Source organism: Neisseria sp. P0009.S010 (genome assembly GCF_051958545.1).
GTDB classification, from domain to species: Bacteria; Pseudomonadota; Gammaproteobacteria; order Burkholderiales; family Neisseriaceae; genus Neisseria; species Neisseria subflava_A.
The window spans coordinates 173,015-230,685 of record NZ_JBQCVH010000002.1; the positions used below are offsets into that span (position 1 = coordinate 173,015).

General features: G+C 49.7%; 54 protein-coding genes and 4 tRNA genes (1 of these 58 cut by a window edge). 36 read left to right on the top strand and 22 right to left on the bottom strand.

The window, feature by feature from the left end; translation table 11 throughout:
- The 5 genes from argJ to ACTHSN_RS02580 form a co-directional block, all read right to left on the bottom strand.
- Positions 1 to 440: the beginning of a bifunctional glutamate N-acetyltransferase/amino-acid acetyltransferase ArgJ gene (gene argJ / locus ACTHSN_RS02560; RefSeq protein ID WP_070460366.1), read on the bottom strand. It extends 781 nt beyond the left edge of the window; 440 of the gene's 1,221 nt are visible here — the first part of the coding sequence; its start codon is at positions 438 to 440; its stop codon lies off the left edge, out of view.
- 42 nt (positions 441 to 482) lie between these two features.
- Positions 483 to 1,181 carry an LrgB family protein gene (locus tag ACTHSN_RS02565; protein WP_070460368.1) on the bottom strand — a complete coding sequence of 233 codons (699 nt, stop codon included), beginning with the start codon at positions 1,179 to 1,181 and terminating at the stop codon, positions 483 to 485.
- Positions 1,181 to 1,525 (bottom strand): CidA/LrgA family protein, encoded by a 345-nt coding sequence (locus ACTHSN_RS02570; RefSeq protein ID WP_049343552.1) that lies wholly within the window; start codon positions 1,523 to 1,525, stop codon positions 1,181 to 1,183. The genes ACTHSN_RS02565 and ACTHSN_RS02570 overlap by 1 nt, the downstream gene beginning before the upstream one ends.
- A gap of 183 nt (positions 1,526 to 1,708) precedes the next feature.
- Positions 1,709 to 2,455 (bottom strand): HesA/MoeB/ThiF family protein, encoded by a 747-nt coding sequence (locus tag ACTHSN_RS02575; RefSeq protein WP_199901833.1) that lies wholly within the window; start codon positions 2,453 to 2,455, stop codon positions 1,709 to 1,711.
- Positions 2,456 to 2,504: 49 nt separating this feature from the next.
- Positions 2,505 to 2,969: a cyclic pyranopterin monophosphate synthase MoaC gene (locus ACTHSN_RS02580; RefSeq protein WP_004519536.1), complete on the bottom strand. Its 465-nt coding sequence runs from the start codon at positions 2,967 to 2,969 to the stop codon at positions 2,505 to 2,507.
- A gap of 188 nt (positions 2,970 to 3,157) precedes the next feature.
- Between ACTHSN_RS02580 and ppc the strand changes: the two genes are divergently transcribed.
- The 4 genes from ppc (at position 3,158) to tyrS (ending at position 11,534) form a co-directional block, all read left to right on the top strand.
- Positions 3,158 to 5,860, top strand: coding sequence for a phosphoenolpyruvate carboxylase (gene ppc, locus ACTHSN_RS02585; RefSeq protein WP_107810933.1), 2,703 nt, complete (start codon positions 3,158 to 3,160; stop codon positions 5,858 to 5,860).
- An 867-nt stretch (positions 5,861 to 6,727) separates the two neighbouring features.
- Positions 6,728 to 7,819, top strand: coding sequence for a redox-regulated ATPase YchF (gene ychF / locus ACTHSN_RS02590; protein ID WP_063068446.1), 1,092 nt, complete (start codon positions 6,728 to 6,730; stop codon positions 7,817 to 7,819).
- A 484-nt stretch (positions 7,820 to 8,303) separates the two neighbouring features.
- Positions 8,304 to 10,163, top strand: coding sequence for an acyltransferase family protein (locus ACTHSN_RS02595; RefSeq protein ID WP_107810932.1), 1,860 nt, complete (start codon positions 8,304 to 8,306; stop codon positions 10,161 to 10,163).
- 75 nt (positions 10,164 to 10,238) lie between these two features.
- A complete protein-coding gene (gene tyrS / locus ACTHSN_RS02600; RefSeq protein ID WP_107810443.1) occupies positions 10,239 to 11,534 on the top strand; it encodes a tyrosine--tRNA ligase in 1,296 nt (431 codons plus the stop codon).
- Between the two features lie 170 nt (positions 11,535 to 11,704).
- Here the strand turns inward: tyrS and hslO are convergent, their stop codons facing one another.
- Positions 11,705 to 12,601, bottom strand: coding sequence for an Hsp33 family molecular chaperone HslO (hslO, locus tag ACTHSN_RS02605; RefSeq protein ID WP_101755818.1), 897 nt, complete (start codon positions 12,599 to 12,601; stop codon positions 11,705 to 11,707).
- Positions 12,602 to 12,861: 260 nt separating this feature from the next.
- Here hslO and ACTHSN_RS02610 point away from each other — a divergent pair, with 260 nt between their 5' ends.
- Complete coding sequence (locus ACTHSN_RS02610) at positions 12,862 to 13,491, top strand: C40 family peptidase (protein WP_107792200.1); 630 nt, start codon at positions 12,862 to 12,864, stop codon at positions 13,489 to 13,491.
- An 8-nt stretch (positions 13,492 to 13,499) separates the two neighbouring features.
- Positions 13,500 to 13,721: a hypothetical protein gene (locus ACTHSN_RS02615; protein WP_070713582.1), complete on the top strand. Its 222-nt coding sequence runs from the start codon at positions 13,500 to 13,502 to the stop codon at positions 13,719 to 13,721.
- An 80-nt stretch (positions 13,722 to 13,801) separates the two neighbouring features.
- On the opposite strand, the gene ACTHSN_RS02620 is transcribed toward ACTHSN_RS02615, so the two are convergent.
- From ACTHSN_RS02620 to dxs, 3 genes are read right to left on the bottom strand one after another with little or no spacing between them, the layout of a single operon-like run.
- On the bottom strand, positions 13,802 to 15,202 hold the full coding sequence (locus tag ACTHSN_RS02620; protein ID WP_440365055.1) for an L-serine ammonia-lyase: 1,401 nt from the start codon (positions 15,200 to 15,202) through the stop codon (positions 13,802 to 13,804).
- Between the two features lie 35 nt (positions 15,203 to 15,237).
- On the bottom strand, positions 15,238 to 16,248 hold the full coding sequence (locus ACTHSN_RS02625; RefSeq protein ID WP_440365056.1) for a glycosyltransferase family 2 protein: 1,011 nt from the start codon (positions 16,246 to 16,248) through the stop codon (positions 15,238 to 15,240).
- Positions 16,249 to 16,284: 36 nt separating this feature from the next.
- Positions 16,285 to 18,174 carry a 1-deoxy-D-xylulose-5-phosphate synthase gene (gene dxs / locus ACTHSN_RS02630; protein WP_440365057.1) on the bottom strand — a complete coding sequence of 630 codons (1,890 nt, stop codon included), beginning with the start codon at positions 18,172 to 18,174 and terminating at the stop codon, positions 16,285 to 16,287.
- 133 nt (positions 18,175 to 18,307) lie between these two features.
- Between dxs and orn the strand changes: the two genes are divergently transcribed.
- The 6 genes from orn (at position 18,308) to ACTHSN_RS02660 (ending at position 23,115) form a co-directional block, all read left to right on the top strand.
- Positions 18,308 to 18,865: an oligoribonuclease gene (orn, locus tag ACTHSN_RS02635; protein WP_107792204.1), complete on the top strand. Its 558-nt coding sequence runs from the start codon at positions 18,308 to 18,310 to the stop codon at positions 18,863 to 18,865.
- A 63-nt stretch (positions 18,866 to 18,928) separates the two neighbouring features.
- Complete coding sequence (queD, locus tag ACTHSN_RS02640; RefSeq protein ID WP_107792205.1) at positions 18,929 to 19,351, top strand: 6-carboxytetrahydropterin synthase QueD; 423 nt, start codon at positions 18,929 to 18,931, stop codon at positions 19,349 to 19,351.
- A 73-nt stretch (positions 19,352 to 19,424) separates the two neighbouring features.
- Positions 19,425 to 19,796: a DUF1304 domain-containing protein gene (locus ACTHSN_RS02645; RefSeq protein WP_107792206.1), complete on the top strand. Its 372-nt coding sequence runs from the start codon at positions 19,425 to 19,427 to the stop codon at positions 19,794 to 19,796.
- A gap of 105 nt (positions 19,797 to 19,901) precedes the next feature.
- Entirely contained in the window at positions 19,902 to 20,537 is a 636-nt protein-coding gene (locus tag ACTHSN_RS02650) for a 7-carboxy-7-deazaguanine synthase QueE (RefSeq protein ID WP_107792258.1), read from the top strand.
- Positions 20,538 to 20,868: 331 nt separating this feature from the next.
- Positions 20,869 to 22,455, top strand: coding sequence for an L-lactate permease (locus ACTHSN_RS02655; RefSeq protein WP_070460394.1), 1,587 nt, complete (start codon positions 20,869 to 20,871; stop codon positions 22,453 to 22,455).
- A gap of 297 nt (positions 22,456 to 22,752) precedes the next feature.
- Entirely contained in the window at positions 22,753 to 23,115 is a 363-nt protein-coding gene (locus tag ACTHSN_RS02660; RefSeq protein WP_070460395.1) for an ACP-like domain-containing protein, read from the top strand.
- A 137-nt stretch (positions 23,116 to 23,252) separates the two neighbouring features.
- Here the strand turns inward: ACTHSN_RS02660 and dnaN are convergent, their stop codons facing one another.
- Positions 23,253 to 24,356 (bottom strand): DNA polymerase III subunit beta, encoded by a 1,104-nt coding sequence (gene dnaN / locus ACTHSN_RS02665; RefSeq protein WP_004520410.1) that lies wholly within the window; start codon positions 24,354 to 24,356, stop codon positions 23,253 to 23,255.
- 105 nt (positions 24,357 to 24,461) lie between these two features.
- Positions 24,462 to 26,030 (bottom strand): chromosomal replication initiator protein DnaA, encoded by a 1,569-nt coding sequence (gene dnaA / locus ACTHSN_RS02670; RefSeq protein WP_070460398.1) that lies wholly within the window; start codon positions 26,028 to 26,030, stop codon positions 24,462 to 24,464.
- A gap of 319 nt (positions 26,031 to 26,349) precedes the next feature.
- On the opposite strand from dnaA, the gene rpmH reads away from it, so the two are divergent.
- The 4 genes from rpmH (at position 26,350) to yidC (ending at position 28,811) form a co-directional block, all read left to right on the top strand.
- Entirely contained in the window at positions 26,350 to 26,484 is a 135-nt protein-coding gene (gene rpmH / locus ACTHSN_RS02675; protein ID WP_002214728.1) for a 50S ribosomal protein L34, read from the top strand.
- Between the two features lie 2 nt (positions 26,485 to 26,486).
- Positions 26,487 to 26,828 carry a ribonuclease P protein component gene (rnpA, locus tag ACTHSN_RS02680; protein ID WP_070460400.1) on the top strand — a complete coding sequence of 114 codons (342 nt, stop codon included), beginning with the start codon at positions 26,487 to 26,489 and terminating at the stop codon, positions 26,826 to 26,828.
- Positions 26,825 to 27,046, top strand: a complete 222-nt coding sequence (gene yidD / locus ACTHSN_RS02685; protein ID WP_003682178.1) for a membrane protein insertion efficiency factor YidD — start codon at positions 26,825 to 26,827, stop codon at positions 27,044 to 27,046. The genes rnpA and yidD overlap by 4 nt, the downstream gene beginning before the upstream one ends.
- 118 nt (positions 27,047 to 27,164) lie before the next feature.
- Complete coding sequence (gene yidC, locus ACTHSN_RS02690) at positions 27,165 to 28,811, top strand: membrane protein insertase YidC (protein WP_070460406.1); 1,647 nt, start codon at positions 27,165 to 27,167, stop codon at positions 28,809 to 28,811.
- A 95-nt stretch (positions 28,812 to 28,906) separates the two neighbouring features.
- On the opposite strand, the gene ACTHSN_RS02695 is transcribed toward yidC, so the two are convergent.
- Together ACTHSN_RS02695 and ACTHSN_RS02700 are read right to left on the bottom strand one after the other, a co-directional pair.
- Positions 28,907 to 29,617 (bottom strand): SAM-dependent methyltransferase, encoded by a 711-nt coding sequence (locus ACTHSN_RS02695; protein ID WP_107769139.1) that lies wholly within the window; start codon positions 29,615 to 29,617, stop codon positions 28,907 to 28,909.
- 54 nt (positions 29,618 to 29,671) lie between these two features.
- Complete coding sequence (locus ACTHSN_RS02700) at positions 29,672 to 30,262, bottom strand: Maf family protein (protein ID WP_070460632.1); 591 nt, start codon at positions 30,260 to 30,262, stop codon at positions 29,672 to 29,674.
- A gap of 55 nt (positions 30,263 to 30,317) precedes the next feature.
- On the opposite strand from ACTHSN_RS02700, the gene ACTHSN_RS02705 reads away from it, so the two are divergent.
- From ACTHSN_RS02705 to ACTHSN_RS02780, 16 genes are all read left to right on the top strand, one after another.
- A complete protein-coding gene (locus tag ACTHSN_RS02705; protein WP_070460410.1) occupies positions 30,318 to 30,821 on the top strand; it encodes a YceD family protein in 504 nt (167 codons plus the stop codon).
- A 33-nt stretch (positions 30,822 to 30,854) separates the two neighbouring features.
- Entirely contained in the window at positions 30,855 to 31,034 is a 180-nt protein-coding gene (rpmF, locus tag ACTHSN_RS02710) for a 50S ribosomal protein L32 (protein WP_002240035.1), read from the top strand.
- A gap of 92 nt (positions 31,035 to 31,126) precedes the next feature.
- Complete coding sequence (locus tag ACTHSN_RS02715; protein WP_070460412.1) at positions 31,127 to 31,651, top strand: phosphoribosyltransferase; 525 nt, start codon at positions 31,127 to 31,129, stop codon at positions 31,649 to 31,651.
- Between the two features lie 122 nt (positions 31,652 to 31,773).
- Positions 31,774 to 32,844 (top strand): phosphate acyltransferase PlsX, encoded by a 1,071-nt coding sequence (gene plsX, locus ACTHSN_RS02720; RefSeq protein ID WP_070460414.1) that lies wholly within the window; start codon positions 31,774 to 31,776, stop codon positions 32,842 to 32,844.
- 152 nt (positions 32,845 to 32,996) lie between these two features.
- Positions 32,997 to 33,959, top strand: coding sequence for a beta-ketoacyl-ACP synthase III (locus ACTHSN_RS02725; protein ID WP_070460415.1), 963 nt, complete (start codon positions 32,997 to 32,999; stop codon positions 33,957 to 33,959).
- A 51-nt stretch (positions 33,960 to 34,010) separates the two neighbouring features.
- Positions 34,011 to 34,358, top strand: a complete 348-nt coding sequence (locus ACTHSN_RS02730) for a DUF1294 domain-containing protein (RefSeq protein ID WP_070460417.1) — start codon at positions 34,011 to 34,013, stop codon at positions 34,356 to 34,358.
- 9 nt (positions 34,359 to 34,367) lie between these two features.
- A complete protein-coding gene (gene fabD / locus ACTHSN_RS02735) occupies positions 34,368 to 35,294 on the top strand; it encodes an ACP S-malonyltransferase (RefSeq protein ID WP_070460419.1) in 927 nt (308 codons plus the stop codon).
- Positions 35,295 to 35,368: 74 nt separating this feature from the next.
- Positions 35,369 to 36,370 (top strand): hypothetical protein, encoded by a 1,002-nt coding sequence (locus tag ACTHSN_RS02740; RefSeq protein WP_070460421.1) that lies wholly within the window; start codon positions 35,369 to 35,371, stop codon positions 36,368 to 36,370.
- A 55-nt stretch (positions 36,371 to 36,425) separates the two neighbouring features.
- Entirely contained in the window at positions 36,426 to 37,496 is a 1,071-nt protein-coding gene (locus ACTHSN_RS02745; RefSeq protein WP_070460634.1) for a hypothetical protein, read from the top strand.
- A complete protein-coding gene (locus tag ACTHSN_RS02750; RefSeq protein ID WP_070460423.1) occupies positions 37,489 to 38,526 on the top strand; it encodes a glycosyltransferase family 8 protein in 1,038 nt (345 codons plus the stop codon). Before ACTHSN_RS02745 ends, ACTHSN_RS02750 begins: the two co-directional genes overlap by 8 nt.
- 44 nt (positions 38,527 to 38,570) lie before the next feature.
- Positions 38,571 to 39,317, top strand: a complete 747-nt coding sequence (fabG, locus tag ACTHSN_RS02755) for a 3-oxoacyl-ACP reductase FabG (RefSeq protein WP_070460425.1) — start codon at positions 38,571 to 38,573, stop codon at positions 39,315 to 39,317.
- Between the two features lie 264 nt (positions 39,318 to 39,581).
- On the top strand, positions 39,582 to 41,564 hold the full coding sequence (locus ACTHSN_RS02760; RefSeq protein ID WP_107792208.1) for a monovalent cation:proton antiporter family protein: 1,983 nt from the start codon (positions 39,582 to 39,584) through the stop codon (positions 41,562 to 41,564).
- A gap of 69 nt (positions 41,565 to 41,633) precedes the next feature.
- Positions 41,634 to 41,709, top strand: a tRNA-Val gene (locus ACTHSN_RS02765).
- Positions 41,710 to 41,741: 32 nt separating this feature from the next.
- Positions 41,742 to 41,818 (top strand) — tRNA-Asp (locus ACTHSN_RS02770).
- A gap of 39 nt (positions 41,819 to 41,857) precedes the next feature.
- Positions 41,858 to 41,933, top strand: a tRNA-Val gene (locus ACTHSN_RS02775).
- Between the two features lie 32 nt (positions 41,934 to 41,965).
- Positions 41,966 to 42,042, top strand: a tRNA-Asp gene (locus ACTHSN_RS02780).
- Positions 42,043 to 42,331: 289 nt separating this feature from the next.
- Here ACTHSN_RS02780 and dacB read toward each other — a convergent pair.
- Positions 42,332 to 43,744 carry a D-alanyl-D-alanine carboxypeptidase/D-alanyl-D-alanine endopeptidase gene (gene dacB / locus ACTHSN_RS02785; RefSeq protein ID WP_070460429.1) on the bottom strand — a complete coding sequence of 471 codons (1,413 nt, stop codon included), beginning with the start codon at positions 43,742 to 43,744 and terminating at the stop codon, positions 42,332 to 42,334.
- A gap of 70 nt (positions 43,745 to 43,814) precedes the next feature.
- Positions 43,815 to 45,251, bottom strand: coding sequence for an MFS transporter (locus ACTHSN_RS02790; protein ID WP_070460431.1), 1,437 nt, complete (start codon positions 45,249 to 45,251; stop codon positions 43,815 to 43,817).
- Positions 45,252 to 45,387: 136 nt separating this feature from the next.
- Here ACTHSN_RS02790 and ACTHSN_RS02795 point away from each other — a divergent pair, with 136 nt between their 5' ends.
- The 3 genes from ACTHSN_RS02795 (at position 45,388) to ACTHSN_RS02805 (ending at position 48,120) form a co-directional block, all read left to right on the top strand.
- Entirely contained in the window at positions 45,388 to 45,954 is a 567-nt protein-coding gene (locus tag ACTHSN_RS02795) for an NADPH-dependent FMN reductase (protein WP_039864340.1), read from the top strand.
- A gap of 145 nt (positions 45,955 to 46,099) precedes the next feature.
- Positions 46,100 to 46,777 carry a response regulator gene (locus ACTHSN_RS02800; RefSeq protein WP_070460434.1) on the top strand — a complete coding sequence of 226 codons (678 nt, stop codon included), beginning with the start codon at positions 46,100 to 46,102 and terminating at the stop codon, positions 46,775 to 46,777.
- A gap of 29 nt (positions 46,778 to 46,806) precedes the next feature.
- Entirely contained in the window at positions 46,807 to 48,120 is a 1,314-nt protein-coding gene (locus ACTHSN_RS02805; RefSeq protein WP_070460436.1) for a sensor histidine kinase, read from the top strand.
- A gap of 128 nt (positions 48,121 to 48,248) precedes the next feature.
- Here the strand turns inward: ACTHSN_RS02805 and aroB are convergent, their stop codons facing one another.
- From aroB to pilM, 7 genes are all read right to left on the bottom strand, one after another.
- A complete protein-coding gene (gene aroB, locus ACTHSN_RS02810; RefSeq protein WP_070460438.1) occupies positions 48,249 to 49,328 on the bottom strand; it encodes a 3-dehydroquinate synthase in 1,080 nt (359 codons plus the stop codon).
- Between the two features lie 22 nt (positions 49,329 to 49,350).
- Positions 49,351 to 49,863, bottom strand: a complete 513-nt coding sequence (locus tag ACTHSN_RS02815; protein ID WP_049333679.1) for a shikimate kinase — start codon at positions 49,861 to 49,863, stop codon at positions 49,351 to 49,353.
- A 132-nt stretch (positions 49,864 to 49,995) separates the two neighbouring features.
- A complete protein-coding gene (pilQ, locus tag ACTHSN_RS02820; RefSeq protein ID WP_070460440.1) occupies positions 49,996 to 52,128 on the bottom strand; it encodes a type IV pilus secretin PilQ in 2,133 nt (710 codons plus the stop codon).
- A gap of 20 nt (positions 52,129 to 52,148) precedes the next feature.
- Positions 52,149 to 52,691 carry a pilus assembly protein PilP gene (locus tag ACTHSN_RS02825; RefSeq protein ID WP_070460442.1) on the bottom strand — a complete coding sequence of 181 codons (543 nt, stop codon included), beginning with the start codon at positions 52,689 to 52,691 and terminating at the stop codon, positions 52,149 to 52,151.
- 15 nt (positions 52,692 to 52,706) lie between these two features.
- A complete protein-coding gene (locus ACTHSN_RS02830; protein ID WP_070460443.1) occupies positions 52,707 to 53,378 on the bottom strand; it encodes a type 4a pilus biogenesis protein PilO in 672 nt (223 codons plus the stop codon).
- Positions 53,378 to 54,001, bottom strand: coding sequence for a PilN domain-containing protein (locus tag ACTHSN_RS02835; RefSeq protein WP_070460446.1), 624 nt, complete (start codon positions 53,999 to 54,001; stop codon positions 53,378 to 53,380). The genes ACTHSN_RS02830 and ACTHSN_RS02835 overlap by 1 nt, the downstream gene beginning before the upstream one ends.
- Positions 54,002 to 54,005: 4 nt before the next feature.
- Positions 54,006 to 55,097 (bottom strand): type IV pilus assembly protein PilM, encoded by a 1,092-nt coding sequence (gene pilM / locus ACTHSN_RS02840; protein WP_039862505.1) that lies wholly within the window; start codon positions 55,095 to 55,097, stop codon positions 54,006 to 54,008.
- A 153-nt stretch (positions 55,098 to 55,250) separates the two neighbouring features.
- On the opposite strand from pilM, the gene ACTHSN_RS02845 reads away from it, so the two are divergent.
- Complete coding sequence (locus tag ACTHSN_RS02845; protein WP_070460449.1) at positions 55,251 to 57,638, top strand: penicillin-binding protein 1A; 2,388 nt, start codon at positions 55,251 to 55,253, stop codon at positions 57,636 to 57,638.
- Positions 57,639 to 57,671: the final 33 nt, after the last annotated feature.

Here is a 57,671-nt window from a genome sequence, read left to right on the forward strand (position 1 = left end):
GCCGCATCCGACCAGAATGCAGGGCGCACTTGCGGCAAAGCGGCCACAATTTTATCCACAGGCAGCGGCTCCAAAATCACGCCGGTCGAAAACGGCATGATTTGATTGGATTGGCAGCCGACCTGTTCCGCCGCCGCCGCGCACACTTTAATCGCGTCCAGACGGCCTTGTGCGCCGGTACCCGCATTGGCATTGCCCGTATTGATAACTAAGGCACACACGCCGTCTTGGTCAAACAAATGCGACTTGGCGATATGCACCGGCGCGGCGCAGAAACGGTTTTGCGTAAACACCGCGCCCACCGTATGTCCGCCGCCCAACACCATCAGCGTCAAATCGTCGCGGTCTTGTTGCTTGATGCCGGCACGACCTGTAAACAGACGGATGCCGTCGATTTCCAACAATTCGTCTGCACGTTTTTCAGTCAAATTTACAGCCATATCATTTTCTCCTGTTTACACTATTTTCAGACGGCCTAAACGCTATACGCCCAATAAGGGAATCAAGATAGGCACCAATACCGCCGTCAATACGCCGTTGAGCGTCAAGCCCAAGCCGGCATATGCGGCCATACGGCGGCCGTATTCCAAAGACGCCGCAATACCCATCGCATGTGAGGCCGTACCCAAAGACATTCCCACTGAAGAAGGCATATACAACGTCCCTTTCAACACTTTATATCCGGCCATCTGTCCAAAAAGTCCGGCAATAATCACCGTTGCCGCCGTAATCGCCGGAATACCGCCGATAGACGCCGTGATTTCGATCGCAATCGGGTTGGTCACCGATTTGGAAGCCAGCGACAGAATCACTTCGCGCGAAGCGCCCAGCCATTTGGCAAAATACACGCCTGTAACAATGCCTGTCACGCTGCCCGCCAACTGTGACAACACCACCGGCAACCACTGGCTGCGGATACGATCCCAATTTCGATAAAGCGGCACGGCCAACAACACGACTGCCGGTTTCAACCAAAAATCAATAAAGTGCGAGGCAGAATGGTACAGCTCGTAATCGATGGCAAATACCTTCAAATAACCCATCAACACCAGCGTACTGATCAATACCGGATTACACAGCACATTCCCCGTGCGCGCCCGAATCTGCACCGCCAAAGCATACACGGCCAAAGTCAGGAACAACATGACCGAGGGCATACGCAACAGCCCGTCTATGTTCATCACATCCACCTCCTGACCCACTCATGCACTTTGCCGGTCACCAACAATACGCAGATCGTACTGCCGATTGTGGCCGTCAAAATCGAAAACCAGTCGTTTGCAATCACATCCAAATAGCTGATGACGGCCACGCAAGGCGGCACCAAAAACAAAGTCAGGTTTGCCATCAAAATGTCTGCCAGCTCTCCCACCCAAGACAATTTGACCCAGCCTGCCTGAAGCGCGGCAAACAGCAAAGCCATGCCGACAATACTGCCCGGCAGCTTCAACCCCAAAATCCAAACGGTTGCCTCGCCCAAAGCCAGGCAACCCAATACCACCAATAAGGCACGAATAATATTCATTAAGCCGGTTTCTCCCTATCTTTTTCAGACGGCCTCAAAAAATTTATTAATCATTGAATCATATCGTGCCACAGGCCGTCTGAAAAGGGAAGAAACGCCTTCTTTCAAGTTTAATGAAAGATAAGCATGATTGCTCCGGCGGATTGGCTTCGGAGCATTGAAACCCTTGCCCTGCTTTGGTCTTTAACGGCCGCCGCAAACCGGGCATTCGGGATTGCGCCTCACCCCGTATTGCCGCCATTGCCCGCTCAATGCGTTGTAGGTGGAAAGTTTGCCGTGCGACGGCGTACCGATACCGATCAGCACTTTAAGCGCTTCGGCGGCTTGGGTCGTTCCGATAACGCCGACCAATGGCGAAAAAACGCCGAACAATGCACAAGCGCCGTCGTCGGCTTGTTCGCTGTCAAACAGGCAGGCATAACAAGGCGTATCGGGAAGGTCGGGGCGGTACACGGCGATTTGTCCGTCGAAGCGGACGGCCGCTGCGGAAACCAAAGGCGTGCGCGTGGCAACGGCGGTGCGGTTGACCGCCTGGCGCGTGGGATAATTGTCGGAACAATCAAGAATGATGTCGGCTGCGTTTGCCAATTCGACAAGCCTGGCTTCATCGAGAAATTCGGCAATGGCTGTAATGTGTGTTTGGCTGTTGATCTGTTTCAGACGGCCTTGCATGACCAAAGCCTTGTTTTTACCGATGTCGGCTTCGGTAAACGTGATTTGGCGTTGAAGGTTGGTCTCGTCGATGGTATCGGCATCGGCAATCGTCAGGCGGCCGATACCGGCGGCGGCAAGATACGGCAAGGCTGCCGCACCCAGCCCGCCGCAACCGACAACAAGCACATGGGAGGCCAAGAGTTTTTCTTGGCCTTCGATACCGATTTCATCAAGCAGGATATGGCGGCTGAACCGCAAGAGTTGTTGATCGTTCATCATAATAATAAGGCCGTCTGAAACCCAATGTTCAGACGGCCTGAGTGGTTTAGAAATTAATATTTTCGTATGCGTTGTCAAACAGGAAAGGACGGCCTTCGCTGCTGGTTTCGGATTCGAGGCGAATGCCGCTGAGCATCATATTGCGGTCAACGTCTTTCATCATGTCGTAAACGCTCAAAAGCGCCAAATTGAGGCCAGTCAGGGCTTCGGTGGCAATGCTGCCGTTGCTGTTCGCTTGGACGGTCAGCGTGGCCTTCAGGCAGGCCAGCTCAACGTTAATATCGAAATCAACCTGCACGCCGATGATGCGTCCGGGCAGGTGCAGCGGAATCAGGTTGGCGGTCTGTTTGATGCTCTGAATGGCGGCAACGCGGGCGATGGTCAGGATACTTGCCTTTTCGGTAGCATTCTCTATCAACACCCGTATCGCCTGCTGGCTCATGTTGACGGTGCCGACGGCGACGGCGGTGTGTTGTTCAGGAAAATCGGGCTGGTTGGGAAATTCAATCATGGGTTTCTCGCCATCTGTTTTGATGGGCAATATTTTACGGCATTTTACAGACAGCGACCACGCAGCGGATACGGACGGCTGTTTTCCGGTTTGAAATGTATCGGACGGCAGCATTGGCAGTTTACAAAAATTTGCTATACAATGGATTCACGATACACCCAAATTAACATTTAAATAAGAGAAAAATCATGCAACTGCATATCTTAAATAATCCAAAAGATGCCGCTCTGGCGGCGGATGCGGAATTTTTAAAACAGTCTCTTTTCAATCTGCTGCATGAGGAAGCGTCGCCTTTGGTGGTCGAAACCGTTAAGTTATTATCGACTTCAGACGACAGCGCCGCCTTGATTGAAAAGGTGTTGCCGCAATTGGACGAACAACAAACCCACGATTTAACCCTGGCCTGCGGCCTGTTCGCGCAGATTTTGAACATCGCCGAAGACGTGCACCACGAACGCCGCCGCCAAATCCACGAAGAGGCCGGACACAACAGTGCCGAAGGCAGCCTGACGGAAACCGTGCGCAAACTCAAAGCCGGCAAAGTCAACGGAAAAGCGGTGCAACAACAACTGGACAACACGGTCGTTACCGCCGTTTTGACCGCGCACCCGACCGAAGTACAACGCCAAACCGTCTTAAGCTTCAACCGCCGCATCCGCGCGCTGCTGCCGCAACGCGAACGCTGCACTAATCCTGATGCGCTGGCTCAGTTGCGCCGCGAAATCGACACCGTGCTTTTGGGCTTGTGGCAGACCAGCGAAACGCGCCGCCACAAACTTAGCGTCAACGACGAAATCAACAACGGTGTATCCATCTTCCCAATGAGCTTCTTTGAAGCCCTGCCCAAACTCTACCGCACAATGGAACGTGATTTTCAGACGGCCTATCCCGGCGTCCGCGTTCCGAATATCCTTAAAATCGGCGGCTGGATCGGTGGCGACCGCGATGGTAACCCATTCGTTTCTGCCGAAACCTTGCGTTTTGCGTTCAGACGGCATGCCGACGCAGTGTTCCGTTTCTATCGCGGCGAACTCGACAAACTTTACCGCGAATTGCCACTCTCCATCCGCCGCGTCAAAGTCAACGACGACGTGATGGCACTGGCCGCCCTCTCGCCTGACGAAGAAATCGCCCGCACCGAAGAACCCTACCGCCGCGCCATCGCCTACATCATGGCACGTGCCATGGGCAAAGCACGCTCACTCGGTTTGGGCATGGGCTGCAAATTCGGCTTCCTCGAGCCTTATGCCACGGTTGAAGAGTTCCTCAACGACCTGAAAAAACTGCAACGCTCACTCCACGAAAACGGCAGCCAACTGCTGGCAGAAGGCCGTCTGTCCGACATTACCCGCAGCGTGTCCGTGTTCGGCTTCCACATGATGCCGCTCGACCTGCGCCAACACGCAGGCAAACACGCCGATGTGGTTGCCGAGCTTTTCCAACACGCAGGCTTGGAAGACTACAACAGCCTGAACGAAGAGCAAAAACAAGCCGCCCTGTTGCGCGAATTGAGCCATCAACGTCCGCTGTACAGCCCGTTCATCACATACAGCGACCATACTCGTCACGAACTGGCAATTTTCAACGAAGCGCGCATAATCAAAGACGAATTCGGCGAAGATGCCGTCACACAAAGCATTATTTCCAACTGCGAACAACCCAGCGACCTGCTCGCCTTGGCATTGCTGCTGAAAGAAAGCGGCCTGTTGGTGGTGGAAAACGGCAAACCGCACAGCCGCATCAATATCGTGCCTCTGTTTGAAACCATCGAAGCGCTCGAAAACGCCTGTCCGGTCATGGAAACCATGTTCCGCCTCGACTGGTATGACACCCTGCTCGAAAGCCGCGGCAATATCCAAGAAATCATGCTGGGCTACTCCGACTCCAACAAAGACGGCGGCTACGTTACCAGCTCATGGTGTCTGTATCAGGCCGAATTGGGCTTGGTCGAACTCTTCAAAAAATACGATGTCCGCATGCGCCTGTTCCACGGCCGTGGCGGCAGCGTAGGTCGCGGCGGCGGCCCTTCTTACCAAGCCATCTTGGCGCAACCTGCGGGCAGTGTTGCCGGACAAATCCGCATTACCGAGCAAGGCGAAGTCATTACCGCCAAATACGCCGACCCGGGCAATGCCCAACGCAACTTGGAAACCTTGGTTGCTGCGACGTTGGAAGCCAGCATCCTGCCGGACAAAAAAGACCCTGATGACAAACTGATGCAGGACTTGTCGGACGTATCGTTCAAATACTACCGCGAACTGATTACCCACCCCGACTTCATCGACTACTTCCTGCAAACCAGCCCGATTCAGGAAATCGCCACCCTCAACCTCGGCAGCCGTCCCGCCAGCCGCAAAACCTTGGCGCGGATTCAGGACTTGCGTGCAATTCCGTGGGTATTCTCATGGATGCAAAACCGCCTCATGCTGCCGGCTTGGTACGGTTTCGGCAGCGCAGTGGAAACCTTGTGCGAAGGTAATCCCGACACACTGGCCGCCCTGCGCGAACATGCCCAAAGCAATCCGTTCTTCCAAGCCATGCTCTCCAATATGGAGCAAGTAATGGCAAAAACCGACATCACCTTGGCGGAAAACTATGCCGGCTTGAGCGAATCGCCCGATAAAGCAAAAGTCATCTTCGGCATGATTAAGGAAGAATACCAACGCAGCCGTAAAGCACTGCTTGACTTGCTGCAAACCGAAGAGCTCCTGCGCGACAACCGCAGCCTCGCCCGTTCGCTTGCCTTGAGGATTCCATACCTGAATGCCCTCAACGGCCTGCAAGTCGCCATGCTCAAACGCCTGCGTAAAGAGCCCGACAATCCGCACGCGCTGCTGATGGTTCACTTGACCATCAACGGCGTGGCGCAAGGTTTGCGTAATACCGGTTAAGGCAGCATGGAAAAAAGGCCGTCTGAAACAATTTTCAGACGGCCTTTAAACTAACTGCGAACCGCAGAAAAGGTTTTACCCACAAGCCTCATACTGTTTCTCAACCTGCTTGCCACTCTGACCCTATTCATTTAACTTACCCTGTATTTCAGACTATTTGGAGAAATAGCAGATAACCCTCTGCCAAATCAATATGTTCACTGAAGCATAACAACCGCTTCAGCATGGTGGATGGTTGACCTACTGACATACCTTACCGCGGCACTGCCCCATATCGCCGCACAATAAGCTTTCAGACAACCCTGAGGCCGTCTGAAAAACAAAAACATCTCACACCAAGGCAACTATCAATATGTTTGACATTGTATTTATATTGTTATTTGGCAGGCTTCAGCCCCACAAAACACCCGACTCATCCGACACGCCCGTCCCTTTTGGGAGTTCGGCTGCAGGCTCAGCTTTAATTTATTTATGCATACGCATAGGGACAATCATCCTTTATGGTTCGATTTCCAAAGCCATTGACAGCCTCCCCCTCATTCTGTTTCAAACAATCTGCATGTTCGGCTGTTTGGTTTTGTATTTCAAAATGTTACGTACCGCATCCAACCCGAAACACCGTCAGATGATTTATTGGGTACTGGGCATTCTTTTGGGTTTGATCTTAAGCCTCCTATCCGAAAAATTGTTTTATTTAATGGCTTTATTCATTTACTCATTCTTCAGAAGCACAATAAGCTGAATGCCTGCTCCCTCTTTTTTCAGACGGCCTTTTATTATAAGAACACACCAGCATTGCGGCTGTTTTGAGTACCTCCACAATATGCTATAATCCGCCGTTAAACTTTTATCTTTTCAGGAAAAACCATGAGCTTGAAATGCGGCATCGTCGGTTTGCCCAACGTCGGCAAATCCACCCTCTTTAACGCGCTGACCCAATCGGGTATCGAAGCGGCAAACTATCCTTTCTGTACCATCGAACCCAACGTCGGCATCGTTGAAGTCCCCGATCCGCGTATGGCCGAATTGGCAAAAATCGTCAATCCGCAAAAAATGCAGCCTGCCATCGTCGAATTTGTCGATATCGCCGGTTTGGTTGCAGGTGCGAGCAAAGGCGAAGGCCTGGGCAACCAGTTCCTTGCCAACATCCGCGAGACTGACGCGATTGTTAACGTCGTACGTTGCTTTGACGACGACAACATCGTTCACGTTGCAGGCAAAGTCGATCCGATCGCCGACATCGAAACCATCGGCACCGAGTTGGCACTGGCTGACTTAGCCAGCGTCGAAAAAGCCATCGTCCGCGAAGAAAAACGTGCACGCTCAGGCGACAAAGACGCGCAAAAACTGGTAGATCTGTGTAAAAAACTGCTGCCGCATTTGGACGAAGGCAAGCCTGTACGCTCCTTCGGTTTGGACGCAGAAGAACTTGCCATGCTCAAACCACTGTTCTTGCTGACTGCCAAACCTGCCATGTATGTCGGCAACGTTTCCGAAGACGGTTTTGAAAACAACCCGCACCTCGACCGCCTGAAAGAATTGGCTGCAAAAGAAAACGCGCCGGTTGTGGCCGTCTGCGCCGCGATGGAAAGCGAAATCGCCGAACTGGAAGACGACGAGAAAGCCGAATTCCTCGCCGAAATGGGCTTGGAAGAACCGGGCCTGAACCGCCTGATTCGTGCCGGCTACGACCTCTTGGGCCTGCAAACCTACTTCACCGCCGGTGTCAAAGAAGTCCGCGCTTGGACCATCCACAAAGGCGACACAGCCCCACAAGCCGCCGGCGTAATTCACACCGACTTTGAACGCGGCTTTATCCGCGCCCAAGTTATCGCCTACGAAGATTTCATCGCTTTAGGCGGCGAAGCAAAAGCCAAAGAAGCCGGCAAAATGCGTGTGGAAGGCAAAGAATACGTTGTACAAGACGGCGATGTGATGCACTTCCTCTTTAACGTATAAACCCAGCGTAACGCTTTTTTCAGACGGCCTTTTCTAAGATTAAGGCCGTCTGAATTTATTTTCAGACGGCCTCATGTCTTGAAATATCAACAAAACAAAACATCATCTCCATAATAAATGCGGGCATAGCCCGTAATTTTTCTTTCTTAAAATCTCTCATTTCTTGTCGACGCCTTACCTAAAAATAGCGCAAGATTACATCATCAATAACAATACCACTGATATGACAATAAATAATTAAACAATACCACATCGTATTGATTCATTATAAAAACAACATATTAAACATTATGTTGAAACTATTAACCGTATTCCTACTCTAATCTATTACTATTCAAACGCATATCATCAGCAATCATTCTAAGAAGGCAAACAAACTGCCCAGTACTGACAAACGATGGCCGACCTCCGAAATGCCCCACTCTCGGCAGGAATCACTTTTCAGACGACGCCATTAAAATAAACTAATTAAAATCAAAATATTATGAGCAAAGTTTTATCTTACCGCCCAGATATTGATACATTGCGTGCCGTTGCTGTTCTATCCGTTGTCGTTTTCCATATTGAAAAAAACTGGCTGCCTGGCGGCTTTCTTGGTGTTGATATCTTTTTTGTCATTTCCGGCTTTCTGATCACGATGATTATTCATCGTGAAATGAGCAGCGGGATTTTCTCGTTCAAAAAATTTTACATCCGCCGTATCAAGCGGATACTGCCCGCATTTTTTACCGTCTTGACGGTAACGATGATATGCGGCTTTCTTTTATTCACCAAAGATGATTTCTTCCTTTTATGGAGGACAGCTCTGTCCACCTTGGGGTTCATCTCCAATATCTTTTTTGCCAAGGGTCAGGGCTATTTCGATCCCATACAAGAAGAAAAACCTTTGCTTCACATTTGGTCTTTATCGGTCGAAGAACAATATTATTTCGTCTTCCCGATATTGCTGTTACTGGTTGTCCGCAAAAGCTGGCGCACTCAGTTTGCCTTCCTCATCACGCTATGCGTATTCAGTATTTTGGCTTCTTTTATGCCAACTGCACTGGATAAATATTACCTGCCCCATCTGCGCGCCTGCGAAATGCTGATCGGCTCATTAACAGCCGTGTGGATGCAATATCGGCAACAACAAGGGCTGGATACCGGCAAACCATATGCGGCGGCAGGCGCATTACTTTCCATCTGCGTACTGTTTGCCTGCCTGTTTGCCTATACAGAAAAAACCGCCTATTTTCCAGGGCCTGCCGCCATCATTCCTTGTTTGGCCGCCGCCGCATTCATTTATTTCAATCAATTTGAACACCGGCTGAAAAAATTTTTCCAATGGAAGATTACCGTCGGCATAGGCTTAATTTCCTATTCGCTGTATCTGTGGCATTGGCCTGTATTGGCTTTTATGAGATACATCGGTCCAAACAATCTGCCTTCGTATTCGACTGCGGCCGCGATTATCTTAATGTTTGCACTCTCCCTGCTTTCTTATTATTTTGTCGAGAAGCCGTTTAAAAAGTGGAAAGGCTCTTTTGCCCAGTCTGTGACATGGATTTATGCCGTCCCCATGCTTGTTTTGGCTATTACGCCTTTTCTTGCCATGAAGCTCCCGTTTATGGAGCAATACGACCGCATGGGATTGGCACGTTCCTACACTTCTTGTCACAACAACACCGACAAACAGTGTATTTGGGGCGATACCGACAAACAGCCGGAATTACTGATTCTAGGCGATTCGCATGCCGATCAATATAAAACGTTTTTTGATACCGTCGGCAAAAAAGAAAAATGGTCGGCAACGATGGTTTCTGCGGACAGTTGTGCCTATGTAGAAGATTATGCTGCACCCGTATTCAAGAAAAACGCCTCCTGCCGTGCCGTTTATCAGTATGCCAAAGAGCATCTGCCCCAATACTCAAAAGTGCTTTTGGCCATGCGCTGGGGCAGCCAAATGCCTGAAAACAGCAACTCCCTTGCTTACGATCCCGATTTTTTCAAAAAATTCAACCTCATGTTGCAAAAACTTTCTTCGGAAAAACAAGCGGTTTACCTGATGATAGACAACCCTAATTTGTCATACAACGGCTTGCGCGCCCATATTCTGTCTTACCGCATACCGGGATTTAGTCAGAATCTTGCCATTGATGAAACAGTCACTTCAAAAGGAAATGAACGCATCAAAGAATTGGCAGAAAAATATGCCAATGTGCACATTATCGATGCCACTGCCTATATTCCGGAAAATTTCAAAATAAACGGATTGCCGGTTTATTCCGATAGAGACCACATCAACCCTTACGGCGGCAGAGAACTGGCCAAGCGTTTTTCTGAAAAACACACGCTTCTTCAGTAAGCCATAGCCATTCATCCGATGAAATTTGTTACAATTAGCAGTTTGTAAAACTGCTAATTTTTTTGGAAGATAACAATGAGCGTCATCAAAGACCTACAATCGCGTGGCTTAATCGCGCAAACTACCGACATCGAAGCCTTAGACGCTTTGCTAAACGAACAAAAAATTTCCCTCTATTGCGGTTTTGACCCGACAGCAGACAGCCTGCACATCGGCCACTTGCTGCCTGTATTGGCATTGCGCCGTTTCCAACAAGCCGGCCATACGCCGATTGCTTTGGTGGGCGGTGCGACCGGCATGATCGGCGACCCAAGCTTTAAAGCCGCTGAACGCAGCTTGAATTCTGCCGAAACTGTTGCCGGCTGGGTAGAAAGCATCCGCAACCAACTGACCCCTTTCTTAAGCTTTGACGGCGATAACTCCGCCATTATGGCGAACAACGCCGACTGGTTCGGCAGCATGAACTGCCTCGACTTCCTGCGCGACATCGGCAAGCATTTCTCTGTCAACGCCATGCTGAACAAGGAATCCGTCAAACAGCGTATCGAGCGCGACGATGTGGGGATTTCCTTTACCGAGTTCGCCTACTCCCTGCTGCAAGGCTACGACTTTGCCGAACTGAACAAACGCCATGGCGCGGTTTTGGAAATCGGCGGTTCCGACCAATGGGGCAACATCACTGCCGGTATCGACTTGACCCGCCGTCTGCACCAAAAACAAGTATTCGGCCTGACCCTGCCTTTGGTAACCAAATCCGACGGCACCAAATTCGGCAAAACCGAAGGCGGCGCAGTATGGTTGAACGCGAAGAAAACTTCTCCGTATCAGTTCTACCAATTCTGGCTGAAAGTCACCGATGCCGATGTGTACAAATTCCTGAAATACTTTACCTTCCTGTCCATCGAAGCAATCGACGCCATCGAAGCCAAAGACAAAGCCAGCGGCACCAAGCCAGAAGCGCAACGCATTCTTGCCGAGGAAATGACCCGCCTGATTCACGGTGAAGAAGCCCTTGCCGCCGCCCAACGCATTTCTGAAAGCCTGTTTGCCGAAGACCAAAGCCATCTTACCGAAAGCGACTTCGAGCAGCTGGCACTCGACGGCCTGCCAACGTTTGAAGTTTCCGAGAGCCTCAACGTGGTGGAAACTTTGGTGAAAACCGGTTTGGCGTCTTCCAACAAAGAAGCACGCGGCTTTGTCAACAGCAAAGCGGTTTTGCTCAACGGCAAACCTGCCGAAGCCAACAATCCGAACCATGCTGCTGAAAAACCTGACGATGCCTACATGCTGACCGACGAACACAAACGTTTCGGCAAATACACCATCGTCCGCCGTGGCAAACGCAACCATGCTTTGTTGGTTTGGAAATAATCTTGAAACATTAAACGCATCGTTTAAAACAATCATGCCGTCTGAAATCAGCCACGCTTTTTTTCAGACGGCATTTTCTATTTTTAGCATTCAATTTTCCAAAAAGAAAGGACAGGTTTTGCACCTGCCCTTCTATTAAGCCAATTTTTTAAGAAACTTTTATCCCGTACTTACTGCAAACGCTCATTTTCTTGACGGACGGCATTCACCACATCCGCGCCAAACAAAGCGTTGACATCGGTTTCATCAAACACATACTTGCTATGGCAGAAATCGCAATCGATTTGAATGCTGCCTTGTTCTGCCACCACGCCACCGACTTCCTGACCACCAAGCATCAACAGCATATCGCTGACTTTGCCACGGGAGCAGGTGCAGGCAAACTCGATGGCTTCCGGTTCAAAAACGCGGGGCGGGGTTTCATGGTAAAGGCGGTAAAGGGCGTGATGCGCATCCAAACCGGTCAATTCTTGCGGAGTAAGCGTTTGCGCAAGCGTAGTCACATGCTCCCACGCGGCATCATCCAATTCTTCTTCCGGCAGGCGTTGCAGCAATAATGCACCTGCTGCTTGGTCGTCGGCGGCAAGCGTAATATAGGTATCGAGCTGCTCGGAACGTTTCATATAGTTGACCAGCATTTGCGCAATGCTGTCGCCTTCCAGCGGCACAACACCTTGCCAAGGGTCGGCATCTTTAGGCTGATGGGTCAAAACGAACACGCTGTTTTCGCCCAACAGCGCAGTCAGGCTTTCATCATCACGAATTTCAGCGGTTTCGTCCCAACGCGCGGTAGCACGGACAGTATTTTCAGAAGTCGCTTCCACCACCAACATTTTCAGACGGCCCTGACCTTGAACTTGAACAATCAGCGTGCCTTCGTTTTTAAGGTTGGCAGACAATAAAGAACCGGCGGCCAACAATTCGCCCAATGCGCGACGGATGGCGACAGGATAATGTTTTTGGTTGACGATGTGGTGCCAAACCTTTTCGAGGCGGATGTGCATGCCGCGGATAGGCATATCGTCGAAGATAAAGCGTGTACGGATATCGCTGTGATTTTGTGTCATGTCAGTCTCTGAAAATAAATCAATGAATGCCGCCTATATGGTTGCAGCAGAGGATAAATCAAGCGAAACCGCATTTAATGTTTTTCTAGTTTGTTTGGAAACAAGGATTTAACGCAAAATAACAGCAGTTTTTTTGCCAAAAAGACGGTTTTTGAATACAATCAAGCAGATAACAAGAGAATGATACGGGATAACATCTCAGAAACCGGCAATGTGCCTGCAATCGGCAGGGAATGCCTTCTGAAACGGAAGTTTTTATAATGAATTTTTTACTCCGGCTCGCAGCAGTTTGGACTTCGGTCGCCATGCTCGCGAGCGTCAATTTTTCTTACGCCGATGATTTGGAAAACCTGATTACCACCCGTCAGCATGTTTTAAACCAATTCAACGACAACGCCAACGTTTACGGCAATACGCGTCAGGCAACCCCTGTCCACCCCGTCAATACACACTCCGCTCCAAGCAACAATACGCGCGCACCTTCAGGCAATGCAGACGAATTGATCGGCAGCGCCATGGGCTTGCTCGGCGTGGCCTACCGCTACGGCGGCACATCGGCTTCTACCGGCTTTGACTGCAGCGGCTTCATGCAACACATCTTTAAACGCGCCATGGGCGTGAACCTGCCGCGCACCTCTGCCGAACAGGCGCAAATGGGCGTTGCCGTGAGCCGTTCGGAATTGCAGCCGGGCGACATGGTCTTTTTCCGCACCATGGGCCACGGCCGTATTTCCCACGTCGGCCTTTACATCGGCAACAACAATTTCATTCACGCACCGAGAACGGGAAAACGTATCGAAATTACCAGCCTCGGCCACAAATATTGGAACGGAAAATACGCCTTTGCCCGTCGCGTGAAGAAAAACGACCCATCCCGTTTCTTGAATTGAGGTGTACGATGGCGATGCCGCAAATGCCCAAATGGTATGACGACGACGGTCAGATTGTTTCCTGCACCGAAAAGGTCAAAGTCATGACCGAAAACTTAAACGAACTGTACCAAATAGCGCAGGACGCATTTGAAGACGCGCTGCTGATGGGTTGTTCCGAAAAACAGTTGCGCGAATACTTCCACGACTTAATAGCCGGACTGGAAAACCCTTATCAAAAAAACGGTTAGTTATTCGATCCATACAAAAAAGGCCGTCTGAAAGTTTTTCAGACGGCCTTTTCTTATTGGGCAGATCCTCTGCCCAATTGCTAACATTCCACCACGCGCACAGATACCGGTATGGCTTTTTTCTGCAAGGTAACGGCCAGGCCGGCGAGTGAGGTTTCTTTGTAGGTTGCCTTCATATCGCGGCCGGTTTGCAGCATGGTTTGAATCACTTCATCAAGTGAGACTTTTTTATCTGTGCCGTCTTCCAAAAGCGCAAGGGTGGCGAGCTTGAGGGCTTTTTCGGCGGCGATGCCGTTGCGCTCGATACAGGGGATTTGCACCAAGCCGCCGACAGGATCACAGGTCAGACCCAAGTGGTGCTCCATTGCCATTTCGGCGGCGTTTTCCACTTGTTTCGGTGTACCGCCGATGACTTCGGCGTATGCGCCCGCCGCCATGGAACATGCTACGCCAACTTCGCCTTGGCAGCCGACATCCGCGCCGGAAATTGACGCATTGGTTTTATACAAAATACCGATGGCACCGGCAGTCAGCAGGAAATCCTCAACACGAGATTGGTTAGCGTGCGGATTAAATTTGCGGAAATAGTGTAAGACGGCAGGAATAATGCCTGCTGCGCCGTTGGTCGGTGCGGTGACAACGCGGCCGCCGGCGGCATTTTCTTCATTGACCGCCATGGCGTACACCATCAGCCAAAGTTGGGTATTGACGATTTCGCTCTCGCGCAGGACTTTGAGTTTGGCCGCCAACTGCGGCGCGCGGCGGCGGACGTTCAAGCCGCCCGGCAATTGCCCTTCCGCACCCAAGCCGCGCTTGATGCAGTTTTCCATCACATCGGCCACAGCGGCCACACGACGGCGGACTTCCTCCTCATCGCAACCTGCCAACGCCGCTTCATTGGCCAACACGACTTCGGAAATATTCAACTGGTTCAGACGGCATTGTGCCAGCAACTCGTCGCAGTTTTTGTATGGATACGGCACATCGGCATTTTCCTGCGCCTCTTGTGCAAACCCTTCGTCTGTTACGACAAAACCGCCGCCGACCGAATAATAAATCTGCTCTTTCAGCTTCTGGCCGTCTGAATGGTAGGCGATAAAGTTCAGGCCGTTCGGATGTTTGGGCAACACTTTGTCGCCGCGGATATCCAAATCTTTTTCGGGATCGAAGGCCATTTCACGGCCGTTGAGCTTTAAAACGTGTTGCGTGCGGATGCGTTCCAAGCGTTGGGGGATGTCTGCCAGCGGAATATCGTGCGGCAGGCTGCCTTCCAAACCAAGCAATAATGCGTCGAATGTGCCGTGTCCGATACCGGTCAAGGCAAGCGAGCCGTACACTTCAATGACAATGCGCGCCACTTGTGTGTCCAAATTTTCGGCATGCAGCAAATCGGCAAAGGCGGCCGCGGCCTTCATCGGGCCGACGGTGTGCGAGCTGGACGGGCCGATGCCGATTTTGAAAATATCAAAGATGCTGATCATAATTTTCCTATTATTGTGTGTGCGGGCTGTGTTTTTCAGACGGCCTTAAGGCCTAAAGAGGAATCTTGTGCGCCGCTTGCCAATGCAAGTACCAGATGTCCGACAGTCATCAAAGGATCGCCTGCTTCCGGCGAGGTGTATTTCAGCGTCAGCGGTTTCTTACGCAAGGGTTCGTAACGGCTGACTCTACAATGCGTGTCTTCCAAACTTGTAGAACCGGCGCGGTATCTGTATGCCAACAGCCGTAAATCGTTCAAGTCCATTTTCATGCCGTTGTCCAACAGTTCGCGCAACTGGTTTTCCCAGGCAATATCGTTGCTTCCGTCTTTAATGGCAATCAAGATGGACTTTTCGAGGATTTTTTTGATGTGCTGGTTCAAGGAGCGGATTGGGAAGTGCCCCAGCCACAACAAATCGGTCTCCGCAAATTGGGCGGAAAAATGCTCGATAAACCAGGAATGTAAACCTCGATAATCCGGCGAATGAAACAGGGTTGATTTAACCTTGTTGCCATCTTTATCCAACATGTAATGGCAGCCGATAATCACACTGCAAGATTCGGCAGCCCATCTGGGGATAATGACTTTGGGGGTAAAGAGCGTTTCGAGGCGTTGCTCGGTAAATTGAGTGGTGAAATCGGGGTTGTATTGCAACGATGTCGGCAAATAGCCGCGCCAAAGGTACATGCCGATCCTGTTTTCGCCGATAACATCCAAAAGTTGTTCCAGCATGATACGGCTAGGACATGAAATAAATTCGTCCGCATCCAGCGGAAAAACGAAATCTATCGCTTCATCTTTTGCTACAAGCTGCTTCATAAGCAGATTTACCAATTGCTCTTGATTGTACTTGAGCTCTTGATATTGATAGATAAATATCGGCAAACCTTCTTCTTTCAATTGAATCAGGATTTCCCTTGTTCCATCGCTGCTGCCGTGATCGATGATGTGCATTTCATCCATCAGCTCGAGATTATGACGGACAAACGATTCGATCACGTCGTTTTCGTTGCGCACCATGCTGATGCTGATTAGTTTTTTTCCCATAAATTATGCAATGTATTGATAGGTTTTAATCATTTTTCAGACAGCCTTGATCCAGCCGGCAATGCGTTTTTCAATCGCTTCGGCACTCAAACCCAAGTCGTCCAACAGTTTTTTCGGGTCGCCGTGTTCGGTAACTTTATCTTCTACACCCAGCAGCAACACCGGTTTGCAGATGCCGTGTTTCGCCAACACTTCCAACACCGCGCTGCCTGCGCCACCTTGTTCGGCATTTTCTTCGACAGTAACGATGTAGTCATGGCTTCGGGCAAGACTGACGATTAGTTCTTCATCTATCGGTTTGACAAAGCGCATATCGGCAACGGTCGCATTCAGCTTGTCGGCGACGGTCAATGATGGGGCAACCATGCTGCCAAAGGCGATAACGGCAATTTTCTCGCCTTTGCGACGGATAATGCCTTTGCCGATTTCAACGGTTTCCAGGCCGTCTGAAATGGTTGCGCCCGTGCCTGTACCGCGCGGATAACGGACTGAGGACGGAGAGTTTGCTTGATAGCAGGTTGAGAGCAGCAGGCGGCATTCGTTTTCGTCACTTGGTGCGGCAATAATCATGTTCGGCACGCAACGCAAAAAGCTCAAGTCGTATAAACCGGCATGGGTCGGGCCGTCTGCACCAACAATACCGGCGCGGTCGATAGCGAACAAAACAGGCAGGTTTTGCAAGGCAACGTCGTGTACCAACTGGTCGTAAGCGCGTTGCAGGAAAGTGGAGTAAATCGCCACGACAGGCTTAATGCCTTCGCATGCTAAACCGCCCGCAAAGGTAACGGCGTGTTGCTCGGCGATTCCAACGTCGAAATAGCGGTCGGGGAATTGCTGTTCAAACTCAACCAAGCCGCTGCCCTCGCGCATGGCAGGCGTGATGGCAACCAAACGCTCGTCAGCCGCCGCTTGGTCGCACAGCCATTGGCCGAAAACTTGCGTATAAGTTGGTTTGGCCGCGGCAGGTTTGACTTCCGGCGCAGGCACTTCGCTCGGCAGCTTGGCAACAGCGTGGTATTTGACAGGATCGTTTTCGGCGAATTTGTAGCCGTTGCCTTTTTTGGTGATGACGTGCAGCAACTGAGGGCCTTTGCGGCCACGCAAGTCTTTTAATACGTCCACCAGATTTTCAACGTTGTGGCCGTCAACCGGGCCGGTGTAACGGAAACCGAAGTTTTCAAACAAAGACAGCGACTGTTTGGCGTGTTCCGCTTCGCCTGCCAAGGTTTTGATTTTGTTTTCGACTTTTTGGGCAAGCTCCATCGCGCCGGGCAATTTATCCAATACTTTGCTCGATTGGGCTTTGATGGTGCTCAATAGGCCGTGCATATCGCGCACGACGTTGCTGGCAAGATATTTCGGCAGCGCGCCGACATTGGGGGAAATCGACATTTCGTTGTCGTTGAGGATGACCAGCAAATCGACATCCATATCGCCTGCGCAGTTCAGGGCTTCAAACGCCTGACCTGCCGTCATGGCTCCATCGCCGATGATGGCGACGCTGCGGCGGTTGTTGCCCAACTGTTTGTCGGCAACGGCCATACCCAATGCCGCGCCGATGGATGTGGAAGAATGTCCTACGCCGAACGCGTCGTATTCCGACTCGCTGCGTTTCGGAAAACCCGCCAAACCGCCGTATTGGCGCATGGTGTGCATTTGATTTTTGCGGCCGGTTAGGATTTTGTGCGGATAGCTTTGATGGCCGACATCCCAGACCAAATGGTCTTCGGGCGTGTCGTACACATAATGCAGTGCCACCGTCAGCTCGACCGCGCCCAAGTTACTGGCGAAATGGCCACCCGTCTTACCGACGGAATCCAACAGAAATTCGCGCAATTCGGCGGCGACTTGCGGCAGCTGTTTTTTCTCCAGACGGCGCAAATCCTGAGGCGTATCGATAATATCGAGCAAAGGGCTTGGGTTCATGATTTTTGGCGGTGATTTTTTGTGTAACGGACGATTATATCAAGAGATTGCACAACTTGTTACAAATGCTTTCAGACGGCCCGAACCTTTATCCTTTATAATACTGCCAACTGAAAACACAAGGCCGTCTGAAATGACCCAAAACGCAAACAATCTCTGCTGGCTCGATATGGAAATGACCGGCCTCAACCCGGAACACGACCGCATTATCGAAGTCGCCATGATCATTACCGACTCCGATTTGAACGTACTGGCGCAATCGGACGTATACGTCATCCATCAAAGCGACGAGTTGCTCAACAGCATGGACGAGTGGAACACCGCCACCCACGGCCGCACCGGCCTGACCCAACGCGTGCGCAAATCCAAACTGACCGAAGCCGAAGTCGAGCAAAACCTGTTGGACTTCATGTCCGCATGGATACCTGAGAAATCGACGCCCATGTGCGGCAACTCCATCCATCAAGACCGCCGCTTCATGGTCAAATACATGCCGCGTTTGGAAGCCTATTTCCACTACCGCAACTTAGACGTATCCACGCTGAAAGAATTGGCCAAACGCTGGAATCCGGCCGTTGCCAAAAGCGTGGTCAAACGCGGTTCGCACAAGGCATTGGACGACATCCTCGAAAGTATCGAAGAAATGCGCCATTATCGCGAGCATTTCCTCAAACTCCCTTCCGAACAATAATCTTAAGGCCGTCTGAAACCGGTTTGACACCGTTCAGACGGCCTCATCGGCTTCCCTCATCTCATGAAAATCACCAAAATCTTTACCTTCGATTCCTCGCACATGCTCGACGGGCATGACGGCAAATGCCAAAACCTGCACGGCCACACCTACAAACTCGAAATCATCGTCTCCGCGCCCGTTATCCAAGGCGGCGCAAAAGACGGCATGGTGATGGACTTTACCGACCTGAAAACCATCGTCAAACAACACATTACCGACCCGTTCGACCATGCCTTCATCTATCACGGCAACAACGAACGCGAAAGCCAAATCGCCGCGCTTTTGGAAAGTTGGAACATGAAAACCCTGCGCCTGCCCTGCCGCACCACAGCCGAAAACATGAGCGTAGAAATGTATGGCCGTCTGAAAAATGCCGGTGTCAAAGTGTGCAGCGTGAAACTATGGGAAACGCCGACGTCGTGTGCGGAATATGAAGGAGACTAAACCAGCATTTTGTATTTTTCAGACGCCCTGTTCCACAAACACACCCATCCGCTAAACATCAAAAGGAATCTTCATGAAAATCATCTCCACCCTCCTCGTCCTCTTCGTCGCTGTCGAACATTTCTACGTCGCCTGGCTCGAAATGACGCAAATCCCAAGCGAAAAAGCGTCAGAGCTGTTCAACATGCCTTACGAATTTATGGAACAAAAGCGCGTGCAAACCCTGTTTTCCAACCAAGGCCTGTACAACGGTTTCCTCGCCATCGGCTTGGTATGGGCGCGCTTTGCCGCACCCGACAACGCGGTTTACGGCGCGACCATCCTGTTCCTCGGCTTTGTCCTCATCGCCGCCGCATGGGGCGCGTTTTCATCCGGCAACAAAGGCATTTTGCTCAAACAAGGCTTGCCGGCATTTTTGGCCGCCGCAGCCGTCATTGCCGCTTAAACACACCAGCCGTTCTTTCCACTCGAACTAACAGAAAGAATGGCTGCCTCAACCGATTTCTTAAAACGCTTCACCACAACAATTAAAACCCCACACCCGACATTCATGACCATTCACATCACGCCGAACAATCCCCAATACCGCATTGTCGAAATCTTTGAAAGCCTGCAAGGCGAAGGCTGGAATACAGGCATGCCCGCCGTTTTCATCCGTTTGGGCAAATGCAATCTCGCGTGCAGCTGGTGCGATACCGACTACCTCAAATTCGGCATGATGAGCCTGTCCGATATTTTGGGCCGTCTGAAAACCTACACGGCGCGCAACATCATCATTACCGGCGGCGAGCCTACCATCCAACCGCATTTGGATACCCTGCTCAACACACTCAAAGCCGAAGGCTATTTCCTGTGTATCGAAACCAACGGCCTCAACCCCGCGCCGCCGCAAATCGACTACGTTGCCACCAGCCCTAAAGCCTGCTACGCCGCCAAATATGAATCCAGTTGCATCGAGAAAGCTAATGAAGTGCGCATTGTTGCCGACAGCGATGTCGTTGCATTTTGCCAAGAGATGGAACGCAAAATCCGCGCCCAACATTACTACCTCTCGCCTTGCGAGAAAGATGGTGTGATGAATATCTACGACACCATCCGCCAAATCGGTGTGTTAAACAGCCGACCCGATGCACTCGTCCATTGGCAATTGAGCGTACAAACGCATAAATGGGCAGGAATAGAATAATTCGTTTGAAATCAATTAAAAACAAAATCTTTACAAAATATTGAATGTAAATACCATTCGATATTCGACCAAATGCACTACTGGCAATGCTCTCAGGCTGTCTGAAAACCCAATTTCAGACGGCCTTTTTTGTTACAAACCTCTTGACCGATTACATAAGATTACGTAAAGTGTGCAACAGTTTTCATAAATTGGTAAAACCAATTTACCTGATAACTGGTTGCATCTAAAAAAATAGCAATCCTTATTCGAAAAACATTAACTACTCAACACATCGCATCAAACCCCATTGATTGACGGTTATGATGCTTGTTGCCCCGAGGATAATCCCATGGCTCTCTTTCTCAGTATTTTTCCCATCGTGCTGCTGATCTGGCTGATGGTTAAGAAAAACAGTATGCCGTCCTACGTCGCGTTGCCGATTACCGCCGCGCTGATTTATGCCATCAAACTGTTTTATTTCGGCGACGACGCCATGTTGCTCAACGCAACAGCCGCGTCCGGCCTCGTCTCTACCCTGACCCCGATTACCGTAATTTTCGGTGCCATTATGTTTAACCGCATGATGGAAACCACCGGCTGTATCGATGTCATCCGCAAATGGCTGGCCACCATCAGCCCGAATCCGATTGCCCAGTTGATGATCATCGGCTGGTCTTTCGCCTTTATGATTGAAGGCGCATCCGGTTTCGGCACACCTGCCGCCATTGCCGCGCCAATCCTGATGAGCTTGGGCTTCAACCCATTAAAAGTAGCCATCTTCACTTTGGTCATGAACTCCGTACCCGTATCCTTCGGTGCAGTAGGTACCCCGACTTGGTTCGGCTTCGCTCCTTTGGGCTTGGATCAAAAGAGCATTATGGAAATCGGTATGCAAACCGGCGTAATGCACTTCTTTGCTGGTTTCATCATCCCTGTTATCGGCTTGAGCTTCATCGTACCTTGGGCTGAAATCCGCAAAAACTTGGGCTTCATCGGTATCGCCGTATTCTCCTGTACCCTTCCTTACGTTGCATTGGCGATGGTCAATGAAGAATTCCCATCTCTGGTTGCCGGCGCAATCGGCCTGATGGTATCCGTATTCGCCGCAAACCGCGGCTGGGGCTTGAGCAAAGATTACGCCAAAGACCCGAATGCAGAAAAAGTACCTTTCGCACAAGTTGCCAAAGCACTTGCTCCTTTGGGTATGCTGATCGGCATGCTGGTGATAACCCGTATCAAACAGCTGGGCATCAAAGGCCTGCTGACCAGCAAAGAAGAATGGTTCAGCTTCCAACTGCCGTTTGATTTGTCCAAAATCACCGTCAGCGACTCCCTGACCATCACCTTCGGCAACATCTTCGGTCAAGGCGTAAACGCTTCCTACCAAACCCTCTACGTTCCGGCTTGGATTCCGTTTGTCTTCACCGTTTGGATTTGCATCCTGCTGTACAAAACCAAATTCAAAGATGCATGGTCTTTCTACGCTGCAACCTTCAACCAAACCAAAAAACCTCTGCTTGCCCTGATGGGTGCGCTGATTATGGTTCAACTGATGATGGTTGGCGGCGACGACTCCATGGTGAAAATCATCGGTAAAGAATTTGCCAATATGGCTGGCGAACACTGGGTGTACTTCTCCCCATACCTGGGTGCAATCGGTGCATTCTTCTCCGGCTCCAACACTGTATCCAACTTGACCTTTGGTCCGATTCAACAACAAATCGCGCTTGATACCGGCCTGTCCGTTACCCTCATCCTCGCCCTGCAATCCGTAGGCGGCGCAATGGGTAACATGGTCTGCATCAACAACATCATCGCCGTATGCAGCGTGTTGAACGTAAACAACGCCGAAGGCGCGATCATCAAGAAAACTGTCATCCCGATGAGCATCTATGGTGTCATCGCCGTGACTATCGCTTCAATTTTCTTCTTGTAAACCGCTTCATATCAAAGGCCGTCTGAATATTCAGACGGCCTTTTTTGTATTCTTTTGCTATATTTCTTAAAGAATCATTAATGTATATATTCCGCAACAATCCGCATAACCACTTTGCAACACCAAATTACAAACAACTTTCTATTAATAAACAATCGGGTAAGCATAAGTAAACACTGTTTTGCAATTTACCTAATTGCCACTACCGACAAAACGCCTAAAATACGCTTCATCTGCAAACGGAAACCCTTTCTCATTTTGCAAGATAACACACAACCCTCATATGGAGCTTAGATCATGAAATTACTTTCTGTTATCACTGCAGCCGCATTGGCTACTGTTTCCTTCTCTGCTGCCGCTGCACCTGCCGGCTTCGTTTCTTACCATTGTGACGGTGGCAAATCACTGAACGTGATGTACGGCTTTGACCGTAGCGGCCGTGCAGTTACTGCTGACGTAAACGCCGGTGGCAAAAAAGCCTCTTTGGTTGTCAACAAAAAACGTTCTGACAGCACTGGCACTACTTTCACCAACCGTCAAGGTTATGCAATGTCTGCCGGTTTCATCGACAAAAACACCCACACTACTTCTGAAGTAGTTGGCGTGAACGCCCCTAACGGCTCATTCCTGGTGAAAAACTGCGAACCACGTCCACGTTAATCCCAGTTTTCCTATTTAACCGAATCATCCCGGTTTAATCAAAAGGCCGTCTGAAAAACAATTTTCAGACGGCCTTTTGATTCAATCCTATAAAAAAGAGCGTGTCCCGTACACGCTCTTTTTGTTTGTTCACCCAATTAAATACGCATCGGCATCACGATGTATTTGAAATTCGGATTGTTCGGCACAGTAAACAGCGTTGAACGGTTGGCATCGCCGAAAGCAAGCTGCATATCATCGGAGTGGATGTTACGTAACACATCCATCAAGTAGCCGATGTTGAAACCGACTTCGAGTTCTCCGCCTTGATAAGCGATTTCAAGCTCTTCGCGTGCTTCTTCCTGCTCGTTGTTGCTACATACAACACTCAGCAAACCAGGCTGCAGGAACAGTCGCGCGCCGCGGAATTTTTCATTGGCAAGAATGGCGGCACGTTCAAGCGCACCCAAAAGCTGGGTACGGGATACGAGGAAAATCTTGTCGTTATCCAAAGGAATCACGCGGTTAAAGTCAGGGAATTTGCCATCGATGACTTTGCTGACAATGGTCGTGCCATTGCATTGGAAGCGTACTTGATTGTCCAAAAGCTCAACGGTGATGGACTCGGACGGATTGTTCAGCAGCTTGAAGAGTTCCAATACCGTTTTGCGCGGCAGGATTACTTCCGTTTTCGGCAGTTCCGCTTCAATTTGGCTGGCCGCATAAGCAAGGCGGTGGCCGTCGGTTGCAACAAGGCGCAGTTGGTTGCCTTCAACCTGCATCAGCAAGCCGTTGAGGTAATAGCGGATATCTTGAACCGCCATGCTGTATTGCACTTGCGAAAGCATGGTTTTGAAGGTTTCTTGAGTCAGCGAGAAAGTCGCGCTCACATCGCTGCCGACGTTCATCAACGGAAAGTCTTCTGCAGGCAGGGTTTGCAGGGCAAAACGGGATTTTCCCGCGCGCAAAGTCAAACGGTTGTCCGCCCAATCCAGTGACACCAACGCACTGTCAGGCAGGGCGCGCAAAATGTCTTGGAATTTTTTAGCGTTGGTCGTAATGCGGAAATCGCCTGCCTGACTTTCAGGGCCGGCGGTATTGATTTGGATTTCCAAGTCGGTTGCCAAAAGTTTGGTTTGTCCGTCTTTGCTTTCCAGCAACACATTGGACAAAATCGGCAGAGTATGGCGACGTTCGACAATACCGGTAACGGCTTGCAACGGCTTGAGCAGACTGTCGCGATCGGCTTGTAAAATCAGCATGTTCCATTCCTTTGAATTTGAAATCGGTTGATTTGGGTATTTTAAAATATTTTTTGTTTTCAGACGGCCTCATATTGACATCAGGCCGTCTGAAATTGCATTGGGTCAGTTCTGAATCAAAATCAGCAATTTTTCGTAGTCTTGCGCCAATTCGGGATCTTCTTCACGCAGTTTCGCCACCGCTTTAACGCCGTGCATCACAGTCGTGTGGTCGCGACCGCCAAAGGCATCGCCGATAGAAGGCAGGCTGAGCGTGGTCAGCTCTTTGGTCAGGCTCATGGCGACTTGGCGCGGACGGGCGATGTTGCGCGTGCGTTTTTTACCTAATATATCGCTGATTTTAATACGGTAGTATTTGGCTGTCGCATCGATGATGATGTCGGCGGTAATGACTTTGTGTTTCTCGGCAATAATATCCTGCAAAGCCGTACGCGCCAAATCCATGTCGATGACTGGGCGGTTCATAAAACGGCTGCTGGCGCTGACACGGTTAAACGCGCCTTCCAACTCACGCACATTGGAACGGATCAGATTGGCGATAAACAATGCGGCTTCATCTTCGATACTGATACCGGCCGCTTCTGCCTTTTTCTGCAAAATCGCCACACGCATTTCCAATTCGGGCGGTTCGAGTTCCAACGTCAAACCCCATGAGAAACGGGATTTGAGACGGTCGTCCATGCCCTCGATTTTGGCAGGTAATACGTCGCACGTCAGAATCAGCTGTTTTTTCTCGTTGTGGAAATGGTTGTACAGATAGAAGAATTCTTCCATCGTACGGTCTTTGCCTTTGATGAACTGAATATCGTCGATAATCAGCAGGTCATATTGTTTGTATTGTTGCTTGAACACATCATAAGTGTTGTTGCGCACAGCCTTCATAAAGCTGCGGATATAGTCGTCCGAGTGCATATAGCGCACTTTGGCATCAGGACGGTTTTTCAGCAATTCGTTGCCGATGGCTTGCACCAAGTGGGTTTTACCCAAACCGGTACTGCCGTATAAGAAAAACGGGTTGTAGCCCTGCCCCGGATTTTCAGCGATCGCTTGGGCAGCTGCGGCGGCAAGGCGGTTACCCTTACCTTCCACCAAGGTTTCAAATGTATAGTCGCGCGACAGATTGGTCTGTTCGTAGCGCGCTTCTTCCGCATCGTGTTGCGCGTCGGTTTTGGCTTTGGCAACCGCTTTAGACTCAGCCGGAGCGGCAGTTTGCACTTGAGGCTCATGCGGCAGGTTCTTCATGCGTTGCGCCAAAATCTCGGCAGCCGTCATGGCAGTGGCAGGCTTGGAAACCGTTTCAGACGGCCTATCTTCTTCCATTACAACAACAGTTTGCAAAGGCATTTGAACAGGCTCTACAAATTCTTCAACTTCAATGACTTCTTGCACTTGCACTGGCGCAACAGCCTGAGCCGCCATTTCATAATGCGTACCTACGCCCGGCTTAAACGCAAACGCAGCCTGCTGAGGCACCAATTCGGCACGTACGGCGTCAATTTTGGCGGCAAACTGGCTTTTGAGCATATTGCAGGCAAATTGGTTTTTACCATACACCACCCATACGCCGTTTTCTTCACCCACGGTCAAAGGCGCAATCCATTGCGCAAACTGCCCGGCAGGCAACATTTCGTGAAGGCGGCAAAGGCACAGCGGCCAAAATTCAGCTAACGTCATGAGATTAAGCTCGGAAAATGGAAGACTTGGGAAATACAAGAAGGCAGAGCAGACAGGCAATCCGATAAAAATCAAATTTTTACGATACTCCCGCTGCTTTCATACGGCCTTGCGCACAGAGAAAGGCAAGGTTGGGCGATTATACCCATTCCACTCTTTTTTATCCACAACCGCCGCAAAATTTTATCCACAAATTCTATCAATGCATAAAACCCATTGTCACACTTTAGCCAACGAAAAGTTTTTATATTGATTGACAAAAGCGGCAAATTGGAGTGTAATTCACGGTTTAATTATCTACCAATTTTTAGGAAACATCATGAAACGCACTTATCAACCTTCCGTTACCAAACGCAAACGCACCCACGGCTTCTTGGTTCGCTCCAAAACCCGCGGTGGTCGCGCAGTATTGGCTGCCCGTCGCGCCAAAGGCCGCAAACGCCTGGCTGTATAATTTTGAATTACGGCTTCTCGAAGCAGTATCGCTTATTAAAAACGGATGATTTTTCATCCGTTTTTGCGTTGAAAAACCGACGCAGCCGCGATTTACTGCAAGTCTCCCAGTCCGCAGACAACGCGCTCGGCCATCCGCGCCTTGGTTTGGTCGTCAGCAAAAAGACCGCCAAACGCGCCCATGACCGCAATTATATGAAGCGCGTCATCCGCGACTGGTTCAGGCTGAATCAACACCAGCTGCCGCCGCATGATTTTGTTGTGCGCGTGCGTCAGGCGTTTAATCGGGAAACTGCTCCGGAAGCCCGAAGCCAACTTGCCCAGCTGATGAAAAAACGCCGATGAATACCCTGCTTTCCAAGCTCCTCCTCGCACTCATCCGCTTTTACCAATACTGCATCAGCCCCCTCATTCCGCCGCGCTGCCGCTATACCCCGACCTGTTCACAATACGCAGTCGAAGCCGTCAAAAAATACGGCGCATTCAAAGGCGGATGGCTGGCAATCAAACGCATCGCACGATGCCATCCTTTCGGCGGACACGGCCATGACCCTGTTCCATAATGCTGCTGTCAACCATTTAAAGAACACGATTTCCTTTAATTTCCCGTCGGTTTCTATATAATGCCGTCTGAAGCAGTTTTCATCTTGATTACCTATCCGTCAATTCCAGGAATCTCTTATGGATTTTAAAAGACTAATGGCGTTTTTTGCCATTTCAGTGGCAATCTTTGCCGGCTGGGAACATTTTTTCCCCAGCCCCAAACCTAATCCGGCGCAACAAGCCGCGCAACAGCAAACGGCCGCTGCTCCGGCAAAAGCCGCTGCCGAAGCCGCGCTTACCCCGGCCTCTCCTATTACCGTTACCACAGACACAGTTAAAGCCGTCATCGATGAGAAAAGCGGCGACCTGCGTCAGCTGACCCTCTTGCAATACAAAGCAACCGGCGACGAACACAAACCTTTCGTTCTGTTTAACGACGGCAAGGAATACACCTACGTCGCCCAATCCGAGCTTTTGGACGCACAAGGCAACAATGTTCTGAAAGGAATCAGCTTTACCGCTCCACAAAAACAATACAGTTTGGAAGGCGACAAAGTTGAAGTCCGCCTGAGCGCACCTGAAACCAACGGCCTGAAAATCGACAAAGTTTATACTTTTACCAAAGGCAGCTACTTGGTCAACGTCCGCTTTGACATTACCAACAGCAACGGCCAACCCGTCAACCTAAGTGCAGACTACCGCATCGTTCGCGACCACAGCGAACCTGAAGGCCAAGGCTACTTCACCCGCTCTTACGTCGGCCCGGTGGTTTACACCCCTGAAGGCGGCTTCCAAAAAGTCAGCTTCTCTGATTTGGACGACGATGCCAAATCCGGCAAATCTGAAGCCGAATACATCCGCAAAACCCCGACCGGCTGGCTTGGCATGATTGAACACCACTTCATGTCCACTTGGATTTTGCAGCCTAAAGACGGTCAAAGCGTTTGCACCGCAGGCGACTGCCGTATCGACATCAAACGCCGCAACGACAACTTGTACAGCGCAAGCGTCAGCGTGCCTTTAGCCGCCATCCAAGCCGGTACAAAAGCCGAAACCGCTATCAACCTGTATGCCGGTCCGCAAACCACTTCCGTTATCGCCAACATCGCCGACAAACTGCAACTGGCCAAAGACTATGGCAAAGTACACTGGTTCGCCTCCCCGCTCTTCTGGCTCTTGAACCAACTGCACAACATCATCGGCAACTGGGGCTGGGCAATCATCGTTTTGACCATCATCGTCAAAGCCGTACTGTATCCATTGACCAACGCCTCTTACCGCTCTATGGCAAAAATGCGTGCCGCCGCACCTAAATTGCAAGCCATCAAAGAGAAATACGGCGATGACCGCATGGCGCAGCAACAAGCCATGATGCAGCTTTACAAAGACGAGAAAATCAATCCGCTGGGCGGCTGTCTGCCTATGCTGTTGCAAATCCCCGTCTTCATCGGTCTGTACTGGGCATTGTTCGCCTCCGTAGAATTGCGCCAAGCGCCTTGGTTGGGTTGGATTACCGACTTGAGCCGTCCGGATCCTTTCTACATCCTGCCTTTTATTATGGCGGCAACCATGTTTGCACAGACTTATCTGAATCCGCCGTCAACCGACCCTATGCAGGCGAAAATGATGAAAGTCATGCCTTTGATTTTCTCCATCATGTTCTTCTTCTTCCCTGCCGGTTTGGTTCTGTACTGGGTAGTCAACAACCTCTTGACCATCGCCCAACAATGGCACATCAACCGCAGTATCGAAAAACAACGCGCCCAAGGCGAAGTCGTTTCTTGATGAAGGTTTAGGCAACACAAAGGCCGTCTGTTGTTCAGACGGCCTTTTTTTATTTCCCCAAACAAATACAGTTTGAGATTGAATCCAATCCAGTTTTAAGCAGCATGCAACACAAAAATCGTCGGGCGTTTTTTCAAATTCGGCATTTCTTTTCTTTTTCTCCACTGCGCAATCGTCTGACTGATGATTTCCTGTGTCGGCAAGGTCAAGTCCGTAGCCACGCACAAGCGCGTTTCAGGATGCAGGTTTTCCACCGCATCAGCCAACAACGCATCGTTACGATACGGCGTTTCGATAAACAGCTGCGTTTCATTCTGCTGGCGCGAACGTTGTTCCAAAGCCTTCAAACTCTGAATGCGCTCACTTTTTTCAGACGGCAGATAACCCTTAAATGCAAAGTTTTGCCCATTCGCACCCGAAGCCATCAGCGCCAGCAACAAGCTGGACGGGCCGACCAAAGGCCGTACTTCAAAACCGTGTTTATGCGCCAACGCCACCAAATTCGCTCCCGGATCGGCAACAGCCGGACAACCCGCCTCGCTGACAATACCCATACTGCGCCCTTCTTGCAAAGGTTTCAGCAATTCCGGCAAAATCTTCAAATCCGTGTGTTCATTCAGCGTTTGCAGATTCAGCTCGCGGATAGGCGTAGTCACGCCCAAATGTTTCAAATGCGCGCGCGCTGTTTTTTCCGCTTCCACGATAAAATCCGTCAGCCCGACAATCGCCTGTTGTTCATGCGGCAACAGGCATGGCGTATCAGGCGCACCCAAAGGGGTAGGAATCAAATACAAAATCGGTTTCATTCTTCCAACTCCAAAAAATCTCAGGCCGTCTGAACACATTCAGACGGCCTCAAACTATAAAACTTCCACACCTTCGTTTTTCAAAAAATCAATCAGACGGAAAATCGGAAGGCCGATCAAAGCATTCGGGTCCGTACTTTCAATACGCTCCAACAAAGCGGCGCCCAAACCCTCGCTCTTTGCCGCACCGGCACAATAAACCGCATCCGGCTCGCGTTCCAAATATCGGCTGATTTGTTCCTGCGACAACTGGCGCATGGCAACCACCGTATGATCGACATGATGCTGAACCTTGCCCGTAGCAGTATTCAAAAGCACGATTGCGCTGTAAAATTCAATCCGTTTTCCGCTTAAGTCCGCCAGCATCTGTTGTGCATTTGCGACGTTCATCGGCTTACCCAATTGACGTCCTTCGCACCATGCCACTTGGTCTGCGCCGATAATCAGCGCAGCAGGAAAAGTTGCCGCCAATGAACGGGCTTTGCCTTCAGCCAAACGCAACGCCGTCTCGCCTGCATGCTCGCCCGCAATAGGCGTTTCGTCAAAATCAGGCGATGCCGTCTGAAAATCGATACCCAAACGGCGAAGCTGTCCGCAGCGGAAAACCGAACTCGACCCTAAAACCAAAGGCAGTTTTACTTCCATATTTTTACTTAAAAACATTGACGTTAGACCGCCGAAATTATATCATACTCCGTTTATGTCATACCCTAATTTGATTGACCCAGAAGTTTTCGCCGCCGAAGGGCAGAATCTGCAAGGCAGTTTCCTGCTCGAAGAATTGGATGAACGAGTCAGTTCGCACGATTATCCGGCCGACAAACAGACACGCGTGTCGTTTACGCTGCAAGGCGGTCGCGACCGGCTGCACCGTCTGTTTCTCGATTTAAACGTCAAAGCCGACATGCCCCTGATTTGCCAGCGTTGCATTACGCCCATGCCGTTTCTACTCGATGAAACCAGCCGTATCGTCCTGTTTGCCGATGAAGAGAGTTTGGACGAAGCCATGCTTGCCGATGAAGAATTGGAAGGCATGCTGCTCGAAAAAGAGCTTGACGTGCGGACTCTGGTTGAAGACCAAATCCTGATGTCGCTCCCTTTCTCCCCTCGACACGAAGACTGCGGCAACAATGGAACACTGGAAGAAGTCAATCGGGACAAACCAAACCCCTTCGCTGTTTTAGCAGGTTTGAAAAGCAGTTAATTAGGACACAGTTTATTTATCTAGGAGCTTGAAATGGCCGTTCAACAAAACAAAAAATCCCCTTCTAAACGCGGTATGCACCGTTCACACGACGCTCTGACTGCGCCTTCTCTGTCTGTTGACAGCGCAACCGGCGAAGTACATCGTCCACACCACATTTCTCCAAACGGTATGTACCGTGGCCGTAAAGTGGTAAAAGCTAAAGGCGAATAATCCGTTCGTCTGACTGAAAAAGCCAGAATATTGCCATGCAATGACTGGCTTTTTTGCATTGCACTCTGTATTTTCCTCTTCGGAAGCACACCATGAAACGTAAAATCTGGTACACCTACGACGACATCCACCGCGTAATCAAAGGATTGGCGGAAAAAATCCAAAACTCCGGCACCAAATATGATGCCATGATTGCCATTGGCGGCGGCGGTTTTATCCCTGCCCGCATGTTGCGCTGCTTCTTGGAAATTCCGATTTACGCCGTCACCACAGCCTACTACGACAGCGATAACGAAGGTCAAGTGACCGAGGAAGTAAAAAAAGTCCAATGGCTCGATCCCGTTCCCGATGTACTGAAAGGCAAAAACGTACTGGTTGTTGACGAAGTGGACGACAGCCGCGTTACCATGGAATTCTGCCTGAACGAATTGTTGAAAGAAGATTTCGGCACCGTCGGCGTGGCAGTATTGCATGAAAAAATCAAAGCCAAAGTCGGCAAGATTCCCGAAGGCATCCCTTATTTCAGCGGCATTACCGTGGAAGACTGGTGGATCAACTATCCTTGGGACGCGCTGGACATCGACGAACACAACAAATTGGCCGCGCAAAACCAATAAATTTGGTACGACCATCGCAACAAGCCTTTTCATCTGATTTTCAATTCAATCTCCTGAAAATCAGATGAATGTGCTTGTCCGATTGTCTGAGGCCGTCTGAAACACACAAACCGGAGAACAACATGATTACACTGGCCGTAGATGCCATGGGCGGAGATGCAGGCCTTGCGGTTACCGTCCCCGGTGCAGTGGATTTCCTGAAACAGCAATCCGACGTACATCTGATTATGGTCGGAGATGAAGCAGCAGTCCGCCAAGCATTAAGCTCGGCAGGCGCACCTATGGACCGCATTACCGTCTGCCATGCAGCGCAAGTCGTCGAAATGGATGAAGCGCCGCAATCCGCGCTGAAAAACAAAAAAGAATCATCCATGCGCATCGCCATCAACCAAGTCAAAGAAGGCAACGCGCAAGCCGCCGTATCGGCAGGCAATACCGGCGCACTGATGGCGACCGCCCGATTCGTCCTCAAAACCATTCCCGGCATTGAGCGTCCTGCCATCGCTAAATTCCTGCCTTCCGACAGCGAACACGTTACCCTGGCTTTGGATTTGGGAGCTAACGTCGACTGTACGCCCGAACAACTGGTTCAATTTGCCATCATCGGCAGCGAGCTGGTACACGCGTTGCACCCAGAAAAAGGCAGCCCGCGCGTCGCCCTTTTGAACGTCGGTACAGAAGACATCAAGGGTACGGATGCCGTCAAACAAACCTTTAAACTGTTGAGCAGCAGCAAACTCAACTTTATCGGCAATATCGAAAGCAACGGCGTTTTATATGGCGAAGCCGATGTCGTTGTCGCAGACGGGTTTGTCGGCAACGTTATGCTCAAAACCATCGAAGGCGCAGTTAAATTCATGAGCGGCGCCATCCGCCGTGAATTCCAAAGCACCCTGTTCAACAAACTTGCCGCCATTGCCGCCCTGCCCGCACTCAAAGGCTTGAAAGGCAAATTGGATCCGCGCAAATTTAACGGCGCCATCCTACTTGGTTTACGCGGTATTGTGATTAAGAGCCACGGTGGAACCGACGAAGTCGGCTTCCGTTATGCTTTGGAAGAGGCCTACCACGAAGCCAAATCTGCCGGCCTCGCTCAAATCGAACAAGGCGTAGCCACCCAGTTGGCCGCTTTGGAAGCCGCCAAAGCAGCAGCCGAACTGGAAGAAACCGCTGCTCTAACAACGGAAGCTTAAGGCTGATATACACAGGCCGTCTGAAACTTCAAAATGTTCAGACGGCCTGTTTTTATCTTTAATCACCGACTTCATTCTTAATATTGGGAATTTTCCCATTTTCGCTTACAATACCCGACTATCTGAATCAACTCTCTAAAAAGGCCGTTCTCATGCAATATGCCAAAATTTCCGGTACAGGCAGCTACCTTCCTGCCAACCGCGTCAGCAATGACGACCTTGCAAAAAAAGTGGACACTTCCGACGAGTGGATTACCACGCGTACAGGTATCAAATTTCGCCATATTGCAGACGACAGCGAAAAAACCAGCGACTTGGCCGCCGAGTCAGCGCGCCGCGCCTTGGCAGATGCCGATTTGCAGGCTGACGATATCGATCTGATTATCGTCGCCACAGCCACTCCCGATATGCAATTCCCTTCTACGGCAACCATCGTGCAGCAAAAATTGGGCATTGCCAACGGCTGCCCTGCCTTTGACGTACAAGCCGTGTGCGCCGGTTTTATGTATGCCCTGACCACTGCCAATGCCTACATCAAAAGCGGCATGGCGAAAAACGCTTTGGTCATCGGCGCGGAAACCTTCAGCCGCATCGTCGATTGGAACGACCGCACCACCTGCGTCCTCTTTGGTGATGGTGCTGGCGCGGTTGTCTTAAGCGCATCTGACGAACCGGGCATCATCCACGGCAAACTCAAAGCCGATGGCAACTACCTCGACCTTTTGAACGTCCCCGGACAAATCGCCAACGGCCAGGTTTGCGGTTCGCCCTACATCAGCATGGACGGCCCCGGCGTATTCAAGTTTGCCGTCAAAATGCTATCCAAAATCGCAGATGACGTTATCGAAGAAGCCGGTTACACCGCTGATCAAATCGATTGGATTGTGCCGCACCAAGCCAACAAGCGCATTATCGACTCTACCGCCAAACACTTGGGTTTGAGCATGGACAAAGTGATCTTGACCGTCCAAGACCACGGCAACACTTCCGCAGCCTCCATTCCGTTGGCACTGGATGTCGGCATTAAAAACGGCCAAATCAAACGCGGACAAAACCTCTTGCTCGAAGGCATCGGCGGCGGTTTTGCCTGGGGTGCGGTTTTAGTGAAATACTAACGATTGGGCCGTCTGAACACCTCTTTCAGACGGCCTATTCTGCTCAAACCCATGAAATCCCTAACGTTTGCACTCTGCATCAGCAGCCTGTTTTTAAGCATAACGGCTGTAATATTGCCCAAACTGGCAATTGCCTATCTCGCGCTAAGTGCATACGTTTTCCTGCTTTACTACCAAGACAAACAGCGCGCACGCAAGCACGGCAGGCGCATACCCGAAGCAAAATTGCACCTGCTCAACCTGCTTGGTGGCTGGCCGGGCGGTTATTGCGGCAGCCTCATATTCCGGCATAAAACCAGCAAACCCGGATTTGTCCGCACCTTCCGGCTGACCACCGCAACCAATACTGTCGCCACCCTCCTTCTGCTGGCAGACACCCTCAAACATTCAAACCAATAAGGAATTACCATGTCTTTCGCATTCTTCTTCCCCGGACAAGGCTCACAAAGCCTAGGCATGATGAACGGCTTTGCCGAGCAAGCCATCGTTAAAGCCACATTTGACGAAGCTTCCGCCGTATTGGGTCAAGACCTGTGGGCAATGATTAACGGCGAAGATGCCGAATTAATCGGACAAACCGTCAACACCCAGCCCATCATGCTGGCTGCCGGCATTGCCACCTACCGCGCCTACTTAAAAGCCGGCGGCAAAACCCCTTCCGTCGTTGCAGGCCACAGCCTCGGCGAATACACTGCCCTCGTCGCTGCCGGCGCATTGGATTTTGCAGATGCAGTCAAACTGGTCCGCCTGCGTGCCGAACTCATGCAATCCGCCGTACCGCAAGGCGTAGGCGCAATGGCCGCTATTTTGGGTTTGGAAGACGAACAAGTCAAAGCCATTTGCGCCGAAGCCGCACAAGGCGAAGTCGTTGAAGCCGTCAACTTCAACTCCCCGGGCCAAGTCGTGATTGCCGGCAATACCGCCGCAGTCGAACGCGCCATGGCCGCTGCCAAAGAAGCCGGAGCCAAACGCGCCCTGCCGCTGCCCGTTTCCGTTCCCTCACATTGCAGCCTCATGAAGCCCGCAGCGGAAAAACTTGCCGAAGCATTGAAAGACATCACCATCAAACAACCGCAAATCCGCGTCATCCATAACGCCGATGTTGCTTCTTATGATGATGCCGACAAAATCAAAGACGCCCTAGTACGCCAACTGTACAGCCCAGTGCGCTGGACAGAAACCGTCAACGCGCTTGTTTCCGAAGGCATCACCGAATCCGCCGAATGCGGCCCCGGCAAAGTCCTCGCAGGCCTCGCCAAACGCATCAACAAAGAAGCCGTATGCAGCGCATTGACCAATGCCGATCAAGTGGCTGCATTTATCGAAGCCCATTAAAACGTTTTCAGACGGCCTTATCCTGTCAGGCAAGGCCGTCTGAAAAATCAGCTCCACTCCAATCCGAATACATTATGAAAAAAACCATTATTCTTGCCGTTCCCTACATGTACGGACTGGATCAATGTATCGAAAAAAATCTGCGTTTTCTTGGTTTTGAGGTCATCAACCTGTGCTATGACGACCGGGATTCCTATTACCCGAACTTGGGCAGCAGACTCAAAAACCTCTATCACAAACACATCTCCAAAGACGGCAACTATAAAAAATACCTCAAATACAGTCGCCACCTCGACGACATTCAGCAAAAATTGGCCTTGCTAAACGGCAAAAAAGCCGATTATGCGCTCTGTATCCGCGCCAATATTTACCCCAAAGAAATTATCGCCACCATCCGCGAACACAGCAATGTTTGCGTGAATTATCAATGGGATGGCGTAGGCCGCTTCCCAGACATCATTGAATATTTGGATTATTTTGATCAATGCTGGGTTTTCGACCCCGACGATATTCAAAAATATCCGCAATGCCGTTTCAAAGCCACCACCAATTTTTACTTTGACTTTCCCGTGGCTGAATATGCACCCACTAACAAACTCTACTTTTTAGGCGGCTACGAACTTAGACGCGAAGAGCAAACCAAACGCTTTATCCAAGAAACCGAACGCCTCAGCCTACCCTTGGATTTTCATATCTACTGCAAAGACGACAGGGCTGAAAAAGCCTTCGGACACAACGGCATCCGCTATCTTGACCGCAGCAGCATCCTCAGCTTTGAAGAAAACCTCAGCCAAGTGCAAAGTTGCGGTGCAGTCGTCGATTTTGCACAATTCGAACATTACGGCTTATCATTCCGTATCTTTGATGCGTTGCGTTTCGATAAAAAACTGATTACCACCAACAAACATATCTTGGAAACCGACCTATACCACCCAGACCGCGTGTTCGTATGGGACGGCGGTAATTTAGACGCATTGCCTGAATTTTTGGCACGTCCGTATCAGCAACCTGCCCCTGAAATCAAAGCCTATTATTCGTTTACACAATGGCTAAACCGCCTGCTCGGCATTGATTAACTCTATTGCCTATGGCAAATATACCTGCCTGACAAAATATTATATTGAATACATTATGAGTAAGAAAAAAGTCATTCTCGCCATGCCGGAACTCTTCAAAATCCACGAACTCATTATTGAGAACTTGGAGAAATGCGGATTTGAAGTGCTGTCCCTGACCTATGAAGAAAAAGAGTTCAAATACAAAAATGTATTTCAACGGCTGAAAAAAATCTGGTATCGAAATATTCTTGGACAAAAAGACTTCAAAAAACGGACCATGTTCCGCGCCGTAGAAGAACGCCTCAATTCCCTGTTAAGCGAACATCCCGAACAAGCGGATTATTGCTTCATGATTTGGCTGGGTGCCTATCCGAAAGACTTCATCGCCAAGCTCAGAGCGCATTCAAAATTAATGGTGTATTACAACTGGGAAGCCCTGACCTTCTTAAAAGAAGACTTCGACAACATCGAATTTTTCGACAAATTTTACTTTTTCGATCCGTTTGACCAAGGCAAACATCCCGAATACACCGAAAAACTCTTTCCAACCACCAGCTTCTACTTTGACAGCTTCAGGCCGTCTGAAAACCCGCAAAACAAAATCTTGTTTATCGGTTCGTACGCTGCCGACCGCAACAATGACATCCGTGCATTTTGCGAAGCTGCGCGTTCAATCGGTTTAGAAATAGATTTTCGCTTGGCCAGTAAGAAAATCGAAGAAGAAAAAGCGGCTTTAGGCATTCCCGAAGTCGAATTCTTCTCATTTGAAAACGCCCTCTCCTATCGTCAAAACTTAGAAGAAGCGGCCAAATCCTCTGTATTGGTAGATTTCCTCAACCGCAAGCACTACGGCCTCTCTTTGCGGATTTTCGAAGCGATTGGATTGGACAAAAAACTGATTACGACCAATCCGACCATCGTACATTACGATTTTTATCACCCGAACAATATGTTCTACTGGGACGGAAGCAACCTTGAAGAACTCAAAGCCTTCCTGACCTTGCCGTACGTACCGCTTGCCCCCGGCCTGAAACACAAATACAGCTTCAGCAACTGGATCAGCTGCGCATTTGATATTGAACCGAATATCCCTATCAGATTACCTGAAATCAATAGAGAAGTTGTGGAGAATTTAAATGTTTGATAGAGAAAAATTGGTATTAGAAACTGTTCATATCCGCAAACGAGAATTCATTGAACAGCCGAAACATATTGTTTATGCAGCCGATCAAAACTATATCAAACACATCGGCACTGCGTTACTTTCTGTATTGCAAAACAATACCAGCCCAATACATTTTCATTTGTTAGTTAGTGGTTCAGAAGGTTATGATTTTAATATTTTCGATCAAATTGAAACATCAAATCAAAACTACGCAATAAGCGTTTACCATTTAAATACAGAATACTTTTCTACCCTGCAAACTACTCATTATTTTACTATCGCTATGTATTACCGTATGAGTATCCCTTGCTTATTAAAAGGTATTGCTCATACTGCACTTTATTTAGATACTGATGTACTGTGCTTGGGTAACATTGATGATTTATTTGAAATCGACATTTCAAATTCTTTGATTGCCGCCGTACCTGATGCAATCTTATACAGAGCATATATAAAACAACTCAATCAATTTGGTTTTACAGATACTGAGCCTTATTTCAACTCCGGGGTCATTCTATTCAATATTGACAAATGGAATGATATGGCAATAGATAAAATTTTGTCTGAAAAAATGCAAGCCGTAGAAAAACAAAATTTTAAACTCTCCTGCCCAGATCAAGATATTTTGAATTTAGCCTGTATAGGTCATGTACACTGGCTTTCAGAAAACTTTAACTGGATACATTGGCATCAAAAATACAGTGAATTGATCGATAATCCCAACAATATCCGCTTAGTCCATTTTGTTGGTCATATCAAACCGTGGCATCAATTAGGCTTCCACCCCGCATATGATCAATATTTTAAGAATTCCCCATGGAATAACGGATATCTAGAACAACCTCTATCAACTTGGTTGCCCTTTCCAAATCCTAAAAGGAAATTTAGACAAGCAGCCAAACGACTTTGGAAACAAGGACAAAAAAAGCAAGCATGGGCATACTACAAAGAATATTTATTACGAAGAATCAACAAACGACGGTATCAAGCACCCTCCCTAGGTAAATAAGGCCGTCTGAAACCATTTTTCCAATCGCAATTAAGGAATAAAACATGAGTACACAAGATTTGAGCGGCAAAATCGCTTTGGTAACCGGCGCTTCTCGCGGTATTGGTGCGGCGATTGCCGATACTTTGGCTGCGGCCGGTGCAAAAGTTATCGGTACAGCCACCAGTGAGAGCGGTGCGGCTGCAATCGGCGAACGCTTGGCACAATGGGGCGGCGAAGGCCGTGCATTGAATTCTGCCGAACCTGAAACCATCGAAAACCTGATTGCCGACATCGAAAAAGAATTCGGCAAACTGGATATTCTGGTCAACAACGCCGGCATTACCCGTGACAACCTCCTAATGCGCATGAAAGAGGAAGAGTGGGACGACATCATGCAGGTTAACCTCAAATCTGTGTTCCGTGCCTCCAAAGCCGTATTGCGCGGTATGATGAAACAGCGTGCCGGCCGCATCATTAACATTACATCTGTTGTCGGCGTGATGGGCAATGCCGGGCAAACCAACTATGCAGCGGCAAAAGCAGGCTTAATCGGCTTCTCCAAATCTATGGCGCGTGAAGTCGGCAGCCGCGGCATTACCGTCAACTGCGTTGCCCCGGGCTTTATCGACACCGATATGACCCGCGCCCTGCCGGAAGAAACCCGCAAAACCTTTGAAGCGCAAACTTCTTTGGGCAAATTCGGTGAAGCGCAAGATATTGCCGATGCAGTTTTGTTCTTGGCTTCTGAACAGGCAAAATACATTACCGGTCAGACACTTCATGTCAACGGCGGCATGTTGATGCCTTAAACCGTTTATTTAAAGGCCGTCTGAATATTTCAGACGGCCCTTTTTGTCAATCAAAACACTACTTTACATTCTATCTTGATATAATCTTAATAATCCGTTAGATAACGCTCGAAACAGTAAGTCCAAATAAGCATGATACGGGAAATCAAATCGCAGAAATGAAGTTCATTCTGTGCGTTTTTATTTGGATTTGCTGTCGGTTTTCGACGTGTTTCAGACGGCCTATATAACAATAGCTACTTTTAACGAAAGGCCGCCCACTCTATGCACGAATTCTCCCTCGGTCCCATTGTCATTGTCCTGTTGGTTTCCGTCATTACGGTTATCTGCTGTCGCAAGTTCAACATTCCTTCCATGCTCGGTTATCTTTTGGTCGGTTTTATTGCCGGTCCGGGTATGTTCAAACTGATTCCGCAAAGCTACGCCACCGACTATTTGGGCGAAATCGGCATTGTGTTCTTGATGTTCAGCATCGGTCTCGAATTCTCCCTACCCAAACTCAAAGCCATGCGCCGCCTCGTATTCGGCTTGGGTGGTTTACAAGTCATCATTACCATGCTCTCGATTATGGGCATTTTGATGGCAATGGGCACGCCGTTTAACTGGGCGTTTGCCACTGCGGGCGCACTGACCATGTCGTCCACCGCCATCGTCAGCCGCATTCTGTCGGAGAAAACCGAGCTGGGTCAGCCGCATGGTCAAATGGCCATGGGTGTTTTGCTGATGCAAGATATTGCCGTGGTACCGCTGATGATTCTGATTCCGGCGCTTGCTGGCGGCAGCGAAGGCAACTTGTGGGTAGAGCTGGGCTTGGCCGGTTTGAAAATGTTGCTGACCTTGGGCATTTTGTTTGTTGTCGGCAGCCGAGTGATGTCACGCTGGTTCAGACTGGTTGCCAAACGCAAATCGTCCGAACTCTTTATGATCAACGTTTTGCTGGTTACTTTGGGCGTGGCCTATCTGACAGAGCTTGAAGGCCTGTCTATGGCATTGGGCGCATTCGTCGCCGGTATGTTGCTTTCCGAAACCGAATACCGTATTCAGGTAGAAGACGACATCCGTCCATTCCGCGACATCCTGCTTGGCTTCTTCTTCATTACCGTCGGTATGAAGCTGAATATTCAGGCGCTGATCGGCAACTGGCAGCAAATCCTGATTTTGTTGGCAATCCTGTTGGTCTTGAAAGCACTGGTCGTCTTCATCATCGCTTTGCGCATGAAAAACCCTGTGGGCGACAGCCTCAAGAGTGCGCTTTATTTGGCGCAAGGCGGCGAGTTCGGCTTCGTGATGCTGGCCATTTCCAGCAAAATCAATATGGTTTCACCTGAATTGGAACAAGCGGCCACTGCAGCCGTCTTGCTCTCCATGATTGCCGCACCATTCATTTTGGGCAGCAGCGATGCCATCGTCAGCCGCTTCGTTAAATCCGACTGGGACATGAAAGCCTTGGACTTGCACTCTATGTTGGTGGAAACCATGAGCAAATCCGAACACGTCCTGATTATCGGTTTCGGACGCGGCGGTCAATCGGTTGCCCGTGTATTGGCGCAAGAAGGTATCCCCTACTTTGCCCTTGACTTGGATATTGCCCGCGTACAAGTGGCACGCAACGCAGGCGAACCGGTTTCCTTTGGCGATGCCAAACGCCGTGAAGTCTTGGAAGCCGCCGGCTTGGGGCGCGCCAAAATGGTGGTCATCACGCTGAACAATATGCATGAAACCCAACATGTTCTCGGCAACATCATGTCCATGCATCCGAGTATGCCGGTTTATGTTCGCGCCACCAATGACGATTACGTCAAAACCTTTACCGAAATGGGTGCGGAAGAAACCGTCTCCGATACCAAAGAAACCAGCCTGGTGCTGGCAAGCTATGCCATGTTGGGTCACGGTCTCTCTTACAACCATGTTTATCAAACCATAACCCACATCCGTCACAGCCGCTATGCATCGTTGCAAGACTTGTTTGTCGGCAGTGATGATGACAGCTTCTCCGATGAAGACAGCAAGGCCGTCTGCCGCCATGCCTTCCCATTGCAAGGCGAAGCGCACGCCATCGGTAAAACCATCCGTGAATTGCCATTGGCAGCGCATTATCTGAAACTATTGTTTATCCGCCGCAATACCGGAAAAATCCAAGACCTTGACCCTGATTTTGTTCTGGAAAACGGCGACATTTTGGTTGTCGCAGGCAAGCAGGAAGAAATTATTTCCTTTGAAAACTGGTGCTTGCAGGGAGATATCTAATTATCGACAAATAAATCTTGCGCGCATCAGGATTTTTTGGTTTAATAGCGTCTTCGCAATTTTGCGCATGGGTGATTAGCTCAGTTGGTAGAGCGTCTGCCTTACAAGCAGAATGTCGGCGGTTCGACTCCGTCATCACCCACCAAGTTTTTTTTCATTGTCTTTGACAGTGAATACGCGGTGGTAGCTCAGTTGGTTAGAGTACCGGCCTGTCACGCCGGGGGTCGCGGGTTCGAGCCCCGTCCGCCGCGCCATTATTTAAAAATACTGACTCTTCAGTATCTCCCTTTTTCGGGTGATTAGCTCAGTTGGTAGAGCGTCTGCCTTACAAGCAGAATGTCGGCGGTTCGACTCCGTCATCACCCACCACTTTCCTTTTCATTGTCTCTGACAATGGATGCGCGGTGGTAGCTCAGTTGGTTAGAGTACCGGCCTGTCACGCCGGGGGTCGCGGGTTCGAGCCCCGTCCGCCGCGCCATCAAGTTAAAAATAAAAATACCGGTTTTTACCGGTATTTTTTTCGTCTGTACCCTATGCCTTTTTATAAAAAATCGAGCTTTTTAGATAGTATAAACAGGACATCACAATAAAGCAGACATATGGCTTGAATCCTGAAAGGCCATCTATCTCAAGCTGCTTCACACCAAACGCTTATTCATCAAATCCCTAAATCATCTTTCAAAATAGACATAAATACTTGCCTCCCCTTCTTACACAAAGGCCGTCTGAAAACGTCAATACATTTTCAGACGGCCCTTTTTAGCTTATCAAGCCTGATATCTAATCATGCAGGAGGCCTTAGCATCAATCCAATGTTCACCACCTGGCTGAACAATTTTAGACACCAGCTTATCCAAGTCGCGTAAATAATTGGTTGATTTTTGGCTGTTGATAATGACGACAACCAGCAACGGCTTTTCGCCCAACCAATATCCTGCCAATGCACGGACATCTTTAAGCGTACCGGTTTTAAGGCGTAAGTTTTCACCGGGCTGTTTCAAGCGTGTTTTAAGCGTGCCGTCTTTACCGGCAATCGGCAGCGTACTGATAAACTCGTTTTTAAACGGGCTGAAGTAGGCTTTTTCCAACATTTGCGCCATCATTCGCGCATTGAGCCGTTCTACGCGGGACAGGCCTGAGCCGTTTTCCAACACCAGCCCTTCCGTATTGATACCGGCAACCGCCAACTCGCTTTTTACGATAGACGCGGCCTTGGCCTGCGCCTGCTTGTAATCAGATATATGTCCGGCAAATTTAAGGAAAACCGAACGGGCAATCAGATTATTGGAATGCTTGTTCATATCGGTGAGGATATCGGCAAGCGGTTTGGATTGATGACTCGCCAACACATGCGCGTCATGAAGCGCAGCACCTGTCGTCAGGCCGTCTGAAATCGTGCCGTCTTGTTGGCGCCATTGGTTGACAAAACTTTTGCCGACAAATTCTTTCATGCTATACATATTCAGATACAGCTCTTTGCCCAAGCAGCTTTCCGGCAGCTTGCCCAATACGGTCAGCGTATTGTTTTTATAGGAAGTTTTCATGTGGTTCTTTAAAACGCTGCACTTCCCTTCCTTATCTTCAAGCGTCAATTTGTTTTGAATGTTCAAATTCGGCAGCGGCGGATTGGTACGGATGACCAAGCTTCCGTCTTCTTCTTTTTCAGCACGAAGTTCAACGGTTTTATACGCCAACATATTAGGATCGGGCGGTGTCATAAAGCTTTCGGCAGAATCGGAAGCAAAATCATCCGGATTCTTCACATCGCCCCACAGGCTGCGGTCGAGTATCAGATGTCCGTCAATATGGCGTATGCCCTTATCGCGCATCTGTTGCTGCATTTGCACCAGATCATGCTGGTCAAACACAGGATCGCCGCTCCCCACCCAATACACATTGCCTTTCAGCGTATCGCCTTTGATTAGGCCGTTGGTTTTAAACTCGGTTTTCCAACGATAATCGCCGCCCAACATACGAAACGCGGTAAACGCCGTTACCAGCTTCATCGTCGAAGCAGGATTGCGCAATTCATCGGCACGGTGTTCGGCAATCACTTTACCGCTGTCCAATTCCTGCACATAAACGGAAATTTCATTTTCAGGAATACGCCCGAAATCCAAAGCCCATGACGGACAAACCGTCATCATCAGGCTGATTGATAAAATACTTTTTAACTTCATTGTGTTACAAAATCTTATAAATTCTTACGAGGTACTTAGGCCGTCTGAACGTTTCAGACGGCCTTTTTATTTATTTCTGATGCGCTTTCAAACGCAAAGCAAACATGACGACCACGACACCGACAACCAAAGCGCAACCCATCGCCAAATGGATACCATCCAACATTGCCTGTTGCGGCATATCTGCACTGGAAAGTTTCTCGCCGATATTGGTTGCACCGACAAAAAACGCCGCGCCGATGGCACCGGCAATCGGGTTGATGGTGGTCAGAATCGCCGCACCGTGCGGATTGAGCGTTTTCGGCAACGCGTTCAGACCATGAGTTTCGCCGGTTACACAAGCAGACACGGAAAGCGCCAACAGCGTAAACATCGCCGTCAACATCACCACTTGCGTATCAATCCGCAAAAACAGCCACAATACCGCCAACGACACCACCAGCATCACTGTTGCCGGCAAAACGACAAAGCGTCCGCCCTTTTTGTCCAACAATTTGCCGAACAAAGGTGCGGCAACCGCTTGGGCAATACTGGCAGGCATCAGAATCAGACCGGTTGCCGTACCGGTCAGCATCAACACTTGCTGCGTGTACATCGGCACCATCAGTTCCAAGCCCAAGAACAGGAATACCGCACCGGCCAAAATCACAACGCAATATCTGAACTGTTTGTATTCAAAAGCACGAAGGTTCAACAACGGCGTAGCCAAACGGAACTGACGGTGCGCAAACCAACCCACCAGTACAACGGAAGCGGCAAAGAGCAGGATAAATTCCAGCAGCGGCATATGGGCAAAATTACTGCTCGCATAAACCAGCCCGCCGAAGCCCGCAATCGACAACACGGCCGACAACATATCGATTTTCGGACGGCTGATGTTGCTCAAATTGACCGTCAAATATTTGCCCACCAGCACCATCGCCGCCAACATAAACGGCGCGGTAAAGCCGAACAGCACGCGCCAATGCGTATGGTCGATGATGATGCCCGACAGCGTCGGCCCCATTGCAGGCGCGGCGGTAAACATCATGGTAATCACGCCCATCGCCGTTCCGCGCTTATTGGGCGGGAAAATTGACAATACGCCGTTAAACAGAAGCGGGACAAAAAACGCGGCAGACACTGCCTGCACCATACGCCCCACAACCAAAATTCCGAAAGTCGGTGCAAACGCGCAAATCAACGAGCCTGCTAAAAACGTTGCCTGCGTAAACAGCACCATTTTTCGCGTTTCAAACCATTGAATCACGCCTGCCGTAATCGGCGTAAATGCACCCATGACCAGCAGAAAACCCGTCGTCAGCCATTGAACCGTGGTCTTATCGACACCGAAATCCTTCATAATCGGCGTAAGCGCGACATTCAGCAGCGTGTCGTTGAGATAGCCGAAAAATGCGCCGATAAACAGCGTCGCCACAATGGTTTTAGCAGGAAAGTCGGGGTTGTCGGGGTTGTCGGCGTAGTATTCGTGTACCGTTTCGCCCTCTTGCGAATCAGAAGCGTGCATAATAATTTGAAATATCAGCGAAACCGTTATTTTAGCATAAACCGTTTTGACAGGCCGTCTGAAACCTTGACCGCTTCCCCAGATAATACTAAAATTTAGAATTGTTTTCATTTTTATTATTAAACAGGAGAAAAACATGTCAAAGAAAGTCAGCATCTTGGTCGGCAGCCTGCGTAAAGGCTCGTTCGCACGAAAAGTCGCACAAAACGTCGTTTCCATGTTCCCCGAAGGCTACGAAGCGCAAATCGTCGAAATCGGGCATTTGCCTTTATACAACTTCGACTACGACGATCCTGCCGTTACCGACTTCCCTACTCCGTCCAGCTATACCGAGTTCCGTGAAACCATCAAAGCCTCTGCCGGCGTATTGTTCGTGACTTCCGAAAACAACCGTACCGTACCGGCCTGCCTGAAAAACGCCATCGACATCGGCTCCAAACCCAATGCCGATGTTGCCTGGAAAAAAACACCTGCCGGCATCATCAGTCATTCTGTCGGCAAAATGGGCGGTTATAGCGCGCAAAAAAATCTGCGCCTTGCCCTTTCGTATTTCGATATGCCACTGACCGGCCAGCCGGAAGTGTTCCTCGGCAACTCGCCTACCCTGTTTGACGACAACGGCCAGCTCATCGAATCCGCACGCGGCTTTGTTCAAGGCTATATCGACCAATTGGTTGCCTTGATTGAGAAAAACCCTAAATAATCGGGATTGAAGCATACAGGCCGTCTGAAAAACGAATTTCAGACGGCCTCATCTTTTGCAAAAAATCAGTTTTTCAACCCTTCCTAAATTTTTACTAATTGAGTGCGGTTATAATCACTGTCCGCCCATTCTCTGGAGAATTTCCATGCGCGTATTATTGGTTGAAGACGATGCCATGATTGCCCAAGCCGTCAGTGCCAACCTGAAAGACACCGGCTACGCTGTCGATTGGGTCAGCCGCGGTTCGGAAGTTGCCGCAGCAGTGGCGGCGCAGGCATACGATTTGCTACTCTTGGATTTGGGTTTGCCCGGCAAAGACGGTTTGGACGTATTGGCGCAAATCCGCAACGGCGGCTGTACCGTTCCCGTCTTAATCGTGACCGCGCGTGACGATTTGCACAGCCGGCTCAACGGCCTAGACGGCGGCGCAGACGACTACATCGTCAAACCCTTCGACATGGCGGAACTGCAAGCCCGTATGCGTGCCGTATTGCGCCGACACGGCGGACAGGCGCAAACGCTGCTGAGCAACGGCATCATCACGCTCAACCCTTCCACCCATCAGGCGGAAGTAGTCGGGCAGGAACAGGCCATCATGCTCAGCAACAAAGAATTTGCCGTCCTCCAAGCCCTGCTGCTGCGTCCGGGCATGATTCTGTCGCGCAGCGATTTGGAAGACAAAATCTACGGCTGGGGGGAAGAAGTCGAAAGCAATGCCGTTGACTTCCTGATTCACGCCTTACGCAAAAAACTCGGCAAAGAAGCGATTCAAAACGTCCGCGGGGTCGGCTGGCTGGTTGCACAAAACAACCAGGCCGTCTGAAAAACCACAACAATATCAACACACAAACCATGCAACGCCTTATCCACACCATCAAACAATCCCTGCAAGTCAAAATCAGCCTCGCCCTGATCTGCATGCTCCTGCCCCTCTCCATCCTTGCAGGCATATTTTCATATTACGATACTTATCACGAGACCCAAGAGGTTCAAGACGATCTGTTGCGCCAAGTCGCGAACTATCTCGACCCGAGCGATGCCGATGACGAGAATCACTCGCTCGACAACGACAACAAGATTTCCGTTCAATTTCCCAATACGCCCAACCCCATTGTCAGCCTGCCTGAGAAGATTTCAGACGGCCTGCACACCATTCAGGCCGATGACGACGACGATTACTACCGCGTTTATACCCGCAACACCAAGCAAGGCCGCATCGCCGTCATGCAGGAAAGCGACTACCGCGAAGAGCTGGCCGAAATGGCCGCCGTGCAGAGTATCCTCCCCATGCTCCTCGCCCTACCCCTGATTATCCTGCTCACCGTCTGGATTACCCACCGCGCCATGCGTTCCGTCAAAACCCTGTCCAACGATTTAGAACAGCGCCAAATCAACGACCTCTCGCCGATGGACACGCAAGACATTCCCAGCGAAATCCAAGGCTTTGTCGTCGCCATCAACAACCTGTTGCAGCGTACCGACGAAAACGTCCGCCAACAGCAACGCTTTATCGCCGATGCCGCACACGAATTGCGCAGCCCCATGACCGCCCTTTCCCTTCAGGCAGAGCGGCTCAACAATATGCAGCTGTCCGCCGAAGCGCGCGAGCAGTCCGCCCTGTTGCAACAAAGCATACAGCGCAACCGCCACCTGCTCGAGCAACTCCTTTCCCTCGCACGTGCCCAATCACCCAAAACTCAACGCCCCAAAACCCTGATCAGCCTGCAAAACCAGTTCCGCCGTATCTTGCAGGAACTCATGCCGCTGGCGCTGGCCAAAGGTCAAGACATCGGCGTCGCCGTTGAAAACGACTGCCAAATCCACGCCGACGACACTGAAATCTACACCCTCATCAAAACCTTTACCGACAACGCCATCCGCTACACCCCCAAAGGCGGCCGCATAGATTTGGGCTTTGACGAAACCGCCGAATACCTCAACATCTGGGTGGAAGACGACGGCCCCGGTATTCCCCCAAGCGAGCGCCAACGCGTTATCGACCCCTTCTACCGCATTCTCGGCACCGAACAACAAGGCACCGGCCTGGGGCTTTCCATCGCAAACACCATTGTCAAACGCCATCAAGGCCGTCTGAAACTGGCCGACAGCCGACGCTTTGACAGCGGCTTGCTGATTATTGCCGAGTTGGATAAAAAGACGCTTTAAATAATTGACCCGCTCAAATTGGTTTATCTAGCTTTAAGCCGATAAATGAAAACGTTTTAAAACCAAAGGCCGTCTGAAAATGACTTTCAGACGGCCTTTTATATTTTAAAGCAAACCTCATTCATTCCTCACAAATACGGCTGCAAGGTTAGGCGGAGGATTTCCATATCGGTAATTTCGGTGATATTGGCTTTGCCCAAGTATTCCAAGCCGACAAAACGCATGATGCCGCTGCTGACTTTTTTGTCGTGGCTCATGTGTTCAATCCATTTTTCAAAGGAGAAAACAGGCGGCGCAGACGGGAGGGAGGCGGCTTCCATTAAAGCGGCAATTCGGTCGGTATCGGCTTGTTGGGTTTTGCCCAAGATTTGCGACAAACGGGAAGCAAGGACGCAACCGGCGGCAACGGCTTCGCCGTGCAGCCATACGCCGTAGCCCATTTCGGCTTCAATGGCATGGCCGAAAGTGTGGCCGAGATTAAGCCATGCGCGGATGCCCTGCTCGGTTTCGTCTTGGGCAACAATATCGGCCTTCATTTTGCAGCAATGGTAAACGGCTTCTGCCATTTTTTCTTGATGTTGCGCCATCAGGTCGGCCATATTTTCTTCCAACCAAGCAAAAAATTCAGCATCGCCCAATGCGCCGTATTTGATGACTTCGGCCATGCCTGCGGAAAGTTCGCGTTGCGGCAGCGTTTGCAGGGCGGTCAAATCGGCCAGAACGGCTTGCGGCTGGTAGAACGCGCCAATCATGTTTTTACCGAGCGGGTGGTTGATGGCGGTTTTACCGCCGACCGAGGAATCGACCTGGCTGAGCAATGTGGTCGGCACTTGGATAAAAGGTGCGCCACGCTGATAAGTCGCCGCGGCAAAGCCGACCATATCGCCTATCACGCCGCCGCCCAAAGCGATTAAAGTAGTTTTACGTTCGGCACGGTTTTGCATCAGGCCATCGTAAATCAGGTTAAGCGTCTGCCAGTTTTTATACTCTTCGCCGTCGGGAAGGATGATGCTGAAATGCGGCACGCCCAGTCTGTCTAAGGCCGTCTGAAGCTGTTTGAGATAAAGCGGCGCAACGGTTTCGTTGGTAATGATGGCTGCTTTTTTGCCTAAATAGGGCTGAAGCAGCGTATCGGCCTGCTCAATCAGTTTATGCCCGATAAAGATGGGGTATTGATGGGACGGGGTTTGGACAGTCAGTGTGCGCATGGTGTTCCTTTGCAAAGCGTTTTTATTCGCCTAAAGCCTGTATCAGGCGTTTGAGCGTTTTGTGACAGCTGTCGGATTCGATGACGAGATGGGCGGTTTGACGGTACAGCGTATCGCGTTGGTCATACAGCTCTTGCAGTTTGGCCAAAGGGTCGGCAACTTGCAACAGCGGCCGGTTGCTGTCGTAGCGGGTACGTTCCAGCAAGGTTTCGGGGCTGGCATGCAGATAAACAACCGTGCCGTTTTGGCGCAAAATCTGTCTGTTTTCACTGCGTAATACGGAGCCGCCACCGGTCGATAAAACGATGTTGCGCCGGGAAGCGAGCTTCTTCAGCATATTGGTTTCTCGGTTGCGGAAGCCTTCCTCCCCTTCCATCTCAAAAATAGTCGGAATGGATACGCCCGAAGAAGTGCAGATTTCGTAGTCGCTGTCGTAAAACGGGCATTCAAACATTTGGGCAAGCTGCTTGCCCAAAGTGGTTTTGCCCGCGCCCATCAGCCCGATTAAAATTAAATTACCGTTGATTTTTTCCATGAGGGTCATTTTATACGATATGGTGGTTTCGTGGAAAAGTTCGTCGTTTTTCAGACGGCCTTTTCATCTCAGGCCGTCCGAAAACCAAAACAGGCATACCTTTGCAGATATGCCTGTTTGTCATTTTAAAAATCAGTAGCGCAGATTGTTACCCACATTATCCATAATGCGCGGCGTGATGAAGATCAACAGCTCACGGCGGTTTTCACGTTTACCGCGTGATTTGAACAGATTGCCGACAACAGGAATATCGCCCAAAACAGGTACTTTGTTCACTGCATTGGTGCTTTCTTCTTCGTAAATACCGCCGACAATCAGCGTACCGCCATCTTCAACCATGGCTTGGGTATTCAAGTGTTTGGTGTTGATACACTTGGTTGTCAGAGAATCCACGGTACAGTCGATCGGGGTATCGCGATTAATCTTCACAGTCATGATGATTTGACCATCAGGCGTAATGTTCGGCGTTACGGTCAAGCCCAAAACGGCTTTCTTGAAGGTAATCGAAGTCGCACCGCTGGAAGAAGCTTCTTGGTAAGGAATTTCCGTACCGGATTCGATTTTGGCTTCTTTGCGGTCTTGTGTCAGCACACGCGGATTGGAAATGGTTTTGCTCTTACCTTGTTCTTCAGACGCGCTGATTTCCAAACCCAATGCACCGGACGAGAACGCACGCACCAGCGCAATGCTGTTGACTGCGGCTGCGGTCGGCAGGCTGACGTTCGGATCCAAAGACCAAGTAGGATAGCGGACATCACCACGGTTAAACGAGGCATTGGTATTGTAGTTGGTTTGTGCATTGCTCCAGTTGCTGCCCCATGCGTTACGGCCACTTGCACCACCGGAACCGAATTTAACGCCCAAGTTGCGGAAGAAGGTATCTTCTGCTTCCACAATACGCGCTTCCACCATCACTTGACGGGTTGGAACGTCCAATTCATCAATCAGTTTGCGGAATTTTTCAATCACGCCGCGGTTGTCGGTCACGATCAGCGTATTGGTGGCCGGATCGATTAAGGCGCTGCCTCGATTGCTCAACAGAGTGTTGCGGGTATTGGAATTATTGCTGTCGTATTCTTCCAAACGCAGAATTTTGCGGAACTCTTCCACGTTTTTGTATTTCAACTGGAAGGTTTGAGAATACAGCGGACCCAATTCGGCAATCTCTTTTTCAGCCTGCAAGAAGGCTTTGTCTTTTGCCAACAATTCATCGCGAGGCGCAATATTAATGATGTTGCCTTGACGGCGCATATCCAAATTGCGCGCCTGCATAACCAAATCCAATGCCTGATCCCAAGGTACATCTTTCAAGGACAGAGTCATGGTGCCTTTGACGGTATCGCTGGCAACAATATTCACACCGGATTCTTTTGCCAAAATCTGCAAGATGGTACGAACTTCTACATCTTGGAAGTCCAAAGAAATTTTACGACCTTTGAACGATTTGTTCGCATTTTGGTTCAAGCCGCTGGATTCGGTATTGGCGGCTTTAGGCGATACTTCAAATACAAAACGGCCGGAAGAAGCTTTGGTATTGATGTCCCAATTCGCATTATTATTGCGGATAATAAGCTGGGTAGAATTGCCGATACGTTTGAGCGTAACGTTTTGTACAGGCGTATTGAAGTCAGCCACATCCAAACTGCGTTGCGCTTGTGTCGGCAGCGTATGGTTTTTCAATGTCACAACCACGCGGTCGCGCTGCTGTTTAATGTCCGGCTGCCCGCTAAAACCTGGGGCAGACAATTCAATAATGCCGGAATTGCGTGCGCCTTTGCGGAAATCGATATTGGCGGCCGAAACGGCTTGATAAGCCTGAGTAGCGCGCGCAGTAGACGGTGTAGCCACACGTTCATTGGCAACGGCAGCATTGGTTTGGTCAGTAGATTCGTTTACAAATACCCAAACTTCGTTGCCGCGAATCTCAGTATTGTATTGGCTGATTTTGTTCAAACCCAAAACCACGCGTGCACGGTCATTGTTTTGCGCCGCAGTAATTTGATTCAGCAATGGGTCGGCATATTCCAAAACAGGCTGAGGCAAACGGATATTGGTATTGGCAAAATCCAATGCAATACGCGCCGGAGTAGATGTTACAAAACCATGAGGTGTAGTGACGTCTTTGTCGAAACGGATTTTGATGATTTTTTGGTTGTCAGGCAAAGTGGAAACGTTGATATCGGTAATATTGCCTGCAAAGGCCATCTGAACAGCGAGGGCAACGCTGAAGCCGGCAAATAATTTTGTCATGTGTTTGGTTTTCATAATTGAGTGAGACCCCTAAATTAATTTGAATTCGAACTATCTGAGCTATTGGAAGAATCCGCCTCTTTACTGCTTAATGGCAATTCGGCCTTCCGGTACACCCAGTTGCCGTAGCTGTCTTCAACTTGCTCGGTTAAGATAATTTTATCTTCGGTAATACTTTGGATTCTGCCGTAATTCTGACCGATGTAGTTTCCGGGATAAACGGTATAAACATGGTCCTTGACCTTGATAAATCCGGAAACTTTGCCGCCGCTTTGCAGCGTTCCGACAAAGGCCATATTTTCCAAACTGAAGGCTTCCAATGTTTCTTTCGGACGGTTCACATCCGGCGCATTACCGCCTTTAGGGGCAGTGTCCAAACGGCGTGAATCAAACGCATTCATACCTTTAAAGTTCGGCGGGCTATACGGCTTAGGCAATGTAACCGTCGGCTCTTCAAACGGAATAATCTTGGATTTTGCTTCCTGACGGGTTTGCGTCATCCATTGAGTCAAATCTTCATAGCTTTGCGTACAGGCTGCCAAGGGAAGAAGACTTAAGAGTAAGATGATTTTTTTCATGATTTCCCTATTCTTTTATTTTTGCTCATTCTCGGCAGGTTTGCCTTCTTCTTGTGCCTGTTGCGCAGCCAATTCGGCAGCAATCTCTTCGGCCGGACGTGCTTTGTAAGTCGTCGCAATCGCGCTCAATGTCAATTCGCCTTTATTGCCTTTGCCTTCTTTGTCCTCGCCTGCGTTCACGAGTTTTAAAGAATCTAAAGTAATAATGCGCGACAAATCGCCTACATCACGGGTAAATTGGCTGATCTGTGAGTATTTGCCTGTGATGGAAATCTGATACGGCAGTTTTTGAATCGGACCATCGTTTTCAGGTTGGAGCGGTGCAACGCTGTCCAAACGCAATCCGTTGGTTGAACCTGCCTGATGCAGCTCTTGAATCAGATTCGGAATTTCCGCGTCGGTCGGAAGTTGTTTCAACAACACATCAAATGCAGAACGAATCGAAGCCAATTCAGCCTTCAGATTATTCAAGCTTGCTGCCTGAATGCTTTTACGCGTAAAGGTTTCCTTCAGTTCTTCTTCTTTAGCTTCCTGCGTATTCCAAGTTTCAATCTGATCTTTAAATACGCCGACATAGCCCAAAGCCAACATACCGACAATCAATAAACCTGCCAGCAAAAGTTTTGAAGGCATATTAAGCAGGTACAGGTTTTGTACGTCCAATTGTTTCAGGTTTTTAGATGCCATTATTGAGCCTCCGGAGCAGGTTCTGCCACAGGTTCGGCCATTTCACCGCTACTTTGGGCAGTTGGTGCAGGAGCCGGCGTATTCACTTGGTTGATTGAAGATTTCAAAGTAAATTCTTGGTAGTTATCTACTTTTTTAATGCTCAACAATTCAGGCTGCAAGAAAATACCTGTACTTGGCAAGGAGCGCATCATAACGGCAATTTTATTGTCGCTGATGGCATGACCGCTGATTTTATAGCTGGTCGGACTTTCGGCTTCCAACGCGGTCAAATAAGTATTATCGGGCGTAAGTGTATTCAAAGAATCAAGGATATAGGCCGCTTGATAGCGTTTTTCCTGTAACTCTTCAACTTTCAGTTTTTTGGCCAAGAAGGCTTCTTTTTCTTGCTGAAGTTTATCGATTTCGCCCAATTCTCTATCAAGTCTGTCGATTTCGGTTTGCAGGAAGTTGTTGCGGCCTTCTTGATTGCTGATGGCGCTGTCAATACCAAGATAGGTAGCGGCCGCCAAGCCCAAACCTACTGCAAAAGCGCCAAGCATCAATATTTTGAATTGCTGCTGCTTGCGCTGTTTAATCTCTTCCCGATATGGGAGAAGGTTGATTCTGGTTAATTCGATCATGTTCTCAAAGTCCCCTTAATGCCAATCCGAACGCCAAAGTCAGTGACGGCGCATCAATTTGAAACTGCGGCAATTCTACTTTTGCACTGCGTTCCACATATGAAATCGGATGCAGATATTCTGTTGGCGTATTGGTTTGCGAGAAAATGCTTTCTGCCAAACCTGCCTGCTGCGCGGTAAAGCCGGTCAGCAGGATGTGTTTGATATTGTGAAAAGAATCAGTGGCCTGCGTGGTATAGTAAAATTGCAGGACACGCTGAACTTCTTGTGCAACCTGCACATTAAAACGGTCGGCAATCTGAGACTGGTAGTCGGAAGGCTTGTTTTGGGAAGCCATCATTTGAGCGGCTTTTTCTTCCGTTACCTGATAAGTACGCTGAATCAGCTGATTGAGCTGCTCTGTACTGACCGGTGTTTCTTGTTTGTAGAGGATACGGCCGTTTTGCAGAATCAGGGCATACATTTGAGTCGCATGAATACCGAACACGGCAACTTTTTCCTCTGCCATTTCGGGAGCATGCGTATTCATCCAATAGACAAAGGCATTGCGTTGCGCCAGCAAGTCCAAGTCCAAAGCAGACAAAGGCAGACCGGCATTTTCAAACATTTCAATGCGTGGCTCGACATCGTCTTTTTTGGCGGCAACAGCTAAAACATGCTGACCCGAACCGACTTCTTCAGCTTGAAAGTCGTAGTTCATTTCTTCAATAGGCGCAAATTGGCCGACTTCCGCCTCGATAAACTCTTCCAAGTCCAAATCGGTATCACGCGGGTTGTAAATAATTTGCTCGACTGTCGCCAAATTTTGTGGCACGGCAGCAACAATATTTTTGCAAGAACTGCGTAATTGTGTGTAAGTATGTTGGATGTAAGTAGCAAGCTGATCGTAGTCTTGAATTTTGTTGCCTTTGACAATATTTTTAGGCAATTTGGTAATAACGTATTTTTCCAGCTGAATTTGGTTTAAACTACGGCCTGTCAGTTGTACCATCTTAATGGCATGTTGGCTGATGTCGACGCCGATGGCAGAGCGGTTGTTCAATCCGCTAGAAGCCTTGCCTGTTTTGGTATCTTTCGTGCTTTTAAATAAGCGCATGATTTGACTTCCCTGTATCATTTAGGAGTGAGTAACTGTTTCGTTATCCGTAAAGGACTTCTTATTCTTTACACAGTATTGACTGTGGCTGATAGAAATCGTTTCCCATTTTACTTTATTTATCGCCATTAATGGCAAAATTATTACCTAGTCATGATTAAAAAGATTATAACGACCTGCATGGGTCTCTTATTAGGACTGGCTCTTTTTGGTGTAGGTCTGATTGCAATTGCAATTTTGGTAACCTATCCAAAACTGCCGTCTTTGGACTCTTTACAACACTACAAACCAAAAATGCCGCTGACGATTTATTCTTCAGACGGCCAAGTCATTGGCGTTTACGGCGAACAACGGCGTGAATTTACCAAAATCGGCGACTTCCCGAAAATTTTGAAAGATGCCGTGATTGCCGCCGAAGACAAACGCTTCTATGACCACTGGGGCGTGGACGTTTGGGGTGTGGCGCGTGCCGCAATCGGCAACGTCATGGCCGGCGGCGTTCAATCCGGTGCCAGTACGATTACGCAGCAGGTTGCCAAAAACTTCTACCTGAGCAGCGAGCGTTCGTTCACCCGTAAATTCAACGAAGCCCTGTTGGCCTACAAAATCGAGCAGTCTTTGAGCAAAGATAAGATTTTGGAGCTGTACTTCAACCAAATCTATTTGGGTCAACGTGCTTATGGTTTTGCCTCCGCCGCCCAAATTTATTTCAACAAAAATGTTAACGAATTAACATTGGCCGAAGCCGCCATGTTGGCCGGCTTGCCTAAAGCACCTTCTGCCTACAACCCGATTGTGAACCCTGAGCGTGCCAAACTGCGTCAGGCTTATATTCTGAACAATATGCTGGAAGAAGGCATGATTACCCTGCAGCAACGCGATCAGGCTTTGAAAGAAGAGTTGCATTACGAGCGTTTTGTACAAAACATCGATCAAAGCGCCCTGTACGTTGCCGAAATGGTACGTCAAGAGCTGTTTGAGAAATACGGCGAAGATGCCTACACTCAAGGCTTTAAGGTATATACCACTGTCGACACTGCACACCAGCGCGTGGCCACCGAAGCCCTGCGCAAAGTTCTGCGCAACTTCGACCGCGGCAGCAGCTACCGCGGTGCAGAAAACTACATCGACCTGAGCAAAAGCGACAACGTAGAAGAAACCGTCAGCCAATATCTTTCTACGCTTTACACCGTTGATAAAATGATTCCGGCGGTTGTATTGGAAGCCTCACGCAAAGGTGTACAGATTCAGTTGCCAAGCGGCCGTAAAGTGACGCTGAACAGCCACGCTTTAGGCTTTGCCGCCCGTGCCGTCAACAACGAAAAAATGGGCGAAGACCGCATCCGCCGCGGCTCCGTCATCCGCGTTAAAGGCAGCGGCGATACCTTTACCGTCGTTCAAGAGCCTTTGCTGCAAGGCGCATTGGTGTCTTTAGATGCGAAAACCGGTGCAGTCCGCGCATTGGTCGGCGGCTACGACTACCACAGCAAAACCTTCAACCGCGCAACTCAAGCCATGCGCCAACCCGGCTCTACGTTTAAACCGTTTGTTTATTCCGCCGCTTTGGCAAAAGGCATGACTGCCTCCACCATGATTAACGATGCGCCGATTTCCCTGCCGGGCAAAGGTGCAAACGGCAAAGTGTGGAACCCGAAAAATTCAGACGGCCGCTATTCCGGTTACATCACGCTGCGCCAGGCTTTGACCGCTTCGAAAAACATGGTGTCCATCCGCATCCTGATGTCTATCGGCATCGGCTACGCGCAACAATACATCCAACGCTTCGGCTTCAAGCCGTCTGAAATCCCTGCTAGCCTGTCTATGGCTTTGGGTACAGGCGAAACCACACCGTTGCGTATTGCAGAAGGTTACAGCGTCTTTGCCAACGGCGGTTACAAAGTATCTGCCCACGTCATCGACAAAATCTACGACAGCCAAGGCCGTCTGAGAGCGCAAATGCAACCTTTGGTAGCCGGTGAGAACGCACCTCAGGCCATTGACCCGCGCAACGCCTACATCATGTACAAAATCATGCAAGACGTTGTCCGTGTCGGTACCGCACGCGGTGCAGCCGCACTCGGCCGCGCCGACATCGCCGGTAAAACCGGTACCACCAACGACAACAAAGACGCATGGTTTGTCGGCTTCAACCCTAGCGTTGTGACTGCCGTCTATATCGGCTTTGACAAACCGCGCAGCATGGGTCGTGCAGGTTACGGTGGTACAATCGCCGTACCGGTTTGGGTAGAATACATGCGCTTCGCCCTGAAAGGCACCAGCGTCAAACCGATGAAAGCACCTGAAGGCGTGGTTACAAACGGCGGCGAAGTGTATATGCGCGAACGCATGACCACCAGCTCCGACCTGGCCTTGGACAACAGCGGCGTTGCTCCGCGTCCTGCCCATCGTGCCGTTCCGAATGAAAACCGCCGCCGTACCGAGAGCGGCAATGCGCCAGCCCGTGAAGAATTAGACGAAACCCCAGTTCTGCCAAGCAATACCGGCAACAATAACAGACAACAACTGGACTCTCTGTTCTAACAAATCAAGGCCGTCTGAAACGTTCAGACGGCC

Coding starts and splice junctions, on each gene's coding strand:
- ACTHSN_RS02790 (WP_070460431.1), bottom strand. CDS start 45,251: ATGCACGCTTCTGATTCGCAAGAGGGCGAAACGGTACACGAATACTAC.
- rpmF (WP_002240035.1), top strand. CDS start 30,855: ATGGCCGTTCAACAAAACAAAAAATCCCCTTCTAAACGCGGTATGCAC.
- plsX (WP_070460414.1), top strand. CDS start 31,774: ATGATTACACTGGCCGTAGATGCCATGGGCGGAGATGCAGGCCTTGCG.
- ACTHSN_RS02645 (WP_107792206.1), top strand. CDS start 19,425: ATGAAAATCATCTCCACCCTCCTCGTCCTCTTCGTCGCTGTCGAACAT.
- yidC (WP_070460406.1), top strand. CDS start 27,165: ATGGATTTTAAAAGACTAATGGCGTTTTTTGCCATTTCAGTGGCAATC.
- ACTHSN_RS02700 (WP_070460632.1), bottom strand. CDS start 30,262: ATGGAAGTAAAACTGCCTTTGGTTTTAGGGTCGAGTTCGGTTTTCCGC.
- dxs (WP_440365057.1), bottom strand. CDS start 18,174: ATGAACCCAAGCCCTTTGCTCGATATTATCGATACGCCTCAGGATTTG.
- ACTHSN_RS02795 (WP_039864340.1), top strand. CDS start 45,388: ATGTCAAAGAAAGTCAGCATCTTGGTCGGCAGCCTGCGTAAAGGCTCG.
- ACTHSN_RS02580 (WP_004519536.1), bottom strand. CDS start 2,969: ATGATTGAATTTCCCAACCAGCCCGATTTTCCTGAACAACACACCGCC.
- ychF (WP_063068446.1), top strand. CDS start 6,728: ATGAGCTTGAAATGCGGCATCGTCGGTTTGCCCAACGTCGGCAAATCC.
- ACTHSN_RS02750 (WP_070460423.1), top strand. CDS start 37,489: ATGTTTGATAGAGAAAAATTGGTATTAGAAACTGTTCATATCCGCAAA.
- dnaN (WP_004520410.1), bottom strand. CDS start 24,356: ATGCTGATTTTACAAGCCGATCGCGACAGTCTGCTCAAGCCGTTGCAA.
- dacB (WP_070460429.1), bottom strand. CDS start 43,744: ATGAAGTTAAAAAGTATTTTATCAATCAGCCTGATGATGACGGTTTGT.
- pilM (WP_039862505.1), bottom strand. CDS start 55,097: ATGCGCTTATTTAAAAGCACGAAAGATACCAAAACAGGCAAGGCTTCT.
- ACTHSN_RS02620 (WP_440365055.1), bottom strand. CDS start 15,202: ATGATCAGCATCTTTGATATTTTCAAAATCGGCATCGGCCCGTCCAGC.
- orn (WP_107792204.1), top strand. CDS start 18,308: ATGACCCAAAACGCAAACAATCTCTGCTGGCTCGATATGGAAATGACC.
- dnaA (WP_070460398.1), bottom strand. CDS start 26,030: ATGACGTTAGCTGAATTTTGGCCGCTGTGCCTTTGCCGCCTTCACGAA.
- ACTHSN_RS02650 (WP_107792258.1), top strand. CDS start 19,902: ATGACCATTCACATCACGCCGAACAATCCCCAATACCGCATTGTCGAA.
- ACTHSN_RS02695 (WP_107769139.1), bottom strand. CDS start 29,617: ATGAAACCGATTTTGTATTTGATTCCTACCCCTTTGGGTGCGCCTGAT.
- ACTHSN_RS02625 (WP_440365056.1), bottom strand. CDS start 16,248: ATGGGAAAAAAACTAATCAGCATCAGCATGGTGCGCAACGAAAACGAC.
- ACTHSN_RS02800 (WP_070460434.1), top strand. CDS start 46,100: ATGCGCGTATTATTGGTTGAAGACGATGCCATGATTGCCCAAGCCGTC.
- ACTHSN_RS02845 (WP_070460449.1), top strand. CDS start 55,251: ATGATTAAAAAGATTATAACGACCTGCATGGGTCTCTTATTAGGACTG.
- ACTHSN_RS02705 (WP_070460410.1), top strand. CDS start 30,318: ATGTCATACCCTAATTTGATTGACCCAGAAGTTTTCGCCGCCGAAGGG.
- ACTHSN_RS02610 (WP_107792200.1), top strand. CDS start 12,862: ATGAATTTTTTACTCCGGCTCGCAGCAGTTTGGACTTCGGTCGCCATG.
- ACTHSN_RS02715 (WP_070460412.1), top strand. CDS start 31,127: ATGAAACGTAAAATCTGGTACACCTACGACGACATCCACCGCGTAATC.
- ACTHSN_RS02830 (WP_070460443.1), bottom strand. CDS start 53,378: ATGGCATCTAAAAACCTGAAACAATTGGACGTACAAAACCTGTACCTG.
- ACTHSN_RS02730 (WP_070460417.1), top strand. CDS start 34,011: ATGAAATCCCTAACGTTTGCACTCTGCATCAGCAGCCTGTTTTTAAGC.
- pilQ (WP_070460440.1), bottom strand. CDS start 52,128: ATGAAAACCAAACACATGACAAAATTATTTGCCGGCTTCAGCGTTGCC.
- ppc (WP_107810933.1), top strand. CDS start 3,158: ATGCAACTGCATATCTTAAATAATCCAAAAGATGCCGCTCTGGCGGCG.
- rpmH (WP_002214728.1), top strand. CDS start 26,350: ATGAAACGCACTTATCAACCTTCCGTTACCAAACGCAAACGCACCCAC.
- fabG (WP_070460425.1), top strand. CDS start 38,571: ATGAGTACACAAGATTTGAGCGGCAAAATCGCTTTGGTAACCGGCGCT.
- ACTHSN_RS02570 (WP_049343552.1), bottom strand. CDS start 1,525: ATGAATATTATTCGTGCCTTATTGGTGGTATTGGGTTGCCTGGCTTTG.
- ACTHSN_RS02805 (WP_070460436.1), top strand. CDS start 46,807: ATGCAACGCCTTATCCACACCATCAAACAATCCCTGCAAGTCAAAATC.
- ACTHSN_RS02575 (WP_199901833.1), bottom strand. CDS start 2,455: ATGAACGATCAACAACTCTTGCGGTTCAGCCGCCATATCCTGCTTGAT.
- ACTHSN_RS02740 (WP_070460421.1), top strand. CDS start 35,369: ATGAAAAAAACCATTATTCTTGCCGTTCCCTACATGTACGGACTGGAT.
- hslO (WP_101755818.1), bottom strand. CDS start 12,601: ATGACACAAAATCACAGCGATATCCGTACACGCTTTATCTTCGACGAT.
- ACTHSN_RS02825 (WP_070460442.1), bottom strand. CDS start 52,691: ATGAAAAAAATCATCTTACTCTTAAGTCTTCTTCCCTTGGCAGCCTGT.
- ACTHSN_RS02760 (WP_107792208.1), top strand. CDS start 39,582: ATGCACGAATTCTCCCTCGGTCCCATTGTCATTGTCCTGTTGGTTTCC.
- aroB (WP_070460438.1), bottom strand. CDS start 49,328: ATGCGCACACTGACTGTCCAAACCCCGTCCCATCAATACCCCATCTTT.
- ACTHSN_RS02660 (WP_070460395.1), top strand. CDS start 22,753: ATGAAATTACTTTCTGTTATCACTGCAGCCGCATTGGCTACTGTTTCC.
- yidD (WP_003682178.1), top strand. CDS start 26,825: ATGAATACCCTGCTTTCCAAGCTCCTCCTCGCACTCATCCGCTTTTAC.
- tyrS (WP_107810443.1), top strand. CDS start 10,239: ATGAGCGTCATCAAAGACCTACAATCGCGTGGCTTAATCGCGCAAACT.
- ACTHSN_RS02565 (WP_070460368.1), bottom strand. CDS start 1,181: ATGAACATAGACGGGCTGTTGCGTATGCCCTCGGTCATGTTGTTCCTG.
- fabD (WP_070460419.1), top strand. CDS start 34,368: ATGTCTTTCGCATTCTTCTTCCCCGGACAAGGCTCACAAAGCCTAGGC.
- ACTHSN_RS02615 (WP_070713582.1), top strand. CDS start 13,500: ATGGCGATGCCGCAAATGCCCAAATGGTATGACGACGACGGTCAGATT.
- ACTHSN_RS02745 (WP_070460634.1), top strand. CDS start 36,426: ATGAGTAAGAAAAAAGTCATTCTCGCCATGCCGGAACTCTTCAAAATC.
- ACTHSN_RS02725 (WP_070460415.1), top strand. CDS start 32,997: ATGCAATATGCCAAAATTTCCGGTACAGGCAGCTACCTTCCTGCCAAC.
- ACTHSN_RS02655 (WP_070460394.1), top strand. CDS start 20,869: ATGGCTCTCTTTCTCAGTATTTTTCCCATCGTGCTGCTGATCTGGCTG.
- ACTHSN_RS02835 (WP_070460446.1), bottom strand. CDS start 54,001: ATGATCGAATTAACCAGAATCAACCTTCTCCCATATCGGGAAGAGATT.
- ACTHSN_RS02815 (WP_049333679.1), bottom strand. CDS start 49,863: ATGGAAAAAATCAACGGTAATTTAATTTTAATCGGGCTGATGGGCGCG.
- queD (WP_107792205.1), top strand. CDS start 18,929: ATGAAAATCACCAAAATCTTTACCTTCGATTCCTCGCACATGCTCGAC.
- ACTHSN_RS02595 (WP_107810932.1), top strand. CDS start 8,304: ATGAGCAAAGTTTTATCTTACCGCCCAGATATTGATACATTGCGTGCC.